Genomic DNA, 57,671 nt, shown 5'->3' on the forward strand with positions numbered 1-57,671 from the left:
CGTCGAATTGTTTCCGGTCCCGAGCCAGCGAAGTATAAAGCCGGAAATAAATGAAGCTCCCCGCTGCCAAGAAAAAGACGGCCGCCAGCAGAAGGCCGATGAACAGCAGCAGCGAAAAGGTCGTCCGAATGACCGAATAATTCAATCCCGGATTCTCAAAAGAATACAACAGCTGTTCACTTGTCCCGGAAAGAAAAGAGTCCGTTGCCTTCGCTTCGATGAGCAAGCCGACATTTTTCGTTTTCTGCCAGTCCGGTACGTTGAAGGCGTAATAGGTGAACGCCTTGATACTCTCTGCTGGCCCGCTTTCCGCCACGATGTCATAATCCACGTCATTCAAAATGATGGGATTCATCTCCATCGAATAGGAGGAAAATAAATGATATGGATAAGCGCCAGAAATTTTCACTCGGACTTGGCTTTCTTCCAGCACCGTCTGGACGCGACGATCCTTCAACTGCTCATATGAGGAAACGGACGGTGGTAAAAAGAGTGCCTCCCCTTTCTCCATGCGGATCGCTTCATAGCCAAATGAATTGGCCAACAAATTGACATCCGACTGCTTCAAAATTTTGACGGAATTGTTCGTGAAAGAAGACATCTGCTCTAACACATTGAATTTGACGAGCGAGTAGTCGATCTCCTCCTCCTGCAATTCCCGGACAAGCCGCTTTATATGCTCGCCTTCAAGTTCATTCCCAATTTCGCTCTTATACACAAGGCCGAGCGGGTGCATTTCCCGATACTGCGAGGCGAATGAAGTGAGAGAGGCCAAAATGCCGACCGACATGAATGCGATTGTCGACACAATGGTGACGATGAAAAACATGCGGGCATTTTCCCGCAGCCGTACGACGCCCTCCGAGATGGATAGCAGCCAGAAATGATGCCAATAGAGCCGTTTCCGTTTCCGGATTTTATGAAGGACCATCGGCAAGGAATCGGTGAAAAACAAATACGTTCCGACTGTCGCGAGCGGCGGCAATAAAAAGCTGAGCCCGATGACGATCGAGTGCGACGTCAAAGCAGCCATCGTATAGGCCAACGCCAGTAAAAAAATGCCAGAATAAGCTCGAATCGATGTATAGCCGTACGCTCCCTCGCTCCCCGATTCACGCTGGAGCAAATCCGCTATTTGGCCGGTCCGAATGAAAAACGGAGCAACCCAAGAAATGATCACAAACAAACTTAAAAAGACGCCAACCGTCAACGCGAACGGCTTCCAAGATACGTACAAAGGCAAAGCCGGCAGCATGACGATGTTTTTCACGATCATAAAAAAGAATTTCGAAAACATATAACCGAGAAACGTTCCCGCCAAAATCGATCCGGTCCCGATAATCATCGTTTCAATGAAAATGAGCCGATGCAGTTGCTTTTTCGCCATTCCTAAATGAAGCAGGATGCCAAATTCTTTCGTGCGCGCTTGCAAAAAAGCCCGCATCGAATAGAACAGGAAGAACAACGTGAATATATAAAGGATAATCTGGGCTGTGATCATCCCCGATTTGGCGATTTCCTGGACAAACCGGTTTTCGATGGACGGGTGGAACAATAACATCGAATACAAGAAAAAGACCATGACCGAAAAGACGCTTGCCATGAAAAACGCGGCGTAGATCCGGCTATTCCGGACGACGTTACGGTAAGCGAACTGACGAAAGATCATGGACATTCCCCCCGAGAAGCGACAGCACGTTCAAAATGCGTTGGAAAAATGTCCGTCTCCGCTCATCTCTATAAATTTCATTAAAAAACTCGCCATCTTTGATGAATAGCACACGGTCACAATAACTGGCTGCAATCGGGTCATGTGTCACCATGATGACTGTCGTTTTTTCAGACTGATTGATACCCTCCAGCAGCTCGAGGACATCCTTCGCCGACTTCGAATCCAGATTGCCGGTCGGTTCATCCGCCAAAATGATTTTCGGCTTATGGATCAACGCACGGCCGATTGCGGTCCGTTGTGCCTGCCCGCCCGATAATTCATCCGGTCGCCGATGCAAAATCGTCTTCAAATCCAAGCGTTCTGCCAATTCTTCGACCCGGGCTTCCATCTCCTTTAGAGACAATCCGTCCAATGTGAGTGGCAATACCAGATTCTCTTCCACCGTTAGCATATGGAGCAAATTGATATCCTGGAAGACGAACCCAAGATTGCGCCGCCTGAAAAGCGCCAGTTCATTCGACCCTAATGTTTCCGGTTCAATTCCGTCGATCATCACCCGGCCATACGTTGGCACGTCAATTGTTGAAATCAAGTTCAGCAGCGTCGTCTTGCCGCTCCCCGAAGGGCCCATCACAGCGACAAACTCCCCTTCATCGACCTCAAAATCCATGCGGTTCAACGCACGGTGCATCACTTTGCTTTCATAAATCTTCGTCACTTCCGTCAATTCGACGATTGGTTTTCGCTCCATCAATTGCTCCACCTCCTCCGTTTTCAAATAAAACCGACACTGTCGTACCGATCCCAAGTTCAGACTCGATTGATAACGGATGCCCCAACCGTTCGCATACTTCCGACGCGATGTATAAGCCCATCCCTGTTGATTCTCCAGTCAACCGGCCATTTTCTCCGGTGAAAAAAGCTTTCGTTACCCGTTTCAAATCAGAGGACGGAATCCCGACCCCTTCATCCCGAATGGAAAGCTTCAAGCCGGTCCCGTCCTTTTCTGCCGTCAAGTGGACCCGCTTCCCTTTATCAAACGTATATTTGACCGCATTGGTTATGAACTGCCCGATGACGATTTTCATCCATTTGACATCGGTCGCCACAAGAAAGTCCTGATCGATCGAAATGACCGGAAACACTCCGTTTGTAATGAACAGCCGTTTATGTTCCGTCACAAGTTCCTGCACCAGATTCAATAGAGGGACACGCTCGATCCGCATATCTTCTTCAAATGTCTCCAACCGCGCATTGACGAGGACCGACTCGAGACCACGGCGGATTTTATCCACTTCCTCCGCGATGCTTGCCCGATCTAATTCGCCGTCTTCCTGTAACAAGAGTCCGATGACGGAGATTGGCGTCTTCATCTGATGTACCCATTGATTCATGAAATGGAGTTGCCGATGCTGCGACGAATACAACGACTGCACTTCCGTCTGATACAGCTTGTACAATTGGCGTGTGAATTCAGTCGTCTGCCGATGTTCCGGTGTTTGGACATGTCGGATCAACGCATCTTCCATTTTCGTTGGTTTGCGTGTAATAGCTGCATAAAACGAACGCCGCATAATCAATTTTCCAGCCAGATAGCCTGCCGTCAACAAGATACTGATGCTGATGGAATAAATTGCTGTGTTATAATTCCGGAACCCGTCCAGCCAATACAGCAATAGGATGAACAGGACGAGGACCATTTGAAACACAAGGAACGACACATGTTCCCGCAGGAAAAGGACGATCTTCCTCATGCTTCCTCCGGCGCGAGCATGAACCGATACCCCGCCCCCCGAACTGTCTCAATCGCGGATTGAATGCCGTAATCGGACAACTTTTTACGCACCCGTGTCATATTGACATTCAAGGTATTTTCATCGACAAACGTTTGATCATCCCATAGCTCTTCCAGCAACGTTTCCCGTGACACCACTTTCGGCGAGGCCTCCAGGAGTAGATTGAGCACAATGCATTCCTTTTTCTGAAGAGGCACGACCTGATTGCGGAGGTGTAATTCCATGCGTTCAATATATAAAGTCAACAAGCCCAGTTTCACTGTTCGTTCGGTTTGATTTGGCGCATACTCCCCGAACGAACGGCGCAAATGGCTTCTTATCTTGGCAAGGACGATTTCGTAATGGAAAGGTTTCGTAATAAAGTCATCGCCGCCATTCTCCAGCGCAAATACCTGATCCATATCACCCGACCGCGCGGAAATGAACAGGATTGGACAGGTCGTATGCTGGCGCAACTGGCGACACCAATAATAACCGTCATATGAAGGCAAATTAATATCAAGCAAAATCAAATGCGGATTGAAGGCCGTGCATTCTTCCGTCACACGATCGAAATCTTCAATTACCGCTACGTCATATTGATACTTCCGCAACGTATCCGCCAACAACTGCGCAATTTTGCGATCATCTTCCACAATGAATATCCGCTGATTCTCCATCTTCAAATCCCCTTTCACTCTCCCTCTAGTATAACGTATTACTGGCGGCGGGATGTATTGGGAATGGAGTGTGAGGACGATTTGAGGAGGATAGGAGAGGAGTTTTGGATATATGGGCGCTTGTCGGGAGTTATAATCGGTTGATTCGACTTATGAGCAGGCGACTTGAGTTATGATCACTTGAGGCGACTTATGTGCGGGGCGTTGGAGTTATGATCGCTTGGTGTGACTTATGAGCGGTTCGCAGGAGTTATAATCGCTTGAAGCGACTTATGAGCGGGCCGCGGGAGTTATGATCGCTTGACGCGAATTATGAGCGCTTGACACGACTTATGAGCGGACAGCGGAATTTATGATCGCTTGAAGCAAATTATGAGCGTTCCGCGGGAAGTATGATCGCTTGCGGCGACTTATGAGCGATCCGCAGAAAATATAATCGCTTGATGCGACTTATGAGCGCCCACGGGAGGGGTAATTCTCCAGTAGTCACCACGAACTTAAAACGCCCGACAATCGTCGGGCGTGTCCAATTCCTCAATATATTAATTGCAAAAATTCTTCCTTCGTGATGCCGCCCAAATACATCGGTATATCGACGTGGTTCAACGCTTCACCGATAGCTTGGCGATCGTATTGAACGCCTTGTAAGGTATCCTCTATCACCGCGACTTCCCCAACGCCGAAAAAGTCACCGTAAATATGGACATCTTCGATCATACCTTTGTTCACTTGAAGTCGGATATCCAGGCTGCCGACCGGGAATCGGTGGGAGTGCTGCATATTGAATTTCGGCGATTTTCCGTAATTCCAGTCCCAATTCGCATAGCGTTCAGCCGAAAGCTCATGGATCTTCTTCCAGTCCTCTTCCGTCAACTCTGCATATTTAATATTCTCTTCACCGCCGAAAATCGATTTCAAAATCGCTGCCCGGAACTGTTCGATCGTCATTGGCTCTGGCAGGAATTCGGAGATGTTCGCTACACGGCTGCGGATCGACTTAATGCCCTTCGACTCGATTTTATCTTTCCGAACCCTCAACGCCGAAACGACCCGATCCATTTCTGTATCAAACAGAAGCGTCCCGTGACTGAACATCCGACCGTTTGTCACAAACTGAGCATTCCCCGAAATCTTCCGGCCGTCGATCAAAATATCGTTGCGCCCTTCTAATTTCGCTTCCACCCCCAATTCAGCCAACGCTTTCACGACAGGCTCCGTAAACTTCTTGAAATTCCGGAACGAATCCCCGTCATCTTTTGTAATGAAGCTGAAATTTAAATTGCCGAGGTCGTGATACACGGCACCTCCGCCAGACAAGCGGCGTACCACATGGATTCCATTTGCATCCACATATTCCGTATCGATTTCTTCGATGGTGTTCTGGTTTTTTCCGATGATGATCGACGGTTCATTGATATAGAACAGCAAAAAAGAATCTTTGTCGACGTCCATATTCTTCAACACGTACTCTTCAATCGCCAGGTTGATCCGTGGATCAGTAATCCCTTTATTATCAACGAAAAACAAGATCATCGCTCCTTTTGATGTTGGTGCCTTCATTCTACCATTTCAGCCTGAAAAGCACCTCTTTTAAAATTTTTCAGAAATAATCAAAAAAACCGTTGACATTCTACACCCTGTTATAATACACTACTAATAACAACAAGAGTTATACAACAAACCACGAGAGGAGATGAAAGATATGCTTGAAAATGTGATCGAATTTTTCAAGAACCTACCCGCAAAAGTATGCACATCTTGTGGTGAGGAAATTGAGGAACAACATGAGTGTTACGGGAATCAATGCGATTCTTGCAATATTCTTTAATGACAAACCTACGACTATGCCAATGAAGCGACTGTTACTATACACGTGTATTTTGAATTAAAGGGGAGAGACTTGCTATGATCACAAATATCATCGAATTCTTTAAAAACCTGCCGGCTAAAATCTGCGTCTCATGTGGAGAAGAAATCGAAGAGCAGCATGAGTGCTACGGTAACAAATGCAACTCTTGCAATATTCTTTAAGATAAAAAACAGCTACAGGACAATATCCTGTAGCTGTTTTTTTCATTTTCCACTATTCTTCAATAGATCCGGGTGGTCGGTATGGATGCCATTGACCCTCATCGATTTCATTTTCAACGCGTCTTCCTTCTTATTGACGGTATACGCATACACGGTCAGGCCTTGCTTGTGCATTTCATTGACAAACGGGGGTGTCAACGCTTCATAACTGATTCCGATACCTGCTGCATACTTCAGCAAGTCTTCCACTTCTTTGTCGGATAACTTCGCTTCCTCGTCATCTTCAAAGGAGATCAATTGCAATAATGGAATGGCCGGCTCCAACTCGTGAACTCGCTTCAGGCCTTTTTCGCTGAACGATTGGACGACCGCTTTCGGGCGCTCCTTTTTATCAAACCCCATCAGCTCATACTGTTTCAATAAAGCCACAAGCTTCTCCTCGATCCCCGGATACTGCTCCGGATCTTTGAGTTCTACAACGTAATTCATCTGATCGCCAAACTGGTTAAACACTTCCTCCAATGTCGGGACCGCAAACGAGTCTTCCTGATCGCTGACCGCGATCGTCTCGGATTGACGCGCATCCGCCGACAATTGTTTCAATTCGGATAATGTGAAACTGGCAATCTCCCCGCTCGCTTCCGTCGTACTCGACACGTCTTCATCGTGCATGACAACCATTTTTCCATCCTTCGTCAGATGTATATCCAACTCGATATATGGAGCATCCAGCTTCTCGGCAAGTGAAAAGGCCTCCAATGTGTTTTCCGGCAAATAGGCGGAAGCCCCCCGATGAGCAATGACCAGAAATTCATCATCAGGCATCGGACCGGGCACTTCAGTCACGCCGCATCCCCCGACAAGAAGAAGCAGAAGGAACACCCAATTAAAATAACTCTTTCTCAATCTCCCCACCTCTTTCTATTCTTTCATTTCCCATTACGGAATAAAAAGAAACACAGAGAGGAAGTGAGGAAGCTGGCGTTGGAAATATTTATGGGGGATTGTAAGCGGTTGGAGGGAGCTATGAGCGAGTGGCACGACTTATGAGCACTGGACGCAACTTATGAGCGCCGGGCACGACTTATGGGCACCTGACGCAAATTGAGTAAAAAAAAGGCCTGCCACGCGGGCAGACCTTGGTTTATTCGAATAAATCTTGTAGCACTTCTTCCACGGCCGCTCTTCCTTGATCGATACAGTCGGGTAGTCCGACTCCATCATAGGAAGCGCCGGCGAGTTTCACTTGCGGGAAGATTGCGTGTAATTCTTTACGGGAAGCTTCGATCAATTGCTTATGGCCGACCCGGTATTGCGGACGGTCTTCCTTCCAACGGGTGACCACTGTAAATTCCGGCTTTCCTTGAATTTTAATGATTTTGGAAAGGTCGGATAAGACAATTTTTTCAATCTCATCGTCGGGCAGATCGACAATGGCCTCGTCACCCGCACGCCCGACAAACGCCCGTAGCAACACCTTCCCTTTAGGCGTTGTCGTTGGCCACTTGCGATGGACCCATGTACACGCCGTAATCGAGTAATCGCTGCTTCGGGATACGAGGAAGCCAGTTCCTTCCTTATCCTGCACAACGCTCTCTTCCGGAAATGCGAGCGCGATGGTAGCCACTGATGTGGTCGGGATGTTTCGCAAATTCTGTAATATGCCATACGGGGCGAATAAACGGCCGGCCATCTCATGTCCTGTTGTCAGAATGACAGAATCGGCTTCGATTTCCCTACCGTCATTCAGCTCCAGCACGGTTTTCCCTTCCCGTGACTGGATTCCCTCTACACGGACGCCTTTCAGGATCGAATCCGGGTCTATCTGATCTTCCAACGCTTCCACCAACGTCTCCAACCCATTCCGGAAGGTGTGGAATGCCCCTTCCCGCTTGCTGCTATGGCTATTCTTTTGAGGAAGTTGCTTCGGTGTTGTTTTCTTCATTCCCAGAATCAAGCTCCGGTGATTCTTTTCCACTTGATAAAACTGCGGGAAGGTCGACTCCAAGCTCATCGTATCGATATCCCCTGCATAAACGCCTGACAAGAGCGGTTCAATCAGGTTTTCGACGACTTCTCCGCCAAAACGCCGACGGAAAAAATGACCGAGGGACTGATCGCCTTCGATACCCGAACGCGGAAGCACGAAGTCTCCCGCTGCCCGCATCTTACCAGCCCAAGTAAACAATCCCGTCTTCAAAAACGGACCGATTTCTGTCGGAATCCCCATAATGGAGCCGCCCGGAATTGGATACATTTCATTGTGGACGAGAACATAGGCCTGCCCTGTTGCGTTCTTGACAAGTTCCCCTTCAATCCCGAGGTCCTTTGCCAGAATATCGACACTTTTTTTCCGGATGAGGAATGAATCCGGACCGCGTTCGATAACAAAACCGTCCCGTCGTATCGTCTGGATCTTTCCTCCAAGCCGATTGGACGCTTCGATGAGGATCACATCGAGCGCAAGCCCTTTTTCCCGCGCCTCTTTCTGCATATAGAACGCCGCGGAGAGCCCGGTTATCCCTCCACCGACGATGACGACTTTCTTGTTTTGTCCGCCCATGTCCATTTCGCTTCCTTTCCTCGCTGTTAGGCTTCGTTCAATTTCTCAAAAATCGCATCCGCCATCGCATCGATGAAAAGCGGATCGGTGTTCGGCATAGCCGGACGGTAATAGGACGCTCCGATGTCATCGCAAACGACCTTGCACTCATAGTCATTATCGTATAACACTTCTAGGTGATCGGACACGAATCCGACAGGCGTATAGACAAACGTCCCATACCCTTTCTCTTCATGAAGCTCCCGTGTCAAGTCTTGGACATCCGGACCAAGCCATGGCTCAGGTGTCTGGCCTTCACTTTGCCAGCCGACTTCATAGTTCTCAATGCCCGCTGCCGCGGCAATCAAATCGGCCGTCTCCTTCAGTTGATCGGCATACGGATCACCCGCTGCCAGGATTTTCTCCGGCAAGGAATGCGCCGAAACGATCAGGCAGGCGGACTTCCGTTCTGCATCGCTCATAGTTTCATATGTGTTGCGCACTTGGTCGCCCCAATATTGGATGAACTTAGGCTGCTTGTACCAACTCTCGACGGAAGTGATTCGAATTCCATATTTCTCAGCTTCTTCTTGTGCCCGTCCGTTGTACGACTTCACTGAAAAAGTGGAGAAATGCGGGGCCAAGACGATGGAAACCGCCTCTTGGATCCCGTCTTCTTTCATTTTCTCAACCGCTTCTTCAATGAACGGTGTAATATGCTTCAATCCGACGTACACTTTAAATTCAATGTCGTCCTGCACTTCATTCAACCGATTTGCCAATGCCGTTGCCTGGTTTTCGGTGATTTTGGCAAGCGGTGAAATCCCGCCGATTGCCGCATAACGATTCCTTAGATCCTCCAGTTGTTCAGGTGCTGGTGGACGGCCCCGTCGAATATGCGTGTAATACGGTTCGATATCCTCTTCTTTATAGGGCGTACCATAGGCCATAACCAAAAGCCCCATCGTCTTTTTCGTCATCTTCGTTTCACCTCATCGCTAGTTCTGTTAGCCTCTCAATTTCGCACTGTACTCGTGAATGAATTCCGTCAACCTTTTCAACGTAGCCGGCTGGACTTCCGGGAATACGCCATGTCCAAGATTGAAAATATGGCTGCCATGTTCCACGCCTTGCTCGATAATTACCTTGGCACGTTCTTCGATGATATTCCAATCCGCCAATAGAAGTGCCGGATCAAGATTTCCTTGGACCGGTTTTGTCAATCCGCGCTCGCCCGCTTCCTTGATGGATAGTCTCCAGTCCAGACCAACGACGTCGACCGGCAGTTCATGCCACTCGTTTGCTAAATGGCTGGCACCGACGCCAAACGTGATAATCGGGATATTCAATTTGCGAATTTCCGTGAAAATCCGTGTCATGACCGGTTTGATGAAAGTCCGGTAGTCCGCCACATTCAACGCACCGACCCACGAGTCGAAGATTTGGACCGCTTTGGCCCCTGCAGCCACTTGGGCTTGAATGTATGTGATCGTCATATCCCCAAGTTTGTCCATCAGCGCAAACCACGCTTCCGGTTCGGAGACCATGAAGGCTTTTGTTAAATGATACCCTTTCGAAGGTCCCCCTTCGATCATATAGCTCGCCAAAGTGAACGGTGCACCCGCAAATCCGATGAGAGGAACGTTCAACTGCTCCTGCGTCAACATTTTGATTGTTTCGAAGACGTACGGAACATCCTCTTCCGGGGATAGTTCGCCAAGATTATGAACGTCTTGGACGGTACGGATCGGATTGCTGATGACCGGGCCGACACCGGCTTTGATTTTGACATCGATACCGATGCCTGGAAGTGGAGTGACAATATCTTTATAAAGGATGGCCGCATCCACGCCATATTGGTCCACCGGGAGTTTCGTCACATAGGCGCATAGCTCCGGTTGATGGGTAATCTCTTCAAGAGAGTATTTTTCTTTGATTTTTCGATATTCCGGTTGTGAACGGCCTGCTTGCCGCATATACCATACAGGAGTATGATTAATTTTCTCGCCACGGGCGGCACGTAAAAGTGTATCGTTGAATGAAGTCATTTGATGGATTCCTACTTTCATTGTTTTATCACTACCCGTTACTACATATCCGTTTTCAATATAGACGTTCCCCTTGACAATGTATAGTATGTAGCCCCGATTGTCATAAAATTGTGCGCCCTTTTCCACTTTGTATGTCATGGATTCGTCAATGTTTGTTTTATTTGCCCGTTTCAGGGAAAATATAAGCATATAAATAGGAGGAGGGATGGGGATTGAACATTTACATTACGTCCGGCACACCCGAATTCATGGAAAAACTCCGTGAAAAGCATGCGAATGAAAGGATGTTCGTCATGCACGGACAAGGGAATTCTATTTTACTACATGAAACCGAAGGGAAAACAGTATTCCAGACACCCCGGCGGTTTGAAGTGCTCGGTGCTTCTGGCGAATTGAAAGAGGATGGCTATTTTGCCCTCAATAATATTAATGTGATGGATGAAGGCCGTCCAGTCTTTGAGCATCACTTTAAAACGCAAATAAATGCGATGGACGAGGAACCCGGTTTTATCGCATTTCGCTTACTTCGCCCGCTCGATTCGGATACGTATGTTATTTTGACCGAATGGTCGGAAGCGAGATTTTATAACCTATGGAAGGATTCCAAAGCCTACGAGCGTGTGCATAATATCGACCGTGCTCGCATCGGAACGGACCGGCCGCATATTTTTACGAGCGCGCCGTACACTGCCACCTATCAAGCGATAACGAATGATGAAGAAGCGTGACCCTTTGCTGGTCATGCTTTTTTTGCTGTAGATTGTTAGGATAAATCTACGTACAATCCGCGTAGCTTGGGCTTTCCTCCCTTCATTGCCGAACCTAGGGCGGGTTGCTATACTTAGAGCATAGGTATGATTTAAATTGAGGGGGGTCATGGAGTGAAAGCACAACTGTTTGAAAAGCTAGATTTGGCGTATGACAACATGGTTGCAATCCGTCGCCATCTCCACATGCATCCAGAATTATCGTTCAAGGAAGAGAACACGGCCCGGTTGATCCATGATTTTTACATCGATCTGGGAGTAGAGGTGCAGGCGGGTGTCGGAGGCAATGGTGTCGTGGCGCGCGTGAAAGGCGGAAAACCGGGAAAAACGGTCGCATTGCGCGCTGATTTTGATGCATTGCCGATTCAAGATGAAAAAGATGTACCATACAAATCGACTGTTCCCGGGGTCATGCATGCTTGCGGCCATGACGGTCATACAGCCACTTTGTTGCAGCTGGCAAAAGCAATCCATGAAATGCGTGAAGAGTTAGCCGGAGAATATGTCTTCATTCACCAACACGCGGAGGAATACGCTCCTGGAGGCGCTAAATCGATGATTGAAGCGGGCTGCCTTAATGGAGTCGATGCCATATTTGGCACACACCTCTGGTCATTGACTCCCCTAGGTACGGTTGAATACATCATAGGACCGGCTATGGCTGCTGCGGACCGCTTTGAAATAACGGTTCAAGGCGCAGGCGGTCATGGAGCGGCGCCCCACCAGACGAAAGATGCGATTGTCATCGGCTCCCAGCTCGTTATGAATTTGCAGCAAATCGTATCACGCCGTGTGGATCCGATTGAATCCGCTGTGGTGTCCGTCGGTTCCTTCGTCGCTGAAAATGCCTTCAATGTCATTGCCGACTCCGCTTTGATCCGTGGGACAGTCCGCACATTCAATCCCGCGATTCAGGATCGGGTAGAGCTCGAGATCCAGAGAATTGTCGAAGGGACAGCGTTGCTCAATGATTGCACGATCACCTGCGACTATTTCCGGGGTTATCCAACGGTCATCAACCATAAGACAGAGACGGAATTTTTGAAGACAGTCGCGGAAACCATACCGGGCGTAGAGCATGTCGTAAACATTAATCCTCTTATGGGAGGAGAGGATTTTGCTTACTACCTGGAAAAAGTACCCGGCACCTTTTTCTTCACCGGTGCCCAACCAAAAGACGTTTATCCACATCATCATCCTAGATTCGACATCGATGAAAGAGCCATGCTATTGGCTGCAAAAACACTCGGTGCAGCAGCAATTGAATACCAGAATTAAGGATCTCCTTCCCTCATTTCCAAATGGGCGGAAGGTTTTTCATTCAACAATAAGACATATTGACTATAAAAATAACTAGAACTTAATATTCACGAGGTTATTGATTTTATAATTTTCTGATTTATAATGGAGTGTAATCATGAAGGGAGTGTTGGCTAGTTGATGTTTGAGAAATCGAGTGCGAATTATGTTGTATCTTTTGATACCTTTATGTTACAACCTATCAATGACGGAAAGAAAGTGACGACACGCATTATTGAAAGGCATCGGGAAACCATCATCCCACGGAAACCAATTCACGTTGTAAGGAAATCATGCGACTATTATGGCGGCTCTCTACAAGGTTCAACAAATACAGCAAAGCTAAAGCTGGGCAAACACCATAAGACCCCGATTATCATCGCCCATGATTACGGCAGGCCTTATATCTTCCTGCCGACTTTATCTCCCCAAGCTGACCAGAATGTTTGGATTTCATACCACGCCATTGATTATTTCGAATCCGATGAATCGGGTACCAAAGTACATTTGGAAAATGGAAAGTCTGTCAAAGTGGATATTTCCGCTTCCACACTTTACCGGCAATACACATTCGCCGGTTTCCTTGAAAAGGATTTCCTGAAAAGACAAAAGCAATTGAGCCGGTCATCGCTGTCCTATCTTTCCGATGACTAGTTAGACTCCCACTCTGGTGAGAAAGCTATCAAGAAGCTCTTCCGTCCGATTGCGCAGTCGAACGTTCAAATAACGTCGACTATCTTCGTAACCGCCATGGATAAATACATATTCCGTGAACGTATCATCCATCTTGTTCCGGATGACTTTCATGCCGTGACGACGCAAGTATGCCGTAGTCTCCTTCAGATCGGCGCGGACTAGCTTCATCGCTTCATCCACCCGTTTCACATACGGGCCTTTCAATTTGAAGGGCCCTTTTTCAAATGCCTGCCGGTCACGCTCCAAAATGATCAACACCATTGGTAAATAGATCATATTCTCAAAATACGGCAATGCCTCCGCGGGAATTAAAGGCATTCCCCTCCCTCCTTCTCTCCGAATCAAACGTATGTTCTCGTTTATTATATGCCCTAACTTCCTGGAAATCAACCAAATTCAGCAGGAAGTATTTTCAAAATTAGCACAGGTAATGGAGTTAGTTTGTGGAATCGCAACTGTTTTATGTAAAAGGGAATGAGAAGGTGGACGGGCGAAACCAAACTTATAAGCCACCCCCAAAAAAACTTCCAACCACAGGGGCTGGAAGTTTTGCTTGCATTTATTCCTTTCCTTCATCGCCGACATAATGCACACCGGCGACTTTCCAGGCGTCGCCTTCTTTTTTGAAGACGGTCACTTGGCGTCCGGTCGGGTTCGTTTCGAGACCGGTCGACTGTTGTTTATAGAATGTCCGGATTTTCGAAAACACTTGGGCTTCACTGTCGCTATACTTTACAATTGTGACGTCCGATGCCTCACGGGTCAAATCATATTCTTCGAAAAGCGTCTCGGTCACTTTGCGTTCCTCGGCTAGGTCATACTTCTCTTCTGATAACGTAGCGAGGTAGCCGTCAATATCCCGGTTATTCAATGTATCAATATATACGTCAAACGTTTCCAGAATCTTCTTTTTCTCTTCTTCCGGGATGCCTGTCGCTTCCTCGATCGTATCGCCGGACAAACTGAAACCGACTTTTTGGTCATCCACGCCATGATCGATCGTTCCATACGAATTTGGCTGTTCGCCATCATCGACCGAACCTCTTCCTTCCAACGGTTCCTCCTTTTTGCCACAGGCTCCCAAAAGTAGAAGCAGTGCCAACATCAGTAAACCTATATTTCGTTTCATTCTTGTTCCTCCTACACACAAAAATTGTATCGCGTCGTAATGATCTGCCGTAATTACGATAAAGGGGCCTGTCCCGCAGCGGAAGGCCCCCTTCTATTATTGATTATTTCACTTCGACCCAACCATTTTTAATAGCAGTGACGACCGCTTGTGTCCGGTCATTTACAGCCATCTTCTGCAAGATGCTGGATACATGGTTCTTGACCGTCTTTTCCGAAATAAAGAGCGTTTCACCGATCGTCCGGTTGCTTTGCCCGTCCGTTAATAATTGAAGCACTTCACATTCCCGTTTCGTTAGCAAATGGAATGGACGGCGGATATCGTTTTGTTGGAATGATCCTTTATGTTCACGCTCGCTCAATCTCCGGAATTCCGTCACAAGATTATGCGTCACTTTCGGATGAAGATACGAACCGCCCGCTGCCACGACTTTGATCGCTTGGACGATTGCGTCAGCATCCATTTCTTTCAACATATAGCCAAGCGCCCCAGTTTTCAGTGCATGGGACACATAGGATTCATCGTCATGGATAGAGAGCATGATCACTTTCGCGTCAGGAAATTCCTTCATCAAATTTTCAGTCGCGTCCACCCCATTCATACGCGGCATATTGATATCCATCAATACGACATCAGGAAGATATTGTCGATAGAGTTCTACCACTTCACTCCCGTCGTCCCCTTCGGCAACAACGTTGAATGAATCTTCGAAGTCCAGGATGCGTTTCACCCCTTCGCGGAATAGCTGATGGTCGTCTACAATTAATATCTTTGTCATAATTCTTTCCTCCAATGCCTAGTAGTCAATCATGTCCATTCGAAGCGGAATACGGAAAAGGATAGTCGTCCCACTGCCGGGACTGGAAATGACATTCATTTCCCCTTTAAGCAAATCGATCCGTTCCCTCATTCCGATCAAACCAAACGACTTATCTTTCACTTCTTTCTGGTCGAAGCCTTTTCCATTATCTTTGATGATGATATTCATTATATCGTGAATCCACTCCGCTTTCACCCAAATGTCAGAACAATTTGCATGCTTTAATGCATTTGATACAGACTCTTGGACAAGCCGGAAAACGGAAACCTCAAAGTTCGAGTTGAAACGACGTTCCTGCCCCGTACTTTGAAAATGGATTGTCACACCGTTTTGATACTCTTCCACCGTGGTCAAATATTTCTTCAACGTCGGAATCAGCCCTAAATCATCCAATGCCATCGGTCGAAGATCATAAATGATGCGCCGGACTTCATACAGCGCGCTCCTCACCATTTCTTTCAAATCAGCGAGTTCAGCCAATGCCTTCCCAGGTCCCTTCTCCGTGTACGTCTTCTCAATCAACCCGGATCGGATCAGTACATTTGCCAGCATTTGGGCAGGCCCGTCGTGGATGTCCCGGGACAACCTTTTCCGCTCCTCCTCTTGCGCCTGGATGATACGAATGCCAAATTCCGATTTATGGCGCGCAGATTCGAGGGCTTCTCCCACATTTTTCAGATCGGTCGTCAAATAATTGACGACTGTTGTCACTTGACTGACAAGATGATCTGCCCGCTCGATCGTCTCCAACAATCCGGACAACCGACGTTCTAATTCGTCGCGACGATGACGTAGTTGTTTTTCCTCCATCTTGTTGATCGATAGACGGACGAGTAGATCATTGGCAACTTCGTATGCTTGCTTTACTTCTTCTTCAGAATAATTCATAAAGCTTTTCGATACATCGGCAAGTCGTCTTCTGGAGTGGCGTGTCATATCTTCCAAGTAGTCACCTTCGGTTATTACCCGGGAAATATCTTCTTTTACCATTTTCAGCTCACTTTGCATCTCTTCATAACTTTGCCGGCTCTGTTCACTTATAATAAAGATATCATTTTTGGATTGATCCATTGTTCGAACCATATTATTAAAAATGGTATCCAACGTTTGGATATCAAATGTAGTTTCTTTCAATTGGCTTCCTCCGCTTCTGGCCGAAACATTGCATAAGATGAGCAGTAACGCAAGAATGATTTTTCCTGACACACATCACTCATTATATCATTATAGTCCCTATTGCATGTTAAAATTGTATTACAGATTTACCGGATCGGGGTAATCCATGCTTGCAAGCGCTATGTAAATGACTTTTCCGTTACAATTGGCATTTCTCTTCCCCCCCGCCTGGCGAACATATGGTCCCAGTTGAGTTCGCTTTTTCCAAAGGAAACCGCTACAATACCCATAAAAGGATTCTAAAGGGATTTTACCATATATACAAATCGGAGGTAGAAAGTAGTAAGGGGATCTCCCCTTGCTTTCATCAGAGACCGGTTAGTCGAAATGTAAGAAATTTTGGAGGTATCATTTATGCGCGGAGATTATTTTACAATAAAAGGGTATGGAGAGAATGAGTTGATTATTCAAAAATCCAGATTCCTTACGTATATCAAACGGGCTGAAACAGAAGAAGAAGCTCTTGAATTTATTCAAGAAATAAAAAAACAGCATCATACCGCAACACATAATTGCTCGGCCTATTTGATCGGTGAACATGACCAGATCCAAAAAGCAAATGACGATGGGGAACCTTCCGGAACGGCTGGAGTCCCCATGCTCGAAGTACTGAAAAAGCAAGGGCTGAAAGATATTGTTGTCGTTGTGACTCGTTATTTCGGTGGTATTAAATTAGGGGGCGGCGGACTGATACGTGCTTATGGGCGGGCCACGTCCGAAGGGATTGCCGCTGCCGGCGTCGTCCATCGCAAACTGCATGAACTAATGAAAGTGACAATCGACTATACATGGCTCGGAAAGGTTGAAAATGAAGTTCGCCAATCTCCCTATCCATTAAAGGAAATTTCTTATACAGATGGTGTGGACCTCTTTCTCTATGTTCCGGTAGCCGAAGTGGAGGAGTTTACTTCTTGGATGACAGAGATGACGAATGGACAAGCTTCCATTTTGTCGGTTTCTAGCGAATTTCTGGAAACAGATAGCTGAAAGGGTATACGAGTGGCGTGGAAAATAGTATAATGGGAAGGATTGTAGTTTACTAAGCAAGCGAAACGTCGATATGTCTGCATTTGGGGCATGTTGGATGTTTATCCCTTACATGATGGGCTTTGAGGCGCAATACCCTACGGAGTCCAACCCGGAGGAACGACAAATGAAAAGAAGAGATTACAAAAAACGACAGAAGAAATTGTCCAAAAAGCGATTATATCTAAAGGTCGGTTTTTTTGTCACACTGTCAACCTTTTTTGTTGTGGCGGCGTACGCTGCTTCCTTGCAGAAAAAGGCGGTGGATGCGGCAGATCGTGCATACGAAGCGATTCCTGATCGGCCGAAACCGGAGGCTCGAGAAGTGGCAGTCGAACCTGCGCATGATAATGTATCGATCTTATTGATCGGAGTGGATGACAGTGAGGAACGGGCACAAGGCGACAACAGTCGATCCGATGCACTGCTCGTTGCGACGCTCAATCCTACGGAAAAGTCCGTGAAGTTACTGAGCATCCCGCGCGATTCCTATGTCTATATTCCAGAGATCAAGAAGCAGGATAAAATTACGCATGCTCATGCTTACGGCGGTACGAAAGCTGCGATTGACACCGTCGAGGAAATGCTGGATATCCCGATCGATTACTATGTGAAGATGAATTTCAACGCGTTCATCGAAGTCGTGGATGCCCTTGGTGGAATTGAAGTCGAAGTCCCTTACAACCGATTGGAGAAAGATGAAAACGATAAAAACGCCATCCAACTGGTCAAAGGGGTCCATCGCCTGGACGGCCGCCATGCCCTCGCTCTCGCCAGGACACGAAAACAAGATAGCGACTTGCTGAGGGGGCAGCGCCAGCAAATGATCATCCAAGCGATGATTAAAGAAGCCACTTCCGTCAAATCCATTACCAAATATGGCGATGTTATCGATGCGCTCGGCGACAATATGAAGACGGACATGACCTTGAAAGAAATGATGTCGTTCTTGGAATATGCGAAAGGCGGCATTCCTGACGTCGAAAATGTCAATATCGAAGGATACGACGATTGGACACCTTACGGCTATTATTTTAAATTCGATGAAAAAAGCTTGGAAGACGTGAAATTCCAGTTGAAATCGCATTTAGAATTGGAGCCGGAATCCTCCCATCTGACGGATAATAGCACCTCCGTTACAGAATCCGCTGATTGGGCACGTGAAAATGAATATTGAAAAACCGGAGGCCTTCATAGGCACTCCGGTTTTTTTATATTTTATGAACGATCATTTCAAGACACCCACAAAAAAATCCGGTCCCGCTCAATGGCGAAACCGGATTTTTTATTTTCCAATCATGCGAACAAGATTCAACAACGGTCGGTAATTGGTACCGGCCAAACCGATAATCTCGACAAACAATTCGATGATGATCAGCATGACGAGGATGAGTAGAATCGCTCCCCATACTGTCGCTTGTGAGAACAGAACGGCGGCCACTCCGAAAAGGATGGCTAGTCCATAAATAATCAATACGGTCTGGCGGTGGGAGAATCCAATGCGCAACAGACAATGATGTAAATGTGATTTATCCGGGGCCGAAATAGGCTGTTTCATACGAATCCGGCGGACAATCGCGAAGAAAGTGTCCGAAATCGGAACGCCGAGCATGATGATCGGAATGACGAGCGATACAACCGCGATGTTTTTGAACCCGAGAAGAGCTAGTACCGAAATCATATAGCCCAAAAACAAGGATCCTGTATCTCCCATGAAAATCTTTGCCGGATGGAAGTTATAGAATAAGAATCCAAGCGAACTTGCTGCTAGGATGGAAGCCGTGGCGATAACGAAAACATCGGCCATGAGTACTGCCATCACCGTGATGGAAATAAGCGCAATCGTGGAAACACCGGCAGCCAATCCATCCAACCCATCGATCAAGTTTATAGCATTGGTGATACCAATAATCCAAATGATTGTAATTGGTATACTTAAGTACCCAAAGTCCAACTGGCCAATGAACGGCAAATTAATAAATTCAATTTGCAATCCGCCCCACGTTACAACTACGATAGCAGCGGCCAGTTGGCCAACCACTTTAGCTTTTGCGGTGATTTCCAACATATCATCCAAAAAGCCCGTAATAATAATAATCAATGCACCGATAAGAATGCCAATCGCATGCTCATCTTCCGGGCGTAAAATAAAATAACCAATCATAAATGCGCCAAATATCGCTAAACCACCGATACGCGGCATGATGGAAGCATGCACTTTTCGATAATTCGGCCGGTCCACCGCTCCGATTTTAAATGCAAGTTTAATGACGAGTGGAGTAAGTATAATGGACGCTACAAACGTGGCGGCCAATGCAACAAATAACATGTCCTTCCTCCCTGAATAATCGATAATTTATCAAATCAACAGTATTATAGCATGGTTGGTTGAAGAAAGCACTCTCTGCTAGATTACTTTTCACCTTGGTTGGTTTCTTTCATTCCTATCTTCCCCTTTCTTTCGCAAGCTAACCGATTTTTTCACCTTCCTTATATATGCAGATATCCTATTAGAGTAGTTTTTTGACGTTCTGTTTGATAAAATAGGAACGTGTCCTTTAAGAAGGGCGAGAAAAAAGGAGCGTTCATTCATGTTATCACTATTCAAACGTTCAAATCAGACGAGCGAAAGACAATTGCGGAAATACCGTAAACTTGTCACCCAAATAAATAAATTAGAATCCACATACGAAGTTATGTCAGATGACGACCTACGTAATATGACGGATAGATTCAGAGAAAAGTTGCTAGATGGGGCTACCATCCGCGATATTACACCCGACGCCTTTGCGGTTGTGCGGGAAGCGTCAAAGCGGGTCCTTGGCATGCGTCACTTCGATGTCCAGTTAATCGGCGGCATGGTGCTGACTGAGGGGAATATTGCCGAAATGCCGACAGGGGAAGGGAAAACACTGGTCGCTTCCTTGCCTTCCTATGTGCGGGCTCTCGAAGGCAAAGGGATCCACGTCATTACGGTTAATGATTATTTGGCGAAGCGCGACTATGAGCAAATCGGGCAGATCCACCGTTTTCTCGGATTGACAGTCGGCCTCAACGTACCGATGATGCAAGGTCCGGCGAAGCAGGAAGCGTATAATGCCGACATTACATATGGCGTCGGTACGGAATTCGGCTTTGATTACCTACGGGACAATATGACGCAGCATCCTTCGCAGAAAGTGCAGCGCCCGTACCATTTTGCCATTATCGACGAAGTGGATAGCGTTCTTGTCGACGAGGCCAAAACACCATTGATCGTGGCCGGCAAGATGCAGGCTGATGCGGATCTCCATAACATTGCGGCACGACTCGCAAAACGGTTCAAGAAAGGTGTCGACTTCGATTTTGAAGATGAAACAAAAGCGACATCTTTGACGGATACGGGAATTGAGAAAGTGGAGAAAGCGTTCGGTGTCGATAATCTTTATGACTTGGAACACCAAACTCTCTATCATTATATGATTCAAGCAGTCCGCGCCCATGTCATCTTCAAACGGGATGTCGACTATATCGTCAAAGACGACAAAATTGAACTGGTCGATATGTTCACGGGACGCATTATGGAAGGCCGGACTCTTTCGGATGGCTTGCATCAGGCGATCGAGGCGAAGGAAGGTTTGCCGATCACGGAGGAAAACAAAGCGCAAGCCCAAGTCACCATCCAGAACTATTTCCGCATGTATCCGCAGCTGAGCGGGATGACCGGAACGGCAAAAACGCAAGAGAAGGAATTCCGTGAAGTGTACGGGATGGAGGTTATCCAGATCCCGACAAACCGTCCACGCCAACGGATCGATTCCCCCGACAGAGTCTATGAAACGATTGACCAAAAATATAAAGCTGTTGCGAAAGAAGTGGCGGAGCGCCATAAAAAAGGGCAACCGGTCCTTGTTGGGACAACCTCCATCCTTCAATCGGAAAAAGTTGTGGAATATTTGGATGAATATAATTTATCCTACCATCTTCTGAATGCAAAAAGTGTAGAGCAGGAAGTCGATTTGATTTCCCAAGCCGGACAACTCGGCCATATCACTGTCGCGACGAATATGGCGGGACGCGGAACGGATATCGTGCTTGGTGAAGGGGTGGAAGAAGTCGGCGGCCTCTTTGTTCTTGGAACGGAAAAGCACGAAAGCCGTCGGATCGACAACCAGTTGCGCGGACGTTCTGGAAGACAGGGTGACCATGGGGAAAGCCAGTTTTTCCTTTCACTCGAAGACGATATGTTCAAACGGTTTGCCAAAGATGATTTGGAGAAGTTCGTGAAGAAAGTGAATACGGACGAAAGCGGTCTTGTTCTAAATCCGGATGTCCACGAATTGACGGAGCGGACACAGCGTATTGTCGAAGGTGCCCATTTCTCCATGAGGGAATACAATTTGAAGCTGGATGATGTCATCAATGATCAACGGGAAGTCATCTATACGTTACGTGACAAAGTGTTGGAGCGGGAAGACATCTTAGGCCAATTGAAAACGATGCTGGATGAAACTGTAGAATTCGTTGTGTACGATAGCTGTCCGGAAAATGAATCGCCGGATAATTGGGATCTCCAACGAATCGAACAGACGATGAACGCCCTGTTATTGGAACAGGTGTCCATTCCACCTACAGTGGAGCGAGTGGCAGATATCATGAAACTATACGAAGAACCGCTAGCCAATTTACTAGACTTCATCGACTCTTTTGCCGAGAACGAACAGATTTTGCAGTTCATTCCACAAGTGATGCTGTCCCATATCGACACGACTTGGGTGAAGCATCTGGAAGTGATGACCCGCCTGAAGGAAGGGATCGGCCTCCGCTCGTATGGCCAAGAAGATCCGATGCGTATTTATCAGCGGGAAGGACTTCAACTTTTCGCCACACATTACCAAAAACTGCGTCGGAACATTGCTTCCGAGGTGATTGGGTTCATGAAACAAATTAATGAACAATTGGAGGCACAACAACAATGAAACTATTTTCCTTTTTTAAGAATGTGGAAAAAACAGGAACCGACAGTACGGTCGGTTCCGAAGAAATTGTAGAGGGAGTCCAGTCTTCCACGAGTACCGACGAAGTGGAAACACCGCTTTCCCTTCATCCGTCATGGACCATCCCACAAGAGCAGGAGTACGTATTCCGCTTCTTGTCCAATGAACTCGAACCACTTAAACCGAACCAGATTTCGCTGTCGGGAATCGACATTGATGTCGAACCGGCGAACGGCAGCTGGCTCGTCAAAGCCTTCTTCCGTTCTTCGCTCGATCAACAGATTTCGGTCGGCTCGGTCGAATTGCTCTTGCTCGATGAAGAAGGAAAAACCGTCGCTTCCGATGAGTTCGATTTGAAAGAGCTTGGCGATATCCCGCCACGGAGCGCACGTCCATGGGTATTCGTCTTTACGAAAGAAAATATCTTCACTGAAGAACCTCCAGCGGAAAACTGGAAGCTCGCCTTCAACGTCCAGTCGATGGTTCCACACAAACTGGAACTTGAACCGACGTGGGAAGAAGGATTGACAGCCGAGCAAAAAGAAGCGCTCGCCAAAGTTGTTGAAGGCTTGCCAAAATTGAAACCGCGTGAAGTGAACATCAGCGGATTCCAAGTGAAAACTCAGGACGACGGTAGTATTGCGGCCTCTGTCTTCATCCGTAACGGCCACTCCAAGCAGATCAACATCGAAAAGCTGCCGCTCGAACTCGTCGACGCTACCGGCGATCTAGTTGCACGCGGTTCATTTGAACTGGCGCCACTGTCCGTTAAAGCAAATACATCGAAACCGTGGACCTTCATCTATCCGAAAGAAATGGTTCAAAAAGAAGAACCCGATTTCTCCCGTTGGACCGTCCGCGTTCCACAATAATGGACTGAATGGAAAGAGGCTGCCGAGGCAGCCTCTTTTTTGTGTGGTTGTAGGCACCGGGCGACTCCACTGCTGAAACTCGCACATCTTCGGATTCATATTAGCAGCCTCTCTCTTTCTTGCACCAACCACTAGTTTGCTTGCACTCGTTCCCCGCTTGCTTGCCTATCTAGCTCCATTGCTTGCATTCACCGCTCGATCGCTTGCACTCCTTCCCCTTTTCATTGCAAACCAGGATTTTACTCCCCCTATTTCAACGAAAAAAAGCACAGAATGTCAACTGCCTATGACATTCTGTGCTTTATGTATTTATTATTTTTTAGCAGAAGCGACGGAGCTGACGCCTGAGATGCGTTTCGCGCCTACGTAGCGCTTGCCCCAGTAGTATGGATCGTCTAACTTATCGACACGAGTACCTCGTGACGTGGATGCATGTGCAAAATTGCCTTCCCCTATGTAAATTCCTACGTGAGAAACTCCTTTGCCCGATGTATTAAAGAATACTAAATCTCCGGCTTCGAGATCGTCTTTTTTCACGGCTGTTCCGGATGCGTACATGCCGGACGACGTGCGCGCCAGATTGATATCATGCTGTTTAAAGACGTAGGATACATAACCGGAGCAGTCGAATCCGCTCGTTGTAGTACCGCCATATACGTATTTGATGCCTGTCAGGCTAGTTGCCGTTTTTGAAATCGCTTCCGATTTGGAAGACGATGCTTCAGCTTGTCCAGCGAACGGTGCGACGAGTAATAAAAATGACATTGCAAAGACCGTAATCGTTTTTTGCATTGTAAATTTAAGTTTCATGTGTTCCCCCATTGGCTTAATTTATATGTAAAAAACTATCTGCAATAACCTTACCATGATTCAGAAGTCCCTAATATTACATTTATGTAACAAAGCCGTTACGAATAACTCGATTGTCTTACTTTTATGAAATATTGTAATAGAATTTGAGGTTTATCCCCGTCGATTCTAGGGAAATAATGAAGAATGCTAAAAATGGATTGGAGGTTACGTACGTGAAAAATGAAGAAGATTTTTCAAAAGAGTCAAAAAAACCGTTGCCCGAAGTCTCGGAACAGTCAAAAGGCACCCCTCCAAAAGCAGCAGCCATGATGCAGCCCGATACTAAATCCCCTCCCCGGAATAGAAGTTTGAAACGGGATGACCATCTCCCACCGGCCGCCGGAGAATATGAGCCCTATGTCAAAGAAGATGCTGTCTCCCCGTCCAACCAGGCAAGATTGAGCATAATTGAGAAAGAACGAAATAAGGATCCACACGAACCAGACGGATCTTCCTCAAACCACCCAGACACGGAACTGGATTAATTTATAAATCGGCTGGACTACCCGAAGTGTCGAACCGCATATACAGAACTTGAGCCAAATGAAAAGACTGCCTCCGACGGGAAGCAGTCTTTTCATTTGCTTATAATTCAAGGTCCGTAATAACAATGAAATCATCGTGTTTCAACAAATTCGTGATCGGCCAGTCGAGTGTGACTTCGCCTTCCAACAATTTGGAGAGGGCATCGCGTTTTTTCTCGCCAAATGCCAGCAAAATAAGCTTTTTCGCACGCATGATGGAAGTGATCCCCATCGTCAACGCTGTTTCTGGAATCTTCTCGTCGTTTTCGAAGTATTGGCTGTTGACGCCCAATGTCGATTCCGTCAGTTTCGCTACATGAGTAACCGATTCGAAAGGCGTCCCTGGTTCATTGAACGCGATATGGCCGTTTTCTCCGACACCCAGCAGCTGAATATCGAGCGGATTGTTCACGAGAAGCTCTTCGTACGCCTTGCACTCTGCTTCCAAATCCTTCGCCATCCCGTCCGGAATATTCGTCTCTTTGAATTTCTTTCTATTAAATAAATGATCTTTCATAAAATACGCATAGCTATTCGGGCTATCGGATCCAATCCCGACATACTCATCCAGATTGAATGAGGTGACGTTGCTGAAGTCCAAATCGGAATCCGTCCACTTTTTGTAGACCGGTATCATGGTACTTCCCGTTGCGAGCCCAAGCACGTTCAGTCGGCCGTTCTCCAGTTCTTCCCTGATGATTTCAAACACACGCCCGGCGCCTTGTTCAGGGTTTTCCACTTTGATCAGCTGCATGTTAGCCATTCTTTCCAACCTACTTCCACTTAGGATTTCACCACATTGCTTATTGTAATTTCCATAAACAGTATGGTCAACTTTTAAATTATTTTTTCATCAAAACAATCACTCGGTATGCCTTTAATCCGACATATGTCATTGCCAAAAAAAAACCGACATCCTCTTCTTTCCCCGCCTGCTTGCTTCTAAACCTTTCAGTCTAGTAAATCATTTTGTCAAATCTATGAAGAGCGAGTGAACGAATTGTGAAGTTCCTGCCGTTTGAATCAAACCTAGGGAATCCCCTAATTCCCATATGGCCCCATAGGATTATGATGAAAGTAAGACACGGAACACATTATGAAACGGAGGGTACACAATGGGCAAACGCAAACCGACACCGCCACATTCCGATCGGGGTCCGTCTGATATCAGCTTGAAAGGGACTTTCATCGCAGTCATGTTGCTTGGTGTTTTCATCCTACTTACTTGGTTCGGATCTTACGCACTATTTCTATCACGATAATATATGTCAGGAGGGTACGCTATGCATCTGCATAAATATGAAAAGATATGGCTTGTATTCGGAATGGGCTCCCTTGCTTTATTCCTCATCATCATCGGGTTTGCAGCTTTCTGGAAAGGAACCCATCCACAGAGCCATATTGAAACCATCGATCCCAATAACGTCGAAGCCCATGAGGAGTTCAAGCCTGAAAACTTGGGGCTCCGGGAAGTGGCGGATGGGAAGTATAAAGTAAATATCGTCGCATCGGCTTTCAACTATGATATGGGAAAAGATGCGGAAGACAAAGCCGTCAGAACGATCCGGGTGCCGAAAGGAGCGACAGTTCTCTTCCAAATCACTACTAGGGACGTCGTTCACGGATTCCAGGTTGCAGGCACGAATGTCAATATGATGGTCGAACCGGGCCATATCAGCCGTTTTGAAGCGGTCATGAAAAACAGCGGTGAGTTTACAATTGTATGTAATGAATATTGTGGCATCGGGCATCATCAGATGTTCGGTACTGTGGAGGTGTATGAATAATGGAAGCCAATCAATTGCCACTATCTAAGAAACAATCCAGATTATATATGTCCTTCATGTATGTTACGTATGTATCCCTTCTGATCGGTGGTCTGATGGGGCTCTTGCAGACGTTGGTCCGGTCGGGTAAATATAAACTGCCTTTTAATATCGATTATTATACGATTTTGACTGTACACGGCGTCATTTTAGGTCTTGTTTTGACAACATTCTTCATCATCGGCTTCCAATTTTCTTTGATGGGGAAAACAGTAGGTATTACAGATAAACAATTGAAAATCGCTTGGATTTCATTCTGGACAATGCTCGTTGGGACCATCATGGCAGCCATTACGATTCTTGTCGGCGAAGCATCTGTCTTGTATACGTTTTATGCTCCACTACGGGCCCATCCCGCCTTCTACATCGGGCTTGCGCTAGTCATCGTCGGAAGCTGGATTGCCGCCTTCGTCAACTTCCGCCAGTTATATGTTTGGAAACAGGCGCATAAAGGACAGAAATCACCGCTTCTTGCTTTCATGGTGACGATCAATATGTTGATGTGGTTCATCGCTTCACTTGGCGTCGCATCATCCGTCTTGATTCAATTCATCCCTTGGTCGCTCGGTTATGCGGAAACGATCAATGTCTTATTAAGCCGTACGCTGTTCTGGTATTTCGGCCACCCGCTCGTGTACTTCTGGTTGCTTCCGGCTTACATGGCATGGTATGCAATCATTCCAAAAATTATTGGCGGGAAATTATTCAGTGATTCTCTTGCCAGATTGTCATTTATCTTATTATTGATGTTCTCCATTCCGGTCGGTTTCCACCATCAGCTTACAGAGCCCGGTATCGACCCAACATGGAAATTCATCCAAGTTGTGTTGACATTCATGGTTGTCATTCCGACTTTGATGACGGCTTTCTCGATTTTTGCAACATTCGAAACGACCGGCCGCAAAAAAGGATATAAGAGCCTATTTGGCTGGTTCAAGAAACTCCCGTGGAAAGATGTCCGTTTCCTAGCGCCTTTCATCGGAATGGTCGCTTTCATTCCAGGCGGGGCTGGCGGTCTCGTTAATGCTTCCCACCAGATGAACTCTCTTGTCCATAATACGATCTGGATTACGGGGCATTTCCATTTAACAGTCGCTACCACAGTCATTCTGACATTTTTCGGTATCTCGTACTGGCTGATTCCACATTTGACAGGCAGACGATTGACTCCGAAGATCAACAAATTAGGAATTATCCAGACCATTATTTGGGCGATCGGAATGACGATCATGTCCACTTCTATGCACATTCAAGGCTTACTTGGCGGACCCCGTCGCTCCAACTTCTCTGAATATGCAGGTGGCGAACAGGTGCAAACATGGATCAGCTATCAGATGTCCCAGGCCATCGGCGGAACCATCTTGTTCATCGGTATCATTTTGATGGTGTACATCTTCATTGAACTTACATTCTTGGCTCCCCGCGGAGTGGAAGAATACCCAATTGCGGAAGAGGAAGAAGATGCAGATCCGACTCCGAAAGTGCTCGAAAACTGGTATCTCTGGATCGGTGTTACAATTGCGCTCATCCTCTTCGCATACACCATACCGGTCTTCGACATTTTGAAACATTCACCTCCGGGCTCGTTGCCATTTGACTGGCCGATCGGACGATAATCCAATAAACCTCCCTGTGCCAGTGGCCGAGGGAGGTTTTACTTTCTATCAGGTCCGTTGCTTGCATTCATGCGCTTGGTACTTGCACTCGTCACCAGGTTTCTTGCACTTATACGATACTTGCTTGCATTCACCGCGTATTTGCTTGCAAAGCAGGACTTTCCCTTCATTACAACGACTGAGTTTGATTCGCCACCCGTTCCACTGCATCAGCCACGTTTTGGTGGACGGTCGGGTCAAGCGGATGGGGAACCAGGTCTCCCGGCTTAGTCGTTTCAACGATGGCCAAGGCTGCAGCGATGAGCATCGGATAGGTAATCTCTTTCGCGCGTGCGTTCAGGGCGCCGCGGAAGATGCCCGGGAAGCCGAGGACATTATTCACTTGGCGACCATCAGCCGCGAAAGCTGCGCCTGCATCCAGTGCCACTTCGGGTTTGATTTCCGCATTCGGATTGGACAGCGCCAAGATGATCTGCCCTTTACGTACCATTTGAGGTTTAATCAACCCGGCAACTCCTGTCGTGGCTACAATAATATCACAAGTTTCCATGAGCTCCTCCAACGAATCCAGCACGGTTCCGCCGAATTGTCTCAACCGCTCCCGTGCCGCTTCATCACGGTCGACTCCACGCATTTCCTGAACCCCGTATTCCATGAGCATCCGGCTGATTGCAAGCCCTGCCGCCCCTAGTCCGATTTGTCCGACAACCGAATGGCTAAGCTCCACGCCAGTTTGTTTACATGCTGACAGGACGGAAGCGAGCGTCACGACCGCAGTGCCATGTTGGTCGTCATGCATAACGGGAATCGGTAGCTCCGCTTTCAATCGCTCCTCAATTTCAAAGCAATGCGGCGACCCAATATCTTCCAATAAAATACCGCCGAACCCTTGGTGGATATGTTTCACCGTTTCCACCACCTCGTCCGGATCACTTGTATCGAGCAAAATCGGGATACCACTAATACCCGCAAACTGGTCGAACAAGACGGCCTTTCCTTCCATGACCGGCATCCCTGCGACCGGGCCAATATTGCCGAGACCCAAAATTGCCGTACCATCCGTCACAATGGCTACGGAATTCGAAATTCCTGTGAAATAAAAGGCTTGTGTCGGATCATTCTTTATCACTTCGCATACATTGGCCACTCCAGGTGTGTATACTTTACGCAAATCGCCGAGGGACCGGATTTCAAAACGGCCCTTCATCCGGATTTTGCCTCCTTCATGCGCCTGCAGCACATCATCCGTTACGGCATGGACATGAATGCCGCCGCCAATTGCATTGATTGCATCTACAATCTGATTCAGATTCTCCTCATCCTTACACTGAATGGAAATATCCCGCAACGTGGAAAGAGTACCGACTTTGATGGTCTGAATATCACCAATGTCCCCCTGCCATTGTCCGATCGCCGTGGCCACTTTTGCAAGATTTCCGGGCACGGATGGAGTTTCAATTATTAAGTTTCGCATAAATTGAGTTTGTTCCATTTTATTTCCTCCTCATTTGCATGCGCTGCCCCAATTGTACACACAGAAAAAAAGGGTTACAAGAAATCGCATCGCATCTGATACGTCATGTACCCTGAATTTACCTCATCATGGTGGTAGTGCCATTTTATCGCCCTAAATTACTTCTAATAGGAAGTTTGCCATCTGCCTTTTCTAGAAGCTGATTGATTTCCTCGATAGGCAATGGTTTGCTGAAATAGAATCCTTGAATTTCACAGCAACCCAATTGTTTTAACCGATTCCATTGTTCCTCGGTTTCCACGCCTTCTGCGATAACAGATAATCCCAGCATCTCGGCCAGTCGGATAATCGTTTGCACAATAGCTAGGCTCTTCGGGTCCTCTGTCAAATCCATGATAAATTGACGATCGATTTTAATTTCCTGGATTGAAAAGTGTTGCAAATAAATAAAGGCGGAATACCCTGTGCCAAAGTCGTCAATAGAGATATCGAATCCTAGATCGACCAATTGCCCGATCCGCTGTTTGACCTCTTCTTGGTCCTGCAAAGCTACATTTTCCGTAATCTCTAACTTCAACCGTTTGGGCTCCACTCCCGCTTCATTGGCACAACGGATCAGATAGTCCGGAAGATTTTGGTGCAGGAAATGACGCGGAGACAAATTGATGGACACTCTTAAATGACCTCGCCCTTCGTCCTCCCACTTGCGCAGTTGAGTGAATGCTTCTTTAATGACCCATTCGCCAATCGGCAAAATGAGGCCCGTCGACTCAGCAAGGTCGATAAAGTCTCCCGGGTAGATCAACCCCCGTTCCGGATGTTTCCAACGGATAAGCGCTTCAAATCCTCTCAACTCCCCCGTCAGACCATCGACTTGAGGTTGGTAGAAGAGACAGAACTCGTTAAGATCTAATCCTTTGCGGAGGTTTATTTCGGAAAGCATCATTTCCTTCATGGTTGTGTGCATCCCCGGTTTGTACACTCGACCCGCTTTACGTTTCGTTTTCTTCCTACCTGCCTCCAATGCGACTTGAGCAGTCTGAAGTCCGTCTTTCGCATTTTGCACGTGGTCCGGATAGAATGACACCCCGTAGCTGAAAGTCAAATAGACCTCATGACCTCCGATGTGCATCGGTCTCCGGATTTCGTCGGCTATTCGGTCCATCAGCAAACCCGCAGCTGCCTTGTCAAAGTAGCGTGGGACAAACACGATGAAATGATCGAATCCGATACGCGCAGTCACTGCAGGGGCAGGAAATAAATACTGCAATCGTTTGGCCGTCTCCTTCAAGACTTCCTCTCCACCATCATGGCCGAGTACACCTTGGATTTCCGTAAATTGATCGAGAATCATGTATAAAAAAACTCCCCGCTCATCTTTCGAAAGCGCAGGCAACATACCATCCACTTTATCTAGGAAGGAATGCTGATTATCCAAACCGGTCAACGGGTCAGTAAACGCCAAAGTATGGATATGCTCCTCGACTTCAATGCGATAAATGCGATCGAAAATGAACGCGATCATATCCGCCAAAGCCGCAATGATCACCTGGTCAAACGCCGACCATTCCCGTTTTTCGGTCGTTTCGCAACACAGGACACCGCCAACCCCCCTGCTCAGTATAATCGAAGCGTCCAGCATGGAACGGACTGTCTGATCAAAATAACCTTTCCGGTACAACTCTTGGGTGGCCCTATCAGTTCTTACATCTTCCACCGATAGCGTCCGGGCACTTTGAATCGCCTCGAAATAGGTGGGGATATCTTGTTGAAATAAACAGTTTCCCGACGATTGATGATTTTGACGGGCATCATAAAAGTTCTGGGCAGTCAGAATGGTCCGCTTTTCATTGAAAAGCCATATTCCGACACGCTCACAAGCCATCACCTTAGAGATCCGCATACAAATGTCCTCAAGCGTCTGCTTGACCGATTCCTGGGTGAGTTTTAGCTGTTTGGCATGAATAAAGAGCAACTGTTGTTGATGCCAAACTTCTTCCAGCATAGTATTGATTGCTTCAATTGACCGTTCCACAGATAAGCACCTCCCTTTCCTTTTTAGCGCGTCCAGTTTTATTATATCGGCCATTTCCCACCATAATTTAGCGTTTCTCTCATAGTCTATCAATTTAATTAATAGATAACTAACATCGGTATTTTTATTACAAAGTATTGGGAATTATTATTTTTTAAAAAATAATATCATAAATATGTCGAAATATCTATTGAGTACTGGTATTTTGTAGTTTTATAACCTTTCAATAGACCTATTTTGTTACCGTAATAATAGACGGTTATGTCTTCAAGTCTTATAATGGATATAGTAAATTAAGTAGGAAATTTTCTTCTATTAAGGAGTTGCCATCCGTTGTCACTACAAAAAAATTTCGTCATCGGCCTAATGCTCTTTGCGCTGTTTCTCGGGGCCGGCAATATTATTTTTCCGCCTTTGCTCGGTCAAATGGCAGGAAGTGAATTGTTCATTGCCATGATTGGGTTTCTCATAACAGGGGTAGGTCTCCCTCTTCTTGCCGTACTGGCCATTGCCAATGCGGGAGGCGGCTTACGGACCATAGCGGGCCGGGTGCACCCCTTGTTCGGCATTATCTTTACCTTAATTGTCTATATGGCAATCGGCCCTTTTTTTGGCATCCCTCGGACTGCCACCGTTTCGTTTGAAATCGGGGTTGTCCCATTCTTGTCGGAAGCTGCTTCTGCCTCGCATTGGACACTTGGAATATTTACTGTCGTCTTTTTCTTGATCACGGTGGCGCTCGCCCTTAACCCGGCGAAGCTTGTCGATCGTATCGGAAAATGGTTGACTCCCGTCCTTTTTGTCGTAATCGGAGCACTTGCTGTGAAAAGCCTATTCGCACCGATCGGAGACATTGGACAACCACAGGGCGACTTTGTGACTCAACCCTTTTTCCGCAGTTTCGTCGAAGGCTATTTGACCATGGATGTCATTGCAGCTTTAGTTTTCGGAATTGTCGTGATTAATGCGTTGAAAGTGGAAGGGGTGACAGAAAAACGCGCCGTCATGAAAGCCATGGTGATTGCGGGTCTCATTGCAGCCACCGGTTTAGCGCTAGTCTATATTTCCCTCGGCTATATCGGGGCCACGAGCGTGGATGCGGTTGGTATTCAAAGTAACGGAGGTGCCGTGTTAGCGTTGGCTTCCAATGTGCTGTACGGGCAATACGGCTCCATCATCCTGGCCGTCACGATTATTTTCGCGTGTCTGACTACATCCATCGGTCTCGTCTCGGCATGCGCCCAGTTCTTTAAAGAACTATATCCTAACGCGTCGTACAAGTTCTTTGTACTGATCTTTGCAGGATTTAGTACAGTGGTCGCTAATGTGGGATTGACACAGCTTATTTCATTTTCTATTCCCCTCTTGCTCATGATCTACCCGTTGGCGATCGTTTTGATGCTGTTGTCGTTTATCGACAAATCCTTCGGTCGACAGCCGATCGTCTATGCGTTGGCATTATCCGCGACTGCAGTCGTCAGCATCTTCGACGGCCTTCGCGGAGCGGAAATTGATATCGAGCCGGTCAACTCCATCCTGGCACATCTCCCGCTGTACGAGCAGCAAATCGGGTGGCTTGTGCCAGCCATCATCGGGGCGCTAGTTGGTGTGCTGATTGCAAAATTGACGAAACAGAACCACACGATCTGAATATCCATGGTTGAATGAAATGCAAAAGGCTGTTGCGGAAAGTCGCGTATGACTTTCCCAACAGTTTTTTTAAGAGAGGAATTATTATTCTAATAAAACTGTAACACAAATGTAACCCGATGTAACATTGTAGTATTTCTTGTAAACTATTAAAATAGAAGAAAAGGGTTTGTCGTTGAAAGGGGAATTGAGATGAAAAAGAAGGCTTTTTCGTTGTTGGTGTCTGCAACGCTTGCGACCTTAATCGCTACGGGAAGCGTGCAGGCGGCGACGGACACCCATACCGTCAAATCGGGAGATACGCTTTGGAAAATTGCTTCGCAGCATAAATTGACCGTAGATGAATTGAAGAGTATGAACAACCTAACCTCCGACGCAATCAAGGTCAATCAAACGCTCATTATTTCACCTAAACTGACAACTGCAAAGAAGTCGACCACGCCAGCTAAACCGGCTGTCCAACAGAACGTTTCAGTCGGACAAGCCGTGAGCAAAGAAAAGACCGCCACATCGTCCATCAATTCATGGGCAAAAGCAAATGACAAAGCAACAAGCCCGAAAGTAAACGAGCCAAAACCTGTTCCAAAATCGCCTGTGGCGAAACCGACTGCTCCATCCAACGGTATCTTAGCAACTGCGGTTGATGTATCCTTGCCGCTGCTCGACACGCCTTACGTGTGGGCGGGCGTGACAGAAGAGGGCTTCGACTGCAGCGGATTCATATATTATGTTTTCAATAAAGCCGGACTTGCCCTGCCTCGGCTCGACACGATCGGCATGTTTAACCACTCATCAGAAGTCACCGATCCGGTTCCGGGAGATCTCCTCTTTTTTGAAAACACCTACCGCGAAGGAATTTCCCATGCAGGAATCTATTTAGGCGACGGGAAATTCATTCACGCTGGAACAAAGAAAGTGGAAATTTCCTCTGTCGATTATCCCTATTGGCAGGAGAAGTTCGTCGGTTATAAACGGTTCAATCAAATTAAATAATACGGACAAGCTATATTTCCATAGTAAAACACCGACACGCTTCCAAGCAGGGCGGTGTTTTCTTTTTTTCTTTATCGCGCCGAATAGCCACCGTCAATGACGAGCTCGGCACCTGTAATATAGGACGCTTCCTCGGATGCTAAAAATAGGACGGCATTGACCACATCTTCCGGTTGCCCTAAGCGCTGCAGTGGCGTCATGCGGATCAACCCCTGGACGACTTCCTTTGAAGATTCCAGTCCTTTCGTCATCGGTGTTTCAATGACTCCTGGGAATATCGTGTTGACGCGGATTCCCCATTGGCCGAATTCTGCAGCGGCTGCGCGAGAAATCGCCCGGACCGCGCCTTTTGAGGCACTGTATGGATTGAGTCCCATTCCGACAAGCGCAGTATAGGACGAGATATTGACGATGGCCCCTTGTCCCGCCTCCTTCATCAATGGCAACACATGCTTCATGCCAAGGAACGGACCGAATCCATTAATATCCGAAAGCTTCCGCCAATCGTCAATTGTAATATCATTCATCGACTTCTCCGTTGATATCCCCGCATTGTTGACTAGGACATCCACATTGCCAACCTGCTCCTTCACTTGATTGAACGCTGCCTCCCACTCTTCGTCCGATGCTACATTCAGTTTAATGCGAACCACGTTGTCATATTGTCCCCATTTTTCTTCTAGTGCCGCTTCATTGATATCTGCCGCTATAACGGTTGCCCCTTCCTCCGAGAATTGCTTGACCATATTCTCTCCCATTCCGGAAGCACCACCCGTAATAAAAACAACTTTGCCTTCAAAACGCTTCATACCCTATCACTCCAATCCATTTATTACTAAAATTGTATAGTAAATTTCTACCTTAAACAAACTTTTAATAGAACCATTATTCAGAATAGCTCAATTTGTATACTCAAAATGTCCTGAACCCTTGTCACCGTGCCATTTCTCAGCTATACTTAAGATAGAAATATGTAAGAAAAACCTTATTCCGGAGATGAATGGAATGTTGAAAGACAATCGTTATATTGACTACAATGCAGCCGGTCTCCGCCAAGATATCATTGCGGGGATCACTGTAGGTATCGTGGCCATTCCGCTTGGGATGGCTTTTGCAATTGCCTCGGGAGTGAAGCCCGAATACGGCCTTTATACAACCATCATTGCGGGTCTTTTGGTGGCATTATTGGGAGGTTCCCGCTACCAAATTGCGGGACCCACCGGCGCGTTCATCCCCATCTTGCTTGGAATCGTACTTCAATACGGCTACGAAGATCTCCTCATTGCCGGGTTCCTCGCTGGCATTTTCCTCGTCATCATGAGTTTTCTCGGAGTCAGCAATTTAATTCATTTCGTCCCGAAATCAGTCACGATCGGATTTACATCAGGTATTGCCATCATCATCTTTACCGGTCAGATCGGAAATTTTCTGGGCTTGACCGGATTGGAACAAAAAGAATTTTTCCATGAAAATATGATGGGCTTATTTCAAAACCTCCATACTATCAATTGGTTCAGCGTCCTGACCGCTTTCATCGGTCTATTGGTCATCCTTGTATTGCCAAGGATTGCACCGAAAGTTCCGCTCTTGCTCGTTGCCTTGCTTGTCCCTACGATTCTCTCTATCTTTTTATTTCCAGGAAAGGTGGAAACGATCGGGACCGCCTTTGGGGGAATTCCAAAAACGCTGCCAAGCTTTTCATTACCACAAATTACATTATCCAAACTGGTCAACCTTTGGCAGCCTGCCCTCGTCATTGCAGCTCTCGGCGCTATCGAGTCCCTGTTATCCGCAGTCGTGGCGGATGGAATGAAAGAAGGGCCCAAACATAATTCCAAACGGGAACTGTTCGGTCAAGGGATTGCCAATATAGTCACGCCACTTTTTGGTGGGATTCCGGCGACCGGAGCCATCGCACGGACGGCGACCAATATTCGTTCCGGAGCAGTCAGTCCGGTTTCGGGGGTGACGCAAAGCGTATTCGTTCTCGCTTTCTTGCTACTCTTCGCACCGTATGCTTCCTATATTCCGCTTGCCGCAATGGCGCCAATTCTTATGTATGTCGCCTGGAATATGAGTGCACATCGCGCGTTCGTCCATATTCTGTCCATCCGTTCGAGCGACTCCATCGTCTTATTGACGACGTTCCTCTTAACCATCTTCATCAATTTGACGATTGCCGTGCAAGTCGGGATTTTGCTTGCAGCTCTATCCTTCTTGCGAAAGATGAGCGGCAAGCTGAGCTTCAAAGAAGAAAAGCTTTCCGACGTGGAATGGGTGAAATTCGGAGGAGACGATCCGAAGGCCATTCAAAAATTCATTGTCGAAGGTCCACTGTTCTTCGGTACAGCTAAAGTGTTTGATGATCGGTTCCCTGCATTGTTACAAACCAATGCCAAGCTGATCATCTTTGATATGGAGCATCTCTCGGTCATCGATGCAACCGGAGAAGCAGCCCTCTCCGTCCTGCTTGACGATGCGAAGAAAGCAGGCATCCGCATTATTATCAAACGTTTACCAAAAGAGAAGATCCCGATTTTCAAGAATAGTGGGCTGTATGAGAAAGTCGGAGAAGAGAACTTCTTTATGTAAACATAGGAGCAAAGTACTTAAGTATTTAATCTTTTTTGAAGATTGGCTCAGGAGACTCGAAAGCTGTTCGAACGATGAATAGTTTTTTGATAATTGACAAACCCGGGATTGATGATATGTCATCAAATCCGGGTTTAATTAAACGCTTACAATTAACGATAGTCAGAATTTTAGCTACAACATTAATTTCTAATTGATCTTCTATTTAACTAAAAATAATGAGATTGATGGGATATAGGTAATCGTAAATAAGGCGATAAGTAAAACAATGTACAATGGCCAACTTTTTCTTAGAAATTCAACTATAGAAATATTAGCTGCTGCACTTGTAGTGAACATAACGGTTCCTAGCGGAGGCGTTATACTTCCAATCGCCAAGTTCATTGCCACAATAATTCCAAAGTGAACCAGATCTACCCCGATTTCCGAGACTAATGGAGTTAGCAATGGCGTTAACAAGACGATGCTTGCCGTTCCTTCTATAAACATCCCTATAATTAGGAGCATAATGTTTATTAAAAGCAAAACAATAATTGGATTTTCGGAAATTCCTAACACCAATTCAGCAACTTGTTGGGGTATCCTTTCCCAGGTAAGCACCCAGCCAAAAGCAGAAGATGCTGCTACAATAATCATAACTATTGCTGTTAGGGTAACCGATTCTCCAATAACTTCCTTTAGAATTTTCATATTAATTTTTTTATATACAAAATAACCAATTAGAAAAGCATAGACTACCGTTATCGCACCTGCTTCAGTAGGCGTCATAATACCTAGTCTAATTCCACCTACTATAATAACGGGCGTGAACAATGCAAGGATCGCATATTTGAAGGTAAGAGCCATTTCCGTTGCCGAAAAATTTTCATGTTCCTTTGGTAAATCATCTTTACGGGCAATAATAAAGTTAAAAATGAAGAGTAAGATAGCCATTAATATACCAGGTAAAATACCTGCCATGAAAAGTTTCCCAATGGAAACTTCCGCCATGAATCCATACATAATGAGCGCGATACTTGGAGGAATAATAGGAGCTATAAGCGAAGCGGATGCAGTTAAACCGGCAGCTAATCCTCTGCTATACCCCTTTTCTTCCATTGGATCCACCAATAGTTTTGATAACACTGCGGCGTCCGCATTAGAAGAGCCCGACATTCCAGCCATAAAAGTATTAACTAGTATATTAACATATCCAATACCTCCCTTGATATGTCCAATTGCAGCGGATGATAGATTAATAAGTCTCCTTGAAATATCACTGACATTCATTAGATATCCAGTCAAAACGAAAAACGGGATTGCTAAAAGGGGAAAAGATTGAGTGCCCGAAATAATTCGTTGGATAAATACCTCTATCGTCACTGAAGGTTCCACTATAAAAAATATTAAGGTAGCGATCATGATAGAGAACACAACCGGAACTCCTATTAGCATTAGGAATAACATTAGCAATATTACAAAAACTGTCATATTGTTTTCACCACATTTCTTTTAATGATAAGACTATTTGGTTCATGAGATGTATTCCCATTAATCCAAACCCAATTGGAAAGGCCAAGTAAACTAATGACTTTGGTATATTGGAAGCGCCCAATGTTTCACCCATAACGTCATATGTAAATATGAAGCCGTAAAAGCACATACAAGCTGCTAAGATTACCAACATTATACTGATCAGTAAAGAAACAATTTTTTTGTATTTCTTCGGCAAGATGGCTTCTAATAAATCAATCTTAATATGAGTTTTATTTTTTATCGCTACACTAGAACCGACAAAAACAATCCATGCAAATAACAAAATTGATACTTCAACAGAACCGGGAATAGAATAATTGAATACATATCTTAGAACGACGTTAGTGAATGTTAAGATTACTAACACAACCATAATCAGATTAACGACAGTTTCTTCCAGCCGTGAGATGATCTTTAAAAACATCGAGTTCCCCCCTTGGATAAAAATAGAGTAAGACAATGTTTGTCCTACTCTATTTTTATGTTAAGTTAATTACCAATAATTTCCTTCACTCTCTCGTACGTGCCTTCCGACCAATTCTCTGACAAGATGTCATATACTCCGGAAGTGGCATCTTTAAACGCATTCACGTCTGGCTGTGTGATCGTAACGCCTTCATCTTTAAGTTTTTGCTCGTATTCATTTTCCTTGTCAATCGTTGTCTGTGTAGCCAATTCTCCGGCAGCTACCGCTTCTTCTAATAAAATCTTTTGATATTCTTCTGGTAATGAAGAGAACACATCCTCGCTCATCAGCCAGCCGTTTACTTGTTTAAAATGGCCCGTCAGCGAAATATGATCAGCCACTTCGTGGATCTTACTTGAATATAGAGTTTCCAATGGAGCCTCAGCTCCTACAATAATCCCTTGCTCCAATCCTGGGTAAACCTCCGCCCATTCAAGAGAAGTCGGATTGGCTCCCATGGCTTTGATCGTTTCTTGCCACATCGGGAGTGGAGAGGATCTAACTTTTGCACCTTTAAGGTCTTCTGGAATTTCCACTACACGATCAGAGATAACATGCCTCCCACCAAAATACCAATTAAAAGCCAATACGCGTAATCCTTTTTCTTGGAGTAATGCCTCTTGCTCTTCCATAAAGTCAGAGTTGATTACTTTTTGGAGTTGGTTCCAATCTTCTACTAAAAACGGTCCACCCAAAACGGATAAGTCAGGAGCCATATCTTGCAAACCTGATGGGTTATTGTAAGCTATAACCGGGGTACCTAATTTGGCTTGTTCCAGTACATCCGCATCACTGCCTAACGTAGAATTAGGAAATAATTCTATCTCAATCATTCCATTTGTCCGTTCTGCTACATTTTCAGCAAACTGCTTAGCAGATTGATGGGTAGGGGAACCTTCAGCCATAACATATCCCATACGCAGTTTTAATTTTTCGTCTGCCCCTTCAGACGATGCTTTATTTGAGTCGCTGCAACCAACCATTACTAAAACTAACAGCGTTAAGATTATTACGAATTGCAAGTAAGTTCTTTTCATGTTTGTCCTCCTCCTATTTAATCCTGCTTACGAAATGTCTTTCTGCATTCCTTTAATGCCGTAAATTTGTACAGCATTTAGGATTACGGCGAATACAATAATGGAACCTTTAACAACGAGTTGTAGATATGGAGAAATTCCTAAGAGGACCATGCCATTACTTAATACTGCAATAAATAATGCACCTAAAAATGTTCCTATGATGGAACCTTTTCCTCCGGCCAAACTGGTACCTCCAACAATGACCGCCGCAATTACGTCTAATTCCCAACCATTGGCTACTGTTGGATTTCCAGACATTAATCTGGAAGAAAGAATAATTCCAGCTAATGCAGCCAACATCCCTGTGATAACAAACACTGTTGTTTTTACTTTCGCCACCGGTACCCCGGATAATTGTGCTGCTTTAATATTACTTCCCACCGCATAAACATTTCGTCCAAAAGGTGTTTTTACTAATACGTAATAGAAAGCAATATAAAGTACAATCATTAACACCACGACAAAGGGAATAGGCCCAATAAATCCACTTCCTAAAAAGGAAAACCCCTGCGGGAATGGAGATAAAGGAAAACCGCCGGTAATTAAGTATGCAATGCCACGCCAAACGGATAACCATCCAAGACTTGTAATAAATGTTGGGATTCCATATCGATTCCGTAAAAAGCCGATGCTATACCCACTGACTCCCCCTAATAAAATAGTCAATATCATTGCTATCCAAATACTAAAATTCATCGATATTGATAAGAATCCGAGTACTGCACTACTTGCTGCAACTAATGAACCTACGGATAGATCAATTTCCGCTGTAATAATAACCATCGTCATTCCAATTGCTATTATCGAGATCATAGACATCTGTCGCAGCACATCAATAAAATTACTCGTTGTTAAAAAATTGGGGGCAATCACGCTGAATACGATGATTAATAGTAGTAACACACCTGACAGCCCAAGAATATTTTGATATGTTTTCCAATAGTCTTTAAGAGAAAACTTTTTTAGTTTACTGGTTTCCTGCAAACCTTGTTGTATCATTTATTCCCCTCCTAAAATTGCCTTTGTCAGATCATTGACCGATATATTTTCATTTTTTATTTCCTGCTGAATTTTCCCATTATCTAGAATAACGATCCGATCCGTAACTTGGACTAATTCATCTAGATCTGAGGAGGCAATTATAATTGCAATTCCTTTTTGAGTAATCTCATTTAACAACGTATATATTTGTCCTTTTGCCCCTACATCGATACCTCTGGTAGGTTCGTCAAGCAACAGCACTTTTAAATTATCGAGGGCCAACCATCTTCCTAATATGGCTTTTTGTTGATTGCCCCCGCTTAAAAATTCAATATTTCGATTTGGAATATTCGGATAAAGTCCTGTCTGCGCAATCGCAGTTTGGGATACTTCTTCTTCTTTTTTGTTGGATATAAATCCATTCGTAGTAATTTGATTCATAATGGAAACAACAATATTTTCTTTGATACTTCTTCCCGGCAAGATCCCCTCTGTTTTTCTATCCTCTGAAACAAATCCAATTCCTTTTCGAATCATTTTTTTCCTTACAGGATTTTTAAATTCCGTACTTTCAATCTTAATAACACCTGACTCTATCTTTTCATAGCCAAAAATAGATTTGAAAATCTCTGTTCTTCCAGAACCCATTTGGCCCGCTAACCCCAATATTTCACCGGGTCTAACATAGAGGCTTATATTATTTAGATCTTTTGTTTTCAAGTTTAATATCTCCAAAACCTTTTTATCACTTTGAATATTTTTCTTTACTTTTTGGGCAGCTTGTCCAGATTCCCCCAACATTAAATCTACCATTTCTCCCATACTTTTCTCTTTAATAGAGTGAGTTCCAATATTTTTTCCATCTCTCATTATTGTTACCCTGTCGCAAATTTCAGTCAATTCACTTAATCGATGGGTTATATAGATAATCCCGACTTTCTGTTCTTTCAAATTCTTAATGATTTTAAACAGCTGCTCGATTTCTTGAGCGTTCAGGGCCGACGTTGGTTCATCTAAAATTAACACTTTTGCCTGTAAAGAAATTGCTTTACAAATTTCAATAATTTGCTGCTCACCAACCGGTAGTTCTCCTACTAACTTTTTAACATCTAATGAAATCCCGACATTTCTCAATGCTTTTTCTGCATCTTCTTTCATTTTATTTTCATCGATAATTGGTGGAAATTTAGATAATAAAGGAACTCTTCCTGCAAAAATATTCTCAGCAATGCTTAAATCATTAAACAAGCTAAACTCTTGATAGACTATCGAAATTCCCAAGTCTTTTGACATTTGAGTACTACTTATTGTAATAGGGGATCCTTCTAGTACGATTTCCCCACTATCTGGTTCATATGCTCCGGATATCATTTTAACTAATGTAGACTTTCCCGCTCCATTAGCACCCAATAAGGCATGGACTTCTCCATGCCTTAGATCAAAATCTACAAAGTTTAACGCATGAACATTTCCAAATGCTTTAGTAATCTTTTTTAATTCAAGTAGAAATTCTGGCATGCACAACACTCCTCGTTAAATATTCGAGTATTTCTCTACGTATTGTTGAACTTTTTCCGTGTCCTCCTTTGTAAAAACGTCCAAATCCACAATAATTTCACTTTCAACTTCTTCACCTTTCAAAACTTTAACCGCCGCTTCTACAGACTGATAGCCTATCTTTTCCGGGTCTTGAGTCGAGACCGCTTGATATGGATTGGAACTATCCAACAAAGCATTGCCTGTTTGTACATCCATATCTGTCCCGAAGAACTTAATTTGGTCTTGAAGCCCTTTAGAAATAATCCCTTGAACGACTCCCATTGTCGTTCCGCCATTTGCTGCCCACATGACATTCATATCCGGGTTAGCTTGTATCATCGTCTCAGCAACTGACATTCCATTTTCTGGTCCATTGGCATCTTGTTTACTTACAATTTCAATACCCGGTGCTTTTTCTACTTCTGAAAGGAAACCTCTTTCACGATCTTTACCTACTTCAAACATAGAAAGTGTAACCATTCCTAGCTTTGCTTCCCCGTTCAAATGCTCATTCACATAGTCCACTAAGATTCTTCCGGCCTGAGCACCCAACTCAAAATTGTCAATTCCTACAAAGTATTGCATAACGTCTTTAGTGACATTTGTATTGTAATTAATAACTGTGACATTTTTCTCCATAGCACGTTTAATCGCTTGGGTAGATGAAGATGAATCGATAGCAGACATGACAATAGCGTCCATTCCTTGGGAAGAATAGGTGTCTATTAAATTGGATTCTTCAGCTAGATCCAAATTTGAGTTTCCAATCTTCAGGCTTACATCATAATCTTTTGCGGCTTTTTCCATACCCAATTGAATTTGCTTAAACCACTCAACATCCGATTGCATTAAAATACCTGCTATTTCATATTTTTTCTCTTCAGCCGAACCATTCCCCGCATCCCCATTACATGCAGATAATACCAACATACTGATCAACATAATTACTAGAGTTATTTTATTGAATGCCTTCATACTTTACAGCCTCCTCTATCGTTTTTAGTTAATTTCTTCAAGCCATACAGGTCTATTTTCTTTCATTGATTGATAGGCAGCATAAACCATTTTTAATGTTAATAAATTATCATTCACATTATTTTCAGGTTCTCTATTTTCTTCGATAGCCCTCATCAATTCACCCATTGTTCCTATAAATGCGTGAGGAAACCATTTCCCTTCTAGATTTGGTTTAAACCATGTATCTTTGATTAATTTATTTGAGGTGAACTCAATCGTATCTTCTTGCCCAAATGGATAATTATACAAGGCTCCATTTTGCCCCTTTATAATGCCTTCGGTACCTTCAAATCGATAAGTTGCATACCAGTCATCTTGTGTTGACCAGTTATTATGATTATCGTAGACTAGGCCCCTCGCATACCCGGGAAACTTCATATGGATGAGAGTTCTAGTTTCACCCTTCACTTGCTGAGCTGGAAATTTCGCTCCATCCGCGTAGATATATTCCGGGGTTCCAAACAGGAACCTTATTGAATCTAAATAGTGAATGCTGTGGTACATTATTTCTAGGTTTTCTATTTCTTTTAAAAAAGGCCAGTTTTCAAATTGAGTCAATACATTTACTTGGATTGAAGCATTTGTTTTTTCCCCAAGAAGGCCTTTACTAATAATATCGTGACTGGCTCTAATTGATGGAGCCCATCTCATTTGCTGATTAATCGCAATTTTTACATTGTGTTGTTCGCCTAGCTTAACAATTTTCTTAGCATTTTCCATAGTATCAGCAAGCGGTTTTTGACATAAAATATGTTTCCCTGCTTTTGCAGCTAATTCAACAATTTTCGGTTGTAAATCAGCGGTTACAGCTATATCTACTATATCTATGTCAGGATGGTTGATTAACTCTTCAACTGTTCTAAATACATGTGGAATATTAAATTGTTGAGCGACAGATTCAGCCCGATGAAAAGTCCGGTTATAAATACCGATTACTTGGAAGCCTGCTAATTGATATGCGGGTAAATGGGCATCCCGCACAATTTCGCCAGCACCAATAATGCCAATTCGCAGATTTTTGTTTCTAGGAACTTTTGGCTTATAATCCACCTCAAACATCTTCTTTCTCCCCCCTGGTTTATCTCATATAAAAAACTTCTTCCATATCGGCCCACCATTCACTTTCCGAACGAGTGACGAGCGGCTTTTGTAAAGGCTTACAAATAGCCCACCACCTTTGAGTTGCTTCATCTCCCTCCATTTCAGCCATATCTTTTTCGTAATTCTCTCCAACATATTCATAGTAACTAAACAACGTATTATCCTTAAGGTGAATAGAATAATTTTGAATGTTACTTTTTTTAATGCGATCAATTACCTCCGGCCATACTTGTCGATGCAGCTTTTTATATTCCTCTATGTGTTCATCGCTTATATGGATCATGCCGGCCACTCTTAACATGCCATTCACCTCTTTTAAATTTAAAGCTGATAAAATTCAGTGGCAGTATTTTCAAAAACATCTTTAACTTCTTCAGTGTTGCGTTCTGCCATCACAGTCTCGATTGAATCTAATACCCCTTTATAATTACCCGCTAAATTTAATACAGGCCAATCGCTTCCAAACATTAATCGATTAGCACCAAATAAGGAAAATGCAATATCAATGTAAGGCTTTAAGTCTTCTGCTACCCAATCAGCGGAAGCAGCTGTGTTTAAACCCGAGATTTTTGCATATACATTTGGATTGGAAGCGGCTTGTTTTATAAGCTCCTGCCAAGGCTCAAACTGAGCAGAAGCGATCGGCGGTTTTCCTAGATGATCGATTACCATTCTCAAATTAGGCAATTTTTCAGAAAGTATAGGAATCAATTTGAGATGCTCCGGTAAAACAGCGACAACATCAAATGGCACGTTATTAGCTTGTAAAACATTTAAGCCCTCAATAACTCGGGGCTGTATTAGCCAATTGACATCCTTTTCATAATGGATTAAGTGACGAACCCCTTTGAAATATGGGTTTTCTAAAAAACTCTCTAAACGAATAGCCGTCTCATCCGGTTTGTCTAAAGGGACCCATCCTACAACGCCAGCCACCCAGTTGTATCTCTCAGCAATTTCCAACATATACTGTGTGTCTTCGTAGGAATTATCTGCTTGAACAAGAATTGTTTTATCAATCTGAACCTCTTTCAGTATTCCCTCTAATTCTGGTGGTTCGATACTACGAAAAATCGGTTCTTCGTCTTGGGTGGGCCATACATAGGGTACACGATCAAAATCCCAAAAATGTTGATGCGCATCAATTCTCATGAATATTGTCCTCCCTTTTTTCTTAGTCCATTTCATACCCACCACAAACATTCAAAGCTTGTCCATTAATGTAGGAACTTTGATCGGAACATAAAAACAGTGCTGTATCCGAGACATCTTCCGGTGTTCCCAAGCGATCTAATTTAATGGTTTGCAGAAATTTTTCCTCGGGACTTTCTCCCAATTTACTTCTATTTTCATATATCTCTTCCATCATAGGTGTTAAAATAACCCCTGGACAAATTGCATTTGTTCTTATATTTTGTTTCCCAAAAGCTTCTGCCATGGATTTTGTCAAACTAATAATACCCGCTTTACTTGCGGCATAATGAGGGGAGTATGGTCGACCGCTCCTTCCTGCTATCGAAGAAATATTGATAATCCTTCCCTCTTTTTGCGTGAGCATTTGGGCTACAATAGCTTGGGACAACAAAAATACGCTCTTTAAATTAATGGACAACACCCTGTCCCAATCTTCCTCCGTTATATCCAGAAATGGTTTGGTTTGCATAATTCCTGCGTTATTGACCAATATATCGATTACTTGAAAATTTTCCTTTGCAAATTCCACCAAATTCGTTATATTTTCACTGTTTGTTAAATCAGTCACAAATGAAAATAGTTGCCCTTCCACTTGATGCTGTTCTTCTGTGACGATAGAATGGATACCAGGATTTAAATCGACCAGCAATACATTCACCCCGTGGCTGGCCAGCTTAAGGGCAATTGACTTTCCGATTCCTTGGTAAGCCCCTGTCACAATAGCGTTTTTTCCTTTTACTCCGAATGTCATATCTAACCGATCACCTACCTTAGAATAGTTCCCAGTCTATTGATTCCAATTGTTCAATAAGATTTTGTAGAAACACAGCTCCTACAGCGCCGTCAATCAACCTATGATCGAATGATGCCGATAAGCGCAAGATTGGTTTCACTTCAATTTCTCCTTGCTCATTCACGACTGGCTTAAGCTTGGAAGAGCCTACCGCTAAAATGCCTGACTCTGGGGGATTCACTAAAGCAGTAAAATCATCTATCCCAAAGGCACCCAAATTTGAGATTGTAAACGATCCATTACTCATCTCATCTACCGTTAGTTTACCTGCTTTGGCTTTGTTAACTAATCTGTCCCTTTCCTTGGCGATTTCAATTATCGATAATTGATCCGCTTTGCAAATAACGGGAACTAGCAAGCTATCGTTCACTGCGACTGCAAGACCAACATTGACGTCTTTTTTCTTTATAATTGCATGCTGTTTTTCACCATACTCATAACTGCTATTAAAAATTGGCTGCTTCGCTATTGCTAATGCCACGGCTTTGATTAAAAAATCATTGATGGATAACTTCACGCCTTTATTACCTAGTTCATTCACTTTTTTACGTAATGTTTCCATATTGGTAACGTTCATATTCCGATTCAATTGGAATTGAGGCACGTTCATAAAGCTATCGGTCATCCGCGTGGCGATAACTTGACGTATAGCACTGACCGGTTCTTTTTGTATATCAGCACCAACCTGTTTTACTGTCTCTCTTGGTTTTGGTATGTTGCCGTTCCTTGCATCAAGCGCTTTGTAGACGTCCGTTATAACTATCCTTCCAAGAGGACCGCTCCCGACAATTTCATGAGCCAAAAGATTATTTTCTTTTAGCAACCTTCTAGCCGCCGGAGATATGCGGATTCGTTCAGTTTGGTTTGTATGCGCTGCTGTAGCTTTCTGAGGACTAGAGTTTTCCGCTTCTTCAATTACCACTGGTTGAATTGACATGGATTCTTTTTGTGCATTACCGTCCTTACTACTTCCTGCCGAACCCCCAATGCTCCCCAATATCTCCCCAACCTGGACTGATTCTCCCTCCTCATATAGGATTTCTGTCAAGACTCCTGATTGAGGCGCCTCCACTTCCAAAACGGATTTATCTGTTTGTACTTCCACGATCGGCTCTTCTTCATTAACCGTATCACCAACTTGTTTAAGCCATGTTACAATTGTTGCCTCATCCATGGTTAATCCCATTTTAGGTAAAATAATTTCAGCCGCCATTCTACTCACCCCTACTCAACCGTTAATTTCTAATCCTTGAACTGCCAATGCCGCTTCCCCAAGAATTTCACTTATGCTTGGATGCGGGTGAATCGCTGTACTCATTTCCCAAGACGTAGTTTCCAGGAGCATTCCTAATGATAATTCTCCAATTAATTCAGTAGCTTTTTCTCCAATTAGATGGACCCCGACCACTTTGTCTGTCTTTATATCCGTTATTACTTTGGCGAACCCTTGATTGTTAGAACTTATTAAAGCTTTTCCATTACCTGTGTAGTGGAACTTACCAACTTTAAATTTCCTCCCGCCATTTATACATTCGGATTCAGTTAAACCAATACTTGCTATTTCGGGATTTGTATATATACATTTTGGAATATACAGTTCATTTATTGGCTCAACATAGTTACCTAGAATGCTATCGATCGCAATCTTGCCTTGATGTGCTGCCACGTGAGCCAATTGACAGGAACCCGTGATATCTCCAACAGCGTATAATCCCTTAAGAGATGTCTCCATAAATTTATTCGTTTTCACAAAGTGATTTTCAGTTTCCATATCAAAATTCAATTGAAGGTTGGCAAATGTAGTCTTCCTGCCAGTTGCTACAAGTAAAATATCTGAAGTAATAGCGGCTGCTAAGCCTGTTTTATTATTTTGTAATGGAATTTTCAAATGATCTCCATTATCTTCTATTCCTTCTAAATTCACTTCATGCCCCAAAAAAAGATTGACTCCTTTTTTTCTTAAACTCTTTTCTAGCTCATCGCATATCTCTTCATCATTCGTTGGTATCAGATTTTTTTCTTTCTCAATAATATTTACTGCACATCCCATTTCACTGAAAAATGTAGCAAACTCTACCCCAATAACCCCTCCACCCATTATTGAAATGGAATCGGGAAGATAATCTAAATCCAATAAAGTGTCGCTTGTAACGATTTTCTCACTTTGTTCATCCACATTCCTTGGAACAAGGGGGACGGTTCCTGTTGCTAAAATGGCATGCTTCCCTTCAAATTCTTCAATTTCATTTGTTGATCTTCTTACTTTAATCAGATAGGTTCCAGCCATTTTCAAAACAGCTTCGGCTTGGCCTTCGACTACTGCAATTTTATTTTTCTTCATTAAAAATTGCAGTCCTGAAAAAAGCTGATCTATAATCCCCTTTCTTTTTTCAAGAAACTTGGGATAATCTACTTTCTTTACATTATTTGCGTCGACTGCCTTGATGCCCCACTCATGACTATGTTTCAATGTTTGTACTTTTTTTGATAACTCCAACATAATTTTTGTAGGAATGCAGCCCTTATGTAAACAGGTTCCTCCTAATTTTTCTTTTTCAATGAGCAATACTTTCAATCCTTTTTTTGCTCCACGAATTGCTGCCGTATAGCCCCCAATTCCTCCGCCTATAACGACTACATCAAACATTTACACTCTCTCCTTTGATGGGGGTTGAACTAACTCTAAAGTTATCCCGTCCGGATCTTTGAAATATACAGTGTAGCCTCCCTTGTTGCGCCCTTCTTGAATTGCCACGATTTCAGATTTAAACGCTACGCCATGTTCTGTTAATCGATGAACAGTCTGAAAAATATCTGTTACTCTAAAAGCTAGGTGAGCACTGCGGGTATGAGCAGTTCCTTCCGGGACTTCCAATCCTTTAGGGGATACATATTCAACCAACTCTAATATATGTCCTGAAGGGCCGACATCTACTCCATCAATGGAAAACATAGCTACTTTCAAATTGGCATCGGGATATCCAACCAGTTTTCTCGTGTATTCATTATTTTGGGTCTGTTCATGAATTAACGTCAGACCTAATAGATCTCGATAAAATGGAATCGATTTATCCAGGTTTTCCACCGTAAAGCTAGTGTGCCAAAGACCTGTTATCATCTTGAACCTTCTTTCATATATAGTGATTTTTTAATGTCATCTACAATATCTTCTACTTTAGGCAACACTTCTTTTTCCAATTTCATATTGTAAGGAATTGGCGTATCTTTAGCCCCAATCCTATATACAGGTGCGTCTAAATAATCAAACACTTCTTCCGAGATTTGGGCCGCTAATTCCGCGCCCCACCCAAAAGACTTTGCCGCTTCATGAACAATGATGAGCCGATTCGTCTTTTTCACGGAATCTTTGATCGATTCGATATCTAAGGGAACCAATGTCCTCAAATCAATCACTTCGGCATGGATGCCCTCCGCTTTTAATGTCTCGGCTGCTTCCAAGCTGAGATGCACACTTCTAGAAATGCTTACAATTGTAATATCTTCGCCCTCGATTAATACGTTGGCTTGTCCAAAAGGTATTGTATATTCCTCTTCAGGGACATGGCCTTTCGTATTGTATAAAAGCTTATTCTCAATAAACATAACCGGGCAATTTTCTCGGATTGCCGTTTTTAAAAGTCCCTTCGCATCATAAGGGCTCGAAGGTAAAACGACTTTCATTCCCGGTACATGAGCAAAAATAGTTTCAAGACTTTGTGAGTGTTGGGCTGCATTTCCACGTCCGCCCCCGCCTTGCGTTCTAAAAACAATGGGTACCGTAGTTTGTCCGCCCGACATATAAGCCATCTTCGCCCCTTGATTTAAAATTTGATCCAGCGCCACAAATGTAAAATCAATCCACATAAATTCAACAATTGGTTTCAATCCGGTCATGGCAGCACCTATACCCGCGCCAGCGAAACCAGCCTCTGAAATAGGCGTATCAATCACCCGGTCCGCCCCGTATTTTTCAAACAGACCTTTAGTAACGTTAAAAACACCTCCGTAAGGACCTATATCTTCCCCTAACAAGATGATATCTTCATTTTTTTCCATTTCTTCTCTAATGGCTTCATTTAAAGCTTCTGCATAAGTAATTAATCTTTCATCAGTAGACATCTGTATATACCTCCTCTAACGACGGCTCCTCATCCAATACAGCTTGCTCATAGCTAGCATTAATCTCTTCTTTTGCCTGTTCTGCCACTTCCTCTAATTCCCTTTCGGAAAGCCATTCATATTGCAAGCACTGTTCTTTGAAGATTTTCAGAGGTTCTTTTGCCCACCATTCTTGTACCTCTTCCTTTGTTCTATAAGTCTCGCTATCTCCAAACATATGACCTAATAATCGGTAGGTTTTTGCTTCAATAAATGTCGGTCCATTGCCGCTTCTTGCCCGTTCAATAGCTTCTTTCGCAACGGCATCCACAGCCAATGGATCATTCCCATCGACGACGACAGAGTGAATATGATAGGCAATGCCTCTCTCTGCCAAATCTTTATTTAACAGTGAATCTGAAATGGGTGTCATTTCGGAGTATAAATTATTCTCACAAACAAATATGACTGGAAGTTGCAGCACGGCTGCTAAATTCAGTGCTTCATGAAAAACGCCTTGGTTAGTAGCACCATCTCCGAAGAAAGTGACTGCCACTTGCCCTTCTCCCTTACGTTTTGCTGTTAACGCACCTCCGACAGCGATCGGAATGCCTCCCGCTACAATGCCATTTGCTCCAAGCATTCCCAGCTTTTTAGAGGCAATATGCATCGGGCCACCCTTCCCTTTACAATAACCACTCTTCCTTCCAAACATTTCAGCGAATAACTTGAATGGATCTGCTCCCTTTGCTAGGGCATGTCCTCTCCCTCGATAAGTGGTTGTCATATAATCCGTATTATTCAAGTTCCTGCAAATTCCGATGGCAACAGCTTCTTGACCAATATATGGATGCACAGACCCGCCAATTAACCCTTTCTTATATGCCTTAATACTCGCTTCTTCAAAAAAACGGATTTGATTGAGCCCATACCAAATAGAAGTTGCTTCTGATTTGTCTATCTTATAAAGATTTTCAGTTGCTTCAAAAAAGTTGATTTCCAAAGTTCCTCCCGCCTTTCTCCTTAGTCATTATCCCGAACTAACTTTCCCTCTTTTGCAAAAAAACCTTTTTTCAATTCAATTAGCTCAATCCTGACATCGCTTGGCTCGATTTCCAGACTTTCTGTTATTGCTTTCGTCATGTTATACACTAATTTTTCTTTCGTCTCTATCGAACGACCTTCCATCAGTTTCATTGTCAAATAAGGCATCGTCATTCGTCCTTTTTTCCATTTAAGACTTGGTCAATAAAAATGGAACAGAGGCCTAGATAGTTTTCTGGCTTCAGGAAACCTTCCACTTCCTCACGACCATAATGTGTTGTGACCCGCTCATCTTGGCAAATTGCATCGATTAATGGGATGTTTTTCTCATATGCCTTCATACTCGCTTCATACACAACTTCATGAGCAGTCTGCTTACCTAAAGCCCCAGAGATATAGAACATGAGTTGTTCACTTAAAATCAAGCCTCCGGTAATATCCACATTAGACCGCATTTTTTCTTCATTGACATTCATGTTTTGCAGCACTTGCTCCATTTGTTCCAGCATTCTGCTTAAGTAAGTGGACATCTCGGGCATAACCTCTAGCTCAACTAGCCAAAGCCCCATATCTCGTTCGTGTTCTTGCACTAAGGAATCATAAATTAAAGGCAACTGCATGCGCACCAGTCTGGAAAGACCCACCACATACTCACAAATCATCGGGTTCCTCTTATGCGGCATAGTGCTGCTGCCGACTTTCCCGTTTTCAAATCCTTCTTCGATTTCGGCGATTTCAGTTCGCTGTAAATTGATAATTTCATTCGCGATTTTTCCGATGGTCCCCGCGATCATGGCATAAACAGAAGCTAACTCCGTTAAATTATCCCGGGAAGTATGCCATGTAATGTCAGGTATTTTTAAACCTAGAATTTCAATTGTACGCTGTTGAACGACTAGAGCATTTTCTTGCAAAGAAGCTAAAGTACCGGCCGCCCCCCCCAACTGACCTACAAAAACACGATCCGTTATTTCTTCCAATCGTACTCGGTGTCTGTGCATTTCAGAAAGCCAAGTTGCAATCTTAAAACCTAATGTAATGGGGAGAGCATGTTGGCCATGTGTTCTTCCTGGCATAATCGTATGTCTATATCGAATGGTCACTTTTTCAAGACTAGCAATCATGGACTCGACTTGATTATATATAACTTCATAACCTTCTTTGAGTTGGAGAATTAATCCAGTATCAATAATATCCTGTGTAGTAGCACCATAATGGATATACTCGCCCCAAGCTCCCGCACAGTTCTCCTCAAATTGTCTTATGAAAGTAATTAAAGGATGTGCTGTACTTTCAATTCCCTTTCGAATCTCCTCTACATTAAATTTTTCTGCTAAGCTATTTTTACTTATCTCCTCATACGCTTCTGTAGGAATGACCCCTAATTCCGATTCCGCTTGAGCTAGCGCTTTCTCTACGTCAATCCACTTTTTCAACATATTTACATCTGAAAATATGTAACGCATTTTTTCATTTCCGTATAAGTCTCTATATAGAGCGGAATCTATCATATGTGCTTGCATCTTTTCCTCCTATTTTTCTAATTTTTTTACACTGTTTCTAATTATCAATTCAGATTCTTCAATGACAATTTTATGTTCTTCTGAATGATTCTGAATTAGATCGATCAGAACGTCTCCAGCCTTCATACCCATTTCATACAATGGGATTTTGATAGTTGTGAGAGGGGGAGCTGTAATTGTACAAAGCGTAATATCATGAAATCCTATTATCGACACATCTTCTGGAACTCGCAGCCCAAAATCTCGAAGAGCAGCCATCGCACCGAAGGCGACTCTTACATTAGCAGCAAAAACCGCAGTAAAATCCAACTCTCCTTTTTGTAAAACCTCTGCCATTTCTTCATATCCGCTTTTCTCCGTGTACTCTGTTTGGATAATCAATTTGTCATTTACCTGAAGTTGTCGATCGGTTAAAGCTTTCTTATAACCTTGTAATCTCCTCGTACTTGTATCCGTGTCAATATCACCGGTGAGATGGATAATTTGTTCATGATTATTATCTAAGAGATAGGAAACAGCCTTATACGCACCCATTTCATCATTAGCAATTACATAGTTTTTCGCATCTTTGCCTAAACGATTTATGAATACATATGGAATATTAGTTCCGTTTAACTTTTCAATTTCTTCATCGTTCAACTTACTTGAAGCGATTAATAGCCCATCCACTTTTCCTTCAGATACTAAATTTAAGTAGGAACTTTTTTTTTCTGCACGCTTATCACTAGTGACCAATAGATCATATCCTTGTTCAATTAAAGCCTGCTCAACTCCAGTAATAATTTTGCTATACACAGGATTATTAAAATCAGGTATTACGAGGCCAAAAGTAAATGTTTTTCCCGACTTTAAGGACCTTGCCATAGCGTTTGGCCTATAATTCAGATTTTTTACTGCCAACTCTATTTTTTCTTTGGTAGAGCTTGAAATCTTTAAAGTGGCATCATTGTTTAAAAATCGGGAAACCGTTGTTACTCCTACTCCCGCTTCCTTTGCGACATCCTTTAAGGTAGCCGATTCAATCACCCCTAAATTATTCCTGTCAAACACTCAAACATTGAGTAAAACGTTTCAGTGAATCGTTTCACTAAAAACTTATCACATAATTTTATAATTGTCAAAATGTTTTTAACAACTACCCTGAAGTATTCAGAATAACTGTAATGCGGATAAAAGTGGTTATTAACAAACAATTTGCATCCACACTGATTTACTTGCATCAGCCATTCATTTGCTTGTAATTCAATCCTTTCCGCCTATTCTTGAACAGCAAAGCAGGCCATCCCCGTTTCGGATGAGCCTGCTTTTCATTTATAGTAAAGCCGCTGGCCGCGGTCCATCTTCCTGCCGCTTTTTCTGAATGAACCAAACGAGGACAACGACCGCCAATCCAAGAAGACTTGTCTGGAGTTCCGGGATGATCAACAACAGGCCTGCCCCAAAGAGAACGACCCGCTCCCACAGCCGGGAAGGCCGGATAAAGTAACCAATGACCGCACTGCTGACCCCGATCATACCGACCAATGCCGTCGCAATTGCGAGGATCAACTTCACCGCTGTGACATCCACCAATACCAAAATCGGATTGTAGATGAAGATGTATGGCACGATGAAGGCGGCAATCGCCAGCTTGACAGCGGTAATCCCGGTCTTGAACGGATTCGCCTTTGCAATGCCCGCACCCGCGTAAGCGGCAAGACAGACGGGCGGCGTAATATCTGCGACAATGCCGAAATAGAAAACGAACATATGCGCAGCCAGCGGGGCGATGCCAAATTCATTGATCAGCACCGGAGCAGCTATAGTGGCAGTGACCACATAATTCGCCGTTGTCGGAAGCCCCATTCCAAGGATGATGCAGGCGACCATCGTGAAGAACAGCGCCAGAATGAGGAAGCCGCCCGATAGCGCGATGACCCCCGAAGCAAATTTCGCCCCAAGTCCCGTAATGCTCACGACACCCGCGATAATCCCTGCCGTCGCCACAGCCGCAATGACCGGCAAAGCAACCCGGGCTCCTTGTTCGAGCACATTGATGATATCCCGCAACGACATCCTCGACTCTTTCCGTACGAGCGATACGAAATAAGCGGACAATATACCGAACAACGCGGCCCGTTGCGGTGTGAACCCAGACATAATCGTCCCGATGATCACAAACAGCGGAATGAGCATATACCCGTTTTGGACCATCAATGTTTTCAAGACCGGCAGCTCCGCTTTCGGCAAGCCGTAGATCTTCAATCGTTTCGCTTCGAAGTGGGTACCGATGAAAATGCCAGTAAAGTACAGGATGGCTGGAACGACTGCAGCCAACATGATGACGGCGTACGACACACCAAGATATTCCATCATGATGAACGCGGCAGCGCCCATCATCGGCGGCATGATCTGTCCACCCGTCGATGCGGATGCTTCCGTCGCTCCTGCAAATTCGGGGGTGAATCCCGCTTTTTTCATCATCGGAATCGTGAAAGAACCGGATGCCACTGTGTTTCCGACTGAACTCCCCGACACAGTCCCTTGCAGCGCACTCGCGACGACCGCCGCTTTTGCCGTCCCGCCCGTATAGCGGCCCGTCAACGCAAAAGCAAGATCATTAAAGAATTTCCCGATCGGCGTATGAACGAGAATGACGCCAAAAAAGAGGAACAGGAAGATGAACTTTGCTGATATCTGAATCGGCGTGCCGAAAACGCCGCTTTCCCGGAACCACAGATTCGTCGTAATCCGGTCGAGTGAAAATCCAGGGTGCGATAAGATTTGAGTCGGAATATATTTCCCGAAAAGCGTATAGAGAATCGCCACGCTTGCCACGATGACGATCGGGAGCCCGACCGTCCGCCTGGTCGCTTCCAGGACGAGCGCAATCCCGATAATGGAAATGACGACATCCAATGGACTGTATCCTGACACCCGGCTCTGCAGGATCGAATCAAAAAAGATGATCTTATGATACGTAACGTACATTGCTGTGAATGCCAGGACGACGTCATACCACGGAACCGTCTTTTGCGTCCGCATCCATGCTTTTCTTGCAGGGTACAACAGGAAAATGATACCGAGCGCTGTCCCCAGATGAACGGCGCCTTGTTTCTGGGAAGGGAGAGTTCCGAAGTACCCGGTATATAGATGGAACAGAGTCAGGGCGACACCGAGGAAGGTAACAACCCATGCCCATTTCCCGATTTGCAGGCGAAACTGGTTCTCTTTATCGTATTTTTCGAGGATCTGTTGTGCGTCTAACTGTTCCTTCTTTCCCAATCGGCTTCCTCCCTTCCAGATGGTTCTTGTGTTTTATTTCAAACTATCAAGGCTCTTGATCTTCGTCTTTTCCCTTGTGACGATTTGAACGACTTCCGGGTAAATATGACCGATAAAAGCAGCATTCTTCACTTCGCTTCCATTAAAGTCCCCTTCCCCTCTCAGAGCTTGAAGTGCAGGCACGTGGACGGTCATGCCAAGGTCCATCTTCCCGTCCCGGATCGTCGCCAAGTTTTCGACGGACGCCCCCGTTTCCGTATTCGTTATATTGACGCCATCGATATATTTATTCCAAAGATTGGCCATCTCGCCACCAAGCGGATAATACGTCCCGCCCTGGCTGCCCGTTCCGAGGATGAATTCGGACTTCCGTTTGCTCGCATCCGCCGTCAGCGTCGCCACTTCGTTCGGCACGGTCAGCCCTTGCTCTTCATAATACCGTTTAGCCCCTGGATGAATCGGCAGCCCTTCCGCTCCGCGCAGCGCATTTTCCAACGTCATCTGCTTCGCCTGCGCATGCGTATTTTCGCCCGCATTTTCAATCATGCTTTTCGCCAGCTCATAGCCAAGCTCCTCATCGATCGTGTCGACATTCGCCATCAGGATGGCATAAGCCGTCACGGTTTCGATATCTTCCGTTTGGAAATCATACGTCCCTTTTGGAATCGTCAACCGTTTATATTCCGAGTTTTTCTCGATATGCTCGATTGCTTTATCCGAAAGCCCCAGCATCTTCACATCACCTGTCGAAGCTTGCAAACTCTCGATGCTTGCTGCCGGAAGGCCAAGTATGCCGATGGAAATGTCGATATTCCCGTCCTGCACCCCATCCGCCGCATCCCCGAACCCTTCCTGGAACGCTTTATAATCGCCCTCTCCCAGTCCATACGCTTCCAGAATGAGCCTGGAAACATTATTCGTCTCACTCGCAGCAGGCCCGATAGCAATATTCTTCTTGCCTCCCCCGCCACATGCAGACAAGG

General features: G+C 44.6%; 55 protein-coding genes (2 of these 55 cut by a window edge). 16 read left to right on the plus strand and 39 right to left on the minus strand.

Going from position 1 to position 57,671, the window contains the following annotated elements; all coding sequences use genetic code 11:
- The 5 genes from AB1K83_RS07980 to AB1K83_RS08000 all read right to left on the minus strand — a co-directional run.
- Positions 1–1,669: the 5' portion of an FtsX-like permease family protein gene (locus AB1K83_RS07980; RefSeq protein WP_413057651.1), read on the minus strand. 266 nt of this gene lie to the left of the window's left edge; the window shows 1,669 of its 1,935 coding nt (coding positions 1–1,669); the start codon lies at positions 1,667–1,669; its stop codon lies beyond the left edge, outside the window.
- The gene (locus AB1K83_RS07985; RefSeq protein WP_413057652.1) at positions 1,641–2,423 is read right to left on the minus strand and encodes an ABC transporter ATP-binding protein; all 783 of its coding nucleotides are present in this window, start codon (positions 2,421–2,423) and stop codon (positions 1,641–1,643) included. Before AB1K83_RS07985 ends, AB1K83_RS07980 begins: the two co-directional genes overlap by 29 nt.
- The gene (locus AB1K83_RS07990; protein ID WP_413057653.1) at positions 2,374–3,426 is read right to left on the minus strand and encodes a sensor histidine kinase; all 1,053 of its coding nucleotides are present in this window, start codon (positions 3,424–3,426) and stop codon (positions 2,374–2,376) included. Before AB1K83_RS07990 ends, AB1K83_RS07985 begins: the two co-directional genes overlap by 50 nt.
- Entirely contained in the window at positions 3,423–4,127 is a 705-nt protein-coding gene (locus AB1K83_RS07995) for a response regulator (RefSeq protein WP_413057654.1), read from the minus strand. Before AB1K83_RS07995 ends, AB1K83_RS07990 begins: the two co-directional genes overlap by 4 nt.
- 534 nt (positions 4,128–4,661) lie before the next feature.
- Positions 4,662–5,654 carry a lipoate--protein ligase gene (locus tag AB1K83_RS08000; RefSeq protein WP_413057655.1) on the minus strand — a complete coding sequence of 331 codons (993 nt, stop codon included), beginning with the start codon at positions 5,652–5,654 and terminating at the stop codon, positions 4,662–4,664.
- Positions 5,655–5,829: 175 nt separating this feature from the next.
- Here AB1K83_RS08000 and yhfH (AB1K83_RS08005) point away from each other — a divergent pair, with 175 nt between their 5' ends.
- Complete coding sequence (gene yhfH / locus AB1K83_RS08005) at positions 5,830–5,955, plus strand: protein YhfH (protein ID WP_070098198.1); 126 nt, start codon at positions 5,830–5,832, stop codon at positions 5,953–5,955.
- A 77-nt stretch (positions 5,956–6,032) separates the two neighbouring features.
- Positions 6,033–6,158 (plus strand): protein YhfH, encoded by a 126-nt coding sequence (gene yhfH, locus AB1K83_RS08010; protein ID WP_413057656.1) that lies wholly within the window; start codon positions 6,033–6,035, stop codon positions 6,156–6,158.
- A gap of 42 nt (positions 6,159–6,200) precedes the next feature.
- On the opposite strand, the gene AB1K83_RS08015 is transcribed toward yhfH (AB1K83_RS08010), so the two are convergent.
- The 4 genes from AB1K83_RS08015 to hemE all read right to left on the minus strand — a co-directional run bounded on the left by AB1K83_RS08015 (position 6,201) and on the right by hemE (position 10,748).
- A complete protein-coding gene (locus AB1K83_RS08015) occupies positions 6,201–7,064 on the minus strand; it encodes a glycerophosphodiester phosphodiesterase family protein (protein ID WP_413057657.1) in 864 nt (287 codons plus the stop codon).
- A gap of 238 nt (positions 7,065–7,302) precedes the next feature.
- Positions 7,303–8,721, minus strand: a complete 1,419-nt coding sequence (gene hemY, locus AB1K83_RS08020; protein ID WP_413057658.1) for a protoporphyrinogen oxidase — start codon at positions 8,719–8,721, stop codon at positions 7,303–7,305.
- A 26-nt stretch (positions 8,722–8,747) separates the two neighbouring features.
- On the minus strand, positions 8,748–9,680 hold the full coding sequence (gene hemH / locus AB1K83_RS08025) for a ferrochelatase (RefSeq protein ID WP_413057659.1): 933 nt from the start codon (positions 9,678–9,680) through the stop codon (positions 8,748–8,750).
- A gap of 27 nt (positions 9,681–9,707) precedes the next feature.
- A complete protein-coding gene (gene hemE, locus AB1K83_RS08030) occupies positions 9,708–10,748 on the minus strand; it encodes a uroporphyrinogen decarboxylase (RefSeq protein ID WP_413057660.1) in 1,041 nt (346 codons plus the stop codon).
- 215 nt (positions 10,749–10,963) lie between these two features.
- Here hemE and AB1K83_RS08035 point away from each other — a divergent pair, with 215 nt between their 5' ends.
- The 3 genes from AB1K83_RS08035 to AB1K83_RS08045 all read left to right on the plus strand — a co-directional run bounded on the left by AB1K83_RS08035 (position 10,964) and on the right by AB1K83_RS08045 (position 13,471).
- Positions 10,964–11,479: an antibiotic biosynthesis monooxygenase family protein gene (locus AB1K83_RS08035; RefSeq protein WP_413057661.1), complete on the plus strand. Its 516-nt coding sequence runs from the start codon at positions 10,964–10,966 to the stop codon at positions 11,477–11,479.
- 153 nt (positions 11,480–11,632) lie between these two features.
- On the plus strand, positions 11,633–12,796 hold the full coding sequence (locus tag AB1K83_RS08040) for a M20 family metallopeptidase (protein ID WP_413057662.1): 1,164 nt from the start codon (positions 11,633–11,635) through the stop codon (positions 12,794–12,796).
- Between the two features lie 162 nt (positions 12,797–12,958).
- On the plus strand, positions 12,959–13,471 hold the full coding sequence (locus AB1K83_RS08045; protein WP_413057734.1) for a competence protein ComK: 513 nt from the start codon (positions 12,959–12,961) through the stop codon (positions 13,469–13,471).
- Here the strand turns inward: AB1K83_RS08045 and AB1K83_RS08050 are convergent, their stop codons facing one another.
- The 4 genes from AB1K83_RS08050 to AB1K83_RS08065 form a co-directional block, all read right to left on the minus strand.
- Entirely contained in the window at positions 13,472–13,831 is a 360-nt protein-coding gene (locus AB1K83_RS08050; RefSeq protein WP_413057663.1) for a hypothetical protein, read from the minus strand.
- 241 nt (positions 13,832–14,072) lie between these two features.
- On the minus strand, positions 14,073–14,642 hold the full coding sequence (locus tag AB1K83_RS08055) for a nuclear transport factor 2 family protein (RefSeq protein WP_413057664.1): 570 nt from the start codon (positions 14,640–14,642) through the stop codon (positions 14,073–14,075).
- Between the two features lie 103 nt (positions 14,643–14,745).
- Complete coding sequence (locus AB1K83_RS08060; protein WP_340744762.1) at positions 14,746–15,420, minus strand: response regulator transcription factor; 675 nt, start codon at positions 15,418–15,420, stop codon at positions 14,746–14,748.
- An 18-nt stretch (positions 15,421–15,438) separates the two neighbouring features.
- Positions 15,439–16,596, minus strand: a complete 1,158-nt coding sequence (locus AB1K83_RS08065; RefSeq protein WP_413057665.1) for a sensor histidine kinase — start codon at positions 16,594–16,596, stop codon at positions 15,439–15,441.
- Between the two features lie 396 nt (positions 16,597–16,992).
- On the opposite strand from AB1K83_RS08065, the gene AB1K83_RS08070 reads away from it, so the two are divergent.
- Both AB1K83_RS08070 and AB1K83_RS08075 read left to right on the plus strand, forming a co-directional pair.
- Positions 16,993–17,625 (plus strand): YigZ family protein, encoded by a 633-nt coding sequence (locus AB1K83_RS08070; protein ID WP_413057666.1) that lies wholly within the window; start codon positions 16,993–16,995, stop codon positions 17,623–17,625.
- A 166-nt stretch (positions 17,626–17,791) separates the two neighbouring features.
- Positions 17,792–18,841: an LCP family protein gene (locus AB1K83_RS08075; protein ID WP_413057667.1), complete on the plus strand. Its 1,050-nt coding sequence runs from the start codon at positions 17,792–17,794 to the stop codon at positions 18,839–18,841.
- Positions 18,842–18,949: 108 nt separating this feature from the next.
- Here AB1K83_RS08075 and AB1K83_RS08080 read toward each other — a convergent pair whose 3' ends face one another.
- Complete coding sequence (locus AB1K83_RS08080; RefSeq protein ID WP_413057668.1) at positions 18,950–19,993, minus strand: glycosyltransferase family 4 protein; 1,044 nt, start codon at positions 19,991–19,993, stop codon at positions 18,950–18,952.
- Positions 19,994–20,255: 262 nt separating this feature from the next.
- Between AB1K83_RS08080 and secA2 the strand changes: the two genes are divergently transcribed.
- Both secA2 and AB1K83_RS08090 read left to right on the plus strand, forming a co-directional pair.
- A complete protein-coding gene (secA2, locus tag AB1K83_RS08085; protein WP_413057669.1) occupies positions 20,256–22,622 on the plus strand; it encodes an accessory Sec system translocase SecA2 in 2,367 nt (788 codons plus the stop codon).
- Complete coding sequence (locus tag AB1K83_RS08090) at positions 22,619–23,512, plus strand: accessory Sec system S-layer assembly protein (protein ID WP_413057670.1); 894 nt, start codon at positions 22,619–22,621, stop codon at positions 23,510–23,512. The genes secA2 and AB1K83_RS08090 overlap by 4 nt, the downstream gene beginning before the upstream one ends.
- Positions 23,513–23,824: 312 nt before the next feature.
- Here AB1K83_RS08090 and AB1K83_RS08095 read toward each other — a convergent pair whose 3' ends face one another.
- On the minus strand, positions 23,825–24,322 hold the full coding sequence (locus AB1K83_RS08095) for a C40 family peptidase (protein WP_413057671.1): 498 nt from the start codon (positions 24,320–24,322) through the stop codon (positions 23,825–23,827).
- Between the two features lie 215 nt (positions 24,323–24,537).
- Between AB1K83_RS08095 and AB1K83_RS08100 the strand changes: the two genes are divergently transcribed.
- Entirely contained in the window at positions 24,538–24,849 is a 312-nt protein-coding gene (locus AB1K83_RS08100) for a hypothetical protein (RefSeq protein ID WP_413057672.1), read from the plus strand.
- 100 nt (positions 24,850–24,949) lie between these two features.
- Here the strand turns inward: AB1K83_RS08100 and AB1K83_RS08105 are convergent, their stop codons facing one another.
- Positions 24,950–25,642 (minus strand): glucosamine-6-phosphate deaminase, encoded by a 693-nt coding sequence (locus tag AB1K83_RS08105; RefSeq protein ID WP_413057735.1) that lies wholly within the window; start codon positions 25,640–25,642, stop codon positions 24,950–24,952.
- 361 nt (positions 25,643–26,003) lie between these two features.
- Here AB1K83_RS08105 and AB1K83_RS08110 point away from each other — a divergent pair, with 361 nt between their 5' ends.
- The 3 genes from AB1K83_RS08110 to AB1K83_RS08120 are packed head-to-tail and all read left to right on the plus strand — an operon-like array spanning position 26,004 to position 28,330.
- A complete protein-coding gene (locus tag AB1K83_RS08110; protein ID WP_413057673.1) occupies positions 26,004–26,150 on the plus strand; it encodes a cytochrome c oxidase subunit 2A in 147 nt (48 codons plus the stop codon).
- Between the two features lie 21 nt (positions 26,151–26,171).
- Positions 26,172–26,675 carry a cytochrome c oxidase subunit II gene (locus AB1K83_RS08115; RefSeq protein WP_413057674.1) on the plus strand — a complete coding sequence of 168 codons (504 nt, stop codon included), beginning with the start codon at positions 26,172–26,174 and terminating at the stop codon, positions 26,673–26,675.
- On the plus strand, positions 26,675–28,330 hold the full coding sequence (locus AB1K83_RS08120; protein WP_413057675.1) for a b(o/a)3-type cytochrome-c oxidase subunit 1: 1,656 nt from the start codon (positions 26,675–26,677) through the stop codon (positions 28,328–28,330). Before AB1K83_RS08115 ends, AB1K83_RS08120 begins: the two co-directional genes overlap by 1 nt.
- 169 nt (positions 28,331–28,499) lie before the next feature.
- Here the strand turns inward: AB1K83_RS08120 and AB1K83_RS08125 are convergent, their stop codons facing one another.
- Positions 28,500–29,822, minus strand: a complete 1,323-nt coding sequence (locus AB1K83_RS08125; protein WP_413057676.1) for an NAD-dependent malic enzyme — start codon at positions 29,820–29,822, stop codon at positions 28,500–28,502.
- Positions 29,823–29,949: 127 nt separating this feature from the next.
- Positions 29,950–31,839: an EAL domain-containing protein gene (locus AB1K83_RS08130; RefSeq protein ID WP_413057677.1), complete on the minus strand. Its 1,890-nt coding sequence runs from the start codon at positions 31,837–31,839 to the stop codon at positions 29,950–29,952.
- 333 nt (positions 31,840–32,172) lie between these two features.
- Between AB1K83_RS08130 and brnQ the strand changes: the two genes are divergently transcribed.
- Both brnQ and AB1K83_RS08140 read left to right on the plus strand, forming a co-directional pair.
- Entirely contained in the window at positions 32,173–33,489 is a 1,317-nt protein-coding gene (gene brnQ, locus AB1K83_RS08135; protein WP_413057678.1) for a branched-chain amino acid transport system II carrier protein, read from the plus strand.
- A 192-nt stretch (positions 33,490–33,681) separates the two neighbouring features.
- Positions 33,682–34,482, plus strand: coding sequence for an NlpC/P60 family protein (locus AB1K83_RS08140; RefSeq protein WP_413057679.1), 801 nt, complete (start codon positions 33,682–33,684; stop codon positions 34,480–34,482).
- 71 nt (positions 34,483–34,553) lie between these two features.
- Here the strand turns inward: AB1K83_RS08140 and AB1K83_RS08145 are convergent, their stop codons facing one another.
- On the minus strand, positions 34,554–35,291 hold the full coding sequence (locus AB1K83_RS08145; RefSeq protein ID WP_413057680.1) for an SDR family NAD(P)-dependent oxidoreductase: 738 nt from the start codon (positions 35,289–35,291) through the stop codon (positions 34,554–34,556).
- A gap of 196 nt (positions 35,292–35,487) precedes the next feature.
- Between AB1K83_RS08145 and AB1K83_RS08150 the strand changes: the two genes are divergently transcribed.
- Positions 35,488–37,074, plus strand: a complete 1,587-nt coding sequence (locus tag AB1K83_RS08150) for a SulP family inorganic anion transporter (RefSeq protein WP_413057681.1) — start codon at positions 35,488–35,490, stop codon at positions 37,072–37,074.
- 201 nt (positions 37,075–37,275) lie between these two features.
- On the opposite strand, the gene AB1K83_RS08155 is transcribed toward AB1K83_RS08150, so the two are convergent.
- From AB1K83_RS08155 to AB1K83_RS08250, 20 genes are all read right to left on the minus strand, one after another.
- On the minus strand, positions 37,276–38,544 hold the full coding sequence (locus AB1K83_RS08155) for a TRAP transporter large permease (protein WP_413057682.1): 1,269 nt from the start codon (positions 38,542–38,544) through the stop codon (positions 37,276–37,278).
- 7 nt (positions 38,545–38,551) lie between these two features.
- Entirely contained in the window at positions 38,552–39,013 is a 462-nt protein-coding gene (locus AB1K83_RS08160; protein ID WP_413057683.1) for a TRAP transporter small permease, read from the minus strand.
- A 65-nt stretch (positions 39,014–39,078) separates the two neighbouring features.
- Entirely contained in the window at positions 39,079–40,092 is a 1,014-nt protein-coding gene (locus tag AB1K83_RS08165; RefSeq protein ID WP_413057684.1) for a C4-dicarboxylate TRAP transporter substrate-binding protein, read from the minus strand.
- Positions 40,093–40,119: 27 nt separating this feature from the next.
- Entirely contained in the window at positions 40,120–41,133 is a 1,014-nt protein-coding gene (locus AB1K83_RS08170) for an ABC transporter permease (protein ID WP_413057685.1), read from the minus strand.
- Complete coding sequence (locus tag AB1K83_RS08175) at positions 41,134–42,633, minus strand: sugar ABC transporter ATP-binding protein (RefSeq protein WP_413057686.1); 1,500 nt, start codon at positions 42,631–42,633, stop codon at positions 41,134–41,136.
- Positions 42,634–42,648: 15 nt separating this feature from the next.
- The gene (locus AB1K83_RS08180; RefSeq protein ID WP_413057687.1) at positions 42,649–43,629 is read right to left on the minus strand and encodes a sugar ABC transporter substrate-binding protein; all 981 of its coding nucleotides are present in this window, start codon (positions 43,627–43,629) and stop codon (positions 42,649–42,651) included.
- A gap of 24 nt (positions 43,630–43,653) precedes the next feature.
- Positions 43,654–44,730, minus strand: a complete 1,077-nt coding sequence (locus AB1K83_RS08185) for a Gfo/Idh/MocA family protein (protein WP_413057688.1) — start codon at positions 44,728–44,730, stop codon at positions 43,654–43,656.
- 19 nt (positions 44,731–44,749) lie between these two features.
- The gene (locus tag AB1K83_RS08190) at positions 44,750–45,073 is read right to left on the minus strand and encodes an L-rhamnose mutarotase (protein ID WP_413057689.1); all 324 of its coding nucleotides are present in this window, start codon (positions 45,071–45,073) and stop codon (positions 44,750–44,752) included.
- A gap of 20 nt (positions 45,074–45,093) precedes the next feature.
- Positions 45,094–45,924 (minus strand): amidohydrolase family protein, encoded by an 831-nt coding sequence (locus AB1K83_RS08195; protein ID WP_413057690.1) that lies wholly within the window; start codon positions 45,922–45,924, stop codon positions 45,094–45,096.
- Between the two features lie 22 nt (positions 45,925–45,946).
- Positions 45,947–46,717 (minus strand): SDR family NAD(P)-dependent oxidoreductase, encoded by a 771-nt coding sequence (locus tag AB1K83_RS08200; protein WP_413057691.1) that lies wholly within the window; start codon positions 46,715–46,717, stop codon positions 45,947–45,949.
- A 19-nt stretch (positions 46,718–46,736) separates the two neighbouring features.
- Positions 46,737–47,972, minus strand: a complete 1,236-nt coding sequence (locus AB1K83_RS08205) for a dihydrolipoamide acetyltransferase family protein (RefSeq protein WP_413057692.1) — start codon at positions 47,970–47,972, stop codon at positions 46,737–46,739.
- A gap of 15 nt (positions 47,973–47,987) precedes the next feature.
- Positions 47,988–49,406, minus strand: a complete 1,419-nt coding sequence (gene lpdA, locus AB1K83_RS08210; RefSeq protein ID WP_413057693.1) for a dihydrolipoyl dehydrogenase — start codon at positions 49,404–49,406, stop codon at positions 47,988–47,990.
- Positions 49,407–49,877: a VOC family protein gene (locus tag AB1K83_RS08215; protein WP_413057694.1), complete on the minus strand. Its 471-nt coding sequence runs from the start codon at positions 49,875–49,877 to the stop codon at positions 49,407–49,409.
- Positions 49,874–50,878 (minus strand): alpha-ketoacid dehydrogenase subunit beta, encoded by a 1,005-nt coding sequence (locus tag AB1K83_RS08220; RefSeq protein WP_413057695.1) that lies wholly within the window; start codon positions 50,876–50,878, stop codon positions 49,874–49,876. Before AB1K83_RS08220 ends, AB1K83_RS08215 begins: the two co-directional genes overlap by 4 nt.
- Positions 50,868–51,860 (minus strand): thiamine pyrophosphate-dependent dehydrogenase E1 component subunit alpha, encoded by a 993-nt coding sequence (locus tag AB1K83_RS08225; RefSeq protein ID WP_413057696.1) that lies wholly within the window; start codon positions 51,858–51,860, stop codon positions 50,868–50,870. The genes AB1K83_RS08220 and AB1K83_RS08225 overlap by 11 nt, the downstream gene beginning before the upstream one ends.
- 20 nt (positions 51,861–51,880) lie before the next feature.
- Complete coding sequence (locus AB1K83_RS08230; RefSeq protein ID WP_413057697.1) at positions 51,881–52,069, minus strand: tautomerase family protein; 189 nt, start codon at positions 52,067–52,069, stop codon at positions 51,881–51,883.
- 2 nt (positions 52,070–52,071) lie between these two features.
- Positions 52,072–53,424, minus strand: coding sequence for an adenylosuccinate lyase (gene purB / locus AB1K83_RS08235; RefSeq protein ID WP_413057698.1), 1,353 nt, complete (start codon positions 53,422–53,424; stop codon positions 52,072–52,074).
- Between the two features lie 9 nt (positions 53,425–53,433).
- Entirely contained in the window at positions 53,434–54,450 is a 1,017-nt protein-coding gene (locus tag AB1K83_RS08240) for a LacI family DNA-binding transcriptional regulator (protein WP_413057699.1), read from the minus strand.
- A gap of 285 nt (positions 54,451–54,735) precedes the next feature.
- Positions 54,736–56,688, minus strand: coding sequence for a TRAP transporter permease (locus AB1K83_RS08245; RefSeq protein ID WP_413057700.1), 1,953 nt, complete (start codon positions 56,686–56,688; stop codon positions 54,736–54,738).
- 33 nt (positions 56,689–56,721) lie between these two features.
- Positions 56,722–57,671, minus strand: partial view of a TAXI family TRAP transporter solute-binding subunit gene (locus AB1K83_RS08250; protein WP_413057701.1) — the 3' portion only. It continues 49 nt past the right edge of the window; only the last 950 of its 999 coding nucleotides appear in the window; its start codon lies off the right edge, out of view; the stop codon is at positions 56,722–56,724.

Source organism: Sporosarcina sp. 179-K 3D1 HS (assembly GCF_047228905.1).
Taxonomy (GTDB): domain Bacteria; phylum Bacillota; class Bacilli; order Bacillales_A; family Planococcaceae; genus Sporosarcina.

What these genes read in the sequence shown, in the direction of transcription:
- AB1K83_RS07990 (WP_413057653.1), bottom strand. Translation starts at nt 3,426, where the DNA reads ATGAGGAAGATCGTCCTTTTCCTGCGGGAACATGTGTCGTTCCTTGTG.
- AB1K83_RS08070 (WP_413057666.1), top strand. Translation starts at nt 16,993, where the DNA reads ATGCGCGGAGATTATTTTACAATAAAAGGGTATGGAGAGAATGAGTTG.
- hemE (WP_413057660.1), bottom strand. Translation starts at nt 10,748, where the DNA reads ATGACTTCATTCAACGATACACTTTTACGTGCCGCCCGTGGCGAGAAA.
- AB1K83_RS08080 (WP_413057668.1), bottom strand. Translation starts at nt 19,993, where the DNA reads ATGTTATTTGTTGCATTGGCCGCCACGTTTGTAGCGTCCATTATACTT.
- AB1K83_RS08150 (WP_413057681.1), top strand. Translation starts at nt 35,488, where the DNA reads ATGTTGAAAGACAATCGTTATATTGACTACAATGCAGCCGGTCTCCGC.
- AB1K83_RS08095 (WP_413057671.1), bottom strand. Translation starts at nt 24,322, where the DNA reads ATGAAACTTAAATTTACAATGCAAAAAACGATTACGGTCTTTGCAATG.
- AB1K83_RS08145 (WP_413057680.1), bottom strand. Translation starts at nt 35,291, where the DNA reads ATGAAGCGTTTTGAAGGCAAAGTTGTTTTTATTACGGGTGGTGCTTCC.
- AB1K83_RS08230 (WP_413057697.1), bottom strand. Translation starts at nt 52,069, where the DNA reads ATGCCTTATTTGACAATGAAACTGATGGAAGGTCGTTCGATAGAGACG.
- AB1K83_RS08200 (WP_413057691.1), bottom strand. Translation starts at nt 46,717, where the DNA reads ATGACATTCGGAGTAAAAGGAAAAAACGCTATTGTGACAGGGGCTTAC.
- AB1K83_RS08175 (WP_413057686.1), bottom strand. Translation starts at nt 42,633, where the DNA reads ATGCCAGAATTTCTACTTGAATTAAAAAAGATTACTAAAGCATTTGGA.
- AB1K83_RS08155 (WP_413057682.1), bottom strand. Translation starts at nt 38,544, where the DNA reads ATGACAGTTTTTGTAATATTGCTAATGTTATTCCTAATGCTAATAGGA.
- AB1K83_RS07985 (WP_413057652.1), bottom strand. Translation starts at nt 2,423, where the DNA reads ATGGAGCGAAAACCAATCGTCGAATTGACGGAAGTGACGAAGATTTAT.
- hemY (WP_413057658.1), bottom strand. Translation starts at nt 8,721, where the DNA reads ATGGGCGGACAAAACAAGAAAGTCGTCATCGTCGGTGGAGGGATAACC.
- AB1K83_RS08165 (WP_413057684.1), bottom strand. Translation starts at nt 40,092, where the DNA reads ATGAAAAGAACTTACTTGCAATTCGTAATAATCTTAACGCTGTTAGTT.
- yhfH (WP_413057656.1), top strand. Translation starts at nt 6,033, where the DNA reads ATGATCACAAATATCATCGAATTCTTTAAAAACCTGCCGGCTAAAATC.
- AB1K83_RS08090 (WP_413057670.1), top strand. Translation starts at nt 22,619, where the DNA reads ATGAAACTATTTTCCTTTTTTAAGAATGTGGAAAAAACAGGAACCGAC.
- AB1K83_RS07995 (WP_413057654.1), bottom strand. Translation starts at nt 4,127, where the DNA reads ATGGAGAATCAGCGGATATTCATTGTGGAAGATGATCGCAAAATTGCG.
- secA2 (WP_413057669.1), top strand. Translation starts at nt 20,256, where the DNA reads ATGTTATCACTATTCAAACGTTCAAATCAGACGAGCGAAAGACAATTG.
- AB1K83_RS08060 (WP_340744762.1), bottom strand. Translation starts at nt 15,420, where the DNA reads ATGACAAAGATATTAATTGTAGACGACCATCAGCTATTCCGCGAAGGG.
- AB1K83_RS08075 (WP_413057667.1), top strand. Translation starts at nt 17,792, where the DNA reads ATGAAAAGAAGAGATTACAAAAAACGACAGAAGAAATTGTCCAAAAAG.
- AB1K83_RS08195 (WP_413057690.1), bottom strand. Translation starts at nt 45,924, where the DNA reads ATGAGAATTGATGCGCATCAACATTTTTGGGATTTTGATCGTGTACCC.
- purB (WP_413057698.1), bottom strand. Translation starts at nt 53,424, where the DNA reads ATGCAAGCACATATGATAGATTCCGCTCTATATAGAGACTTATACGGA.
- AB1K83_RS08120 (WP_413057675.1), top strand. Translation starts at nt 26,675, where the DNA reads ATGGAAGCCAATCAATTGCCACTATCTAAGAAACAATCCAGATTATAT.
- AB1K83_RS08160 (WP_413057683.1), bottom strand. Translation starts at nt 39,013, where the DNA reads ATGTTTTTAAAGATCATCTCACGGCTGGAAGAAACTGTCGTTAATCTG.
- AB1K83_RS08050 (WP_413057663.1), bottom strand. Translation starts at nt 13,831, where the DNA reads ATGCCTTTAATTCCCGCGGAGGCATTGCCGTATTTTGAGAATATGATC.
- AB1K83_RS08140 (WP_413057679.1), top strand. Translation starts at nt 33,682, where the DNA reads ATGAAAAAGAAGGCTTTTTCGTTGTTGGTGTCTGCAACGCTTGCGACC.
- AB1K83_RS08215 (WP_413057694.1), bottom strand. Translation starts at nt 49,877, where the DNA reads ATGATAACAGGTCTTTGGCACACTAGCTTTACGGTGGAAAACCTGGAT.
- AB1K83_RS08110 (WP_413057673.1), top strand. Translation starts at nt 26,004, where the DNA reads ATGGGCAAACGCAAACCGACACCGCCACATTCCGATCGGGGTCCGTCT.
- lpdA (WP_413057693.1), bottom strand. Translation starts at nt 49,406, where the DNA reads ATGTTTGATGTAGTCGTTATAGGCGGAGGAATTGGGGGCTATACGGCA.
- AB1K83_RS08220 (WP_413057695.1), bottom strand. Translation starts at nt 50,878, where the DNA reads ATGTCTACTGATGAAAGATTAATTACTTATGCAGAAGCTTTAAATGAA.
- AB1K83_RS08180 (WP_413057687.1), bottom strand. Translation starts at nt 43,629, where the DNA reads ATGAAGGCATTCAATAAAATAACTCTAGTAATTATGTTGATCAGTATG.
- hemH (WP_413057659.1), bottom strand. Translation starts at nt 9,680, where the DNA reads ATGACGAAAAAGACGATGGGGCTTTTGGTTATGGCCTATGGTACGCCC.
- AB1K83_RS08115 (WP_413057674.1), top strand. Translation starts at nt 26,172, where the DNA reads ATGCATCTGCATAAATATGAAAAGATATGGCTTGTATTCGGAATGGGC.
- AB1K83_RS08045 (WP_413057734.1), top strand. Translation starts at nt 12,959, where the DNA reads ATGTTTGAGAAATCGAGTGCGAATTATGTTGTATCTTTTGATACCTTT.
- yhfH (WP_070098198.1), top strand. Translation starts at nt 5,830, where the DNA reads ATGCTTGAAAATGTGATCGAATTTTTCAAGAACCTACCCGCAAAAGTA.
- AB1K83_RS08185 (WP_413057688.1), bottom strand. Translation starts at nt 44,730, where the DNA reads ATGTTTGAGGTGGATTATAAGCCAAAAGTTCCTAGAAACAAAAATCTG.
- AB1K83_RS08055 (WP_413057664.1), bottom strand. Translation starts at nt 14,642, where the DNA reads ATGAAACGAAATATAGGTTTACTGATGTTGGCACTGCTTCTACTTTTG.
- AB1K83_RS08190 (WP_413057689.1), bottom strand. Translation starts at nt 45,073, where the DNA reads ATGTTAAGAGTGGCCGGCATGATCCATATAAGCGATGAACACATAGAG.
- AB1K83_RS08105 (WP_413057735.1), bottom strand. Translation starts at nt 25,642, where the DNA reads ATGCAGCTGATCAAAGTGGAAAACCCTGAACAAGGCGCCGGGCGTGTG.
- AB1K83_RS08205 (WP_413057692.1), bottom strand. Translation starts at nt 47,972, where the DNA reads ATGGCGGCTGAAATTATTTTACCTAAAATGGGATTAACCATGGATGAG.
- AB1K83_RS08170 (WP_413057685.1), bottom strand. Translation starts at nt 41,133, where the DNA reads ATGATACAACAAGGTTTGCAGGAAACCAGTAAACTAAAAAAGTTTTCT.
- AB1K83_RS08125 (WP_413057676.1), bottom strand. Translation starts at nt 29,822, where the DNA reads ATGGAACAAACTCAATTTATGCGAAACTTAATAATTGAAACTCCATCC.